The organism is Mycobacterium sp. 48b, assembly GCF_048282725.1.
Lineage (GTDB): Bacteria > Actinomycetota > Actinomycetes > Mycobacteriales > Mycobacteriaceae > Mycobacterium.
The window spans coordinates 1,593,772-1,648,008 of the sequence record NZ_JBLVUL010000001.1 but is presented as its reverse complement, the minus strand read 5'-3'; the positions used below and the strand labels follow the sequence as shown (position 1 = coordinate 1,648,008).

At 67.8% G+C, this 54,237-nt stretch carries 62 protein-coding genes, 2 pseudogenes and 1 riboswitch (1 of these 65 only partly in view); of the genes and pseudogenes, 34 read left to right on the top strand and 30 right to left on the bottom strand.

The window, feature by feature from the left end; translation table 11 throughout:
* Positions 1–54 precede the first annotated feature (54 nt).
* The 4 genes from ACNQR1_RS07740 to ACNQR1_RS07725 form a co-directional block, all read right to left on the bottom strand.
* Positions 55–663: a hypothetical protein gene (locus ACNQR1_RS07740; protein WP_418045250.1), complete on the bottom strand. Its 609-nt coding sequence runs from the start codon at positions 661–663 to the stop codon at positions 55–57.
* Positions 660–815 (bottom strand): hypothetical protein, encoded by a 156-nt coding sequence (locus ACNQR1_RS07735; RefSeq protein WP_029110268.1) that lies wholly within the window; start codon positions 813–815, stop codon positions 660–662. Before ACNQR1_RS07735 ends, ACNQR1_RS07740 begins: the two co-directional genes overlap by 4 nt.
* Before the next feature lie 11 nt (positions 816–826).
* On the bottom strand, positions 827–1,798 hold the full coding sequence (locus ACNQR1_RS07730; RefSeq protein WP_418045248.1) for an OmpA family protein: 972 nt from the start codon (positions 1,796–1,798) through the stop codon (positions 827–829).
* A gap of 193 nt (positions 1,799–1,991) precedes the next feature.
* Positions 1,992–2,354, bottom strand: a complete 363-nt coding sequence (locus tag ACNQR1_RS07725) for an FKBP-type peptidyl-prolyl cis-trans isomerase (RefSeq protein ID WP_418045247.1) — start codon at positions 2,352–2,354, stop codon at positions 1,992–1,994.
* 31 nt (positions 2,355–2,385) lie between these two features.
* Between ACNQR1_RS07725 and ACNQR1_RS07720 the strand changes: the two genes are divergently transcribed.
* Positions 2,386–2,634, top strand: a complete 249-nt coding sequence (locus ACNQR1_RS07720; RefSeq protein WP_418045245.1) for a DUF2630 family protein — start codon at positions 2,386–2,388, stop codon at positions 2,632–2,634.
* Positions 2,635–2,649: 15 nt separating this feature from the next.
* Positions 2,650–4,206 carry a phytoene desaturase family protein gene (locus ACNQR1_RS07715; protein ID WP_418045243.1) on the top strand — a complete coding sequence of 519 codons (1,557 nt, stop codon included), beginning with the start codon at positions 2,650–2,652 and terminating at the stop codon, positions 4,204–4,206.
* A 10-nt stretch (positions 4,207–4,216) separates the two neighbouring features.
* Here the strand turns inward: ACNQR1_RS07715 and ACNQR1_RS07710 are convergent, their stop codons facing one another.
* Positions 4,217–4,993: a TetR/AcrR family transcriptional regulator gene (locus ACNQR1_RS07710; protein ID WP_418045241.1), complete on the bottom strand. Its 777-nt coding sequence runs from the start codon at positions 4,991–4,993 to the stop codon at positions 4,217–4,219.
* Between the two features lie 52 nt (positions 4,994–5,045).
* On the opposite strand from ACNQR1_RS07710, the gene ACNQR1_RS07705 reads away from it, so the two are divergent.
* Positions 5,046–5,471: a nuclear transport factor 2 family protein gene (locus ACNQR1_RS07705; RefSeq protein WP_418045239.1), complete on the top strand. Its 426-nt coding sequence runs from the start codon at positions 5,046–5,048 to the stop codon at positions 5,469–5,471.
* Between the two features lie 17 nt (positions 5,472–5,488).
* On the opposite strand, the gene ACNQR1_RS07700 is transcribed toward ACNQR1_RS07705, so the two are convergent.
* The gene (locus ACNQR1_RS07700) at positions 5,489–5,917 is read right to left on the bottom strand and encodes a MarR family winged helix-turn-helix transcriptional regulator (RefSeq protein WP_418045237.1); all 429 of its coding nucleotides are present in this window, start codon (positions 5,915–5,917) and stop codon (positions 5,489–5,491) included.
* Positions 5,907–7,361, bottom strand: a complete 1,455-nt coding sequence (locus tag ACNQR1_RS07695; protein WP_418045235.1) for an MFS transporter — start codon at positions 7,359–7,361, stop codon at positions 5,907–5,909. The genes ACNQR1_RS07700 and ACNQR1_RS07695 overlap by 11 nt, the downstream gene beginning before the upstream one ends.
* 106 nt (positions 7,362–7,467) lie before the next feature.
* Here ACNQR1_RS07695 and ACNQR1_RS07690 point away from each other — a divergent pair, with 106 nt between their 5' ends.
* Entirely contained in the window at positions 7,468–7,965 is a 498-nt protein-coding gene (locus tag ACNQR1_RS07690) for a YbaK/EbsC family protein (RefSeq protein ID WP_418045233.1), read from the top strand.
* A gap of 82 nt (positions 7,966–8,047) precedes the next feature.
* The gene (locus ACNQR1_RS07685) at positions 8,048–8,863 is read left to right on the top strand and encodes an alpha/beta fold hydrolase (protein ID WP_418045231.1); all 816 of its coding nucleotides are present in this window, start codon (positions 8,048–8,050) and stop codon (positions 8,861–8,863) included.
* A gap of 75 nt (positions 8,864–8,938) precedes the next feature.
* Here the strand turns inward: ACNQR1_RS07685 and ACNQR1_RS07680 are convergent, their stop codons facing one another.
* From ACNQR1_RS07680 to pdxH, 4 genes are all read right to left on the bottom strand, one after another.
* Entirely contained in the window at positions 8,939–10,243 is a 1,305-nt protein-coding gene (locus tag ACNQR1_RS07680; RefSeq protein WP_418045229.1) for a citrate synthase, read from the bottom strand.
* Between the two features lie 91 nt (positions 10,244–10,334).
* Positions 10,335–10,940 carry a TetR family transcriptional regulator gene (locus ACNQR1_RS07675; RefSeq protein ID WP_418050312.1) on the bottom strand — a complete coding sequence of 202 codons (606 nt, stop codon included), beginning with the start codon at positions 10,938–10,940 and terminating at the stop codon, positions 10,335–10,337.
* Positions 10,941–11,087: 147 nt separating this feature from the next.
* Positions 11,088–12,389 carry an MFS transporter gene (locus ACNQR1_RS07670; RefSeq protein ID WP_418045227.1) on the bottom strand — a complete coding sequence of 434 codons (1,302 nt, stop codon included), beginning with the start codon at positions 12,387–12,389 and terminating at the stop codon, positions 11,088–11,090.
* Between the two features lie 30 nt (positions 12,390–12,419).
* Positions 12,420–13,079, bottom strand: a complete 660-nt coding sequence (gene pdxH / locus ACNQR1_RS07665) for a pyridoxamine 5'-phosphate oxidase (RefSeq protein WP_418050311.1) — start codon at positions 13,077–13,079, stop codon at positions 12,420–12,422.
* A gap of 95 nt (positions 13,080–13,174) precedes the next feature.
* Between pdxH and ACNQR1_RS07660 the strand changes: the two genes are divergently transcribed.
* From ACNQR1_RS07660 to ACNQR1_RS07625, 8 genes are all read left to right on the top strand, one after another.
* A complete protein-coding gene (locus ACNQR1_RS07660; protein ID WP_418045225.1) occupies positions 13,175–14,293 on the top strand; it encodes a citrate synthase 2 in 1,119 nt (372 codons plus the stop codon).
* The gene (locus tag ACNQR1_RS07655; RefSeq protein ID WP_418045223.1) at positions 14,290–14,904 is read left to right on the top strand and encodes a maleylpyruvate isomerase N-terminal domain-containing protein; all 615 of its coding nucleotides are present in this window, start codon (positions 14,290–14,292) and stop codon (positions 14,902–14,904) included. The genes ACNQR1_RS07660 and ACNQR1_RS07655 overlap by 4 nt, the downstream gene beginning before the upstream one ends.
* 191 nt (positions 14,905–15,095) lie before the next feature.
* Positions 15,096–15,548 carry a VOC family protein gene (locus ACNQR1_RS07650; RefSeq protein WP_418045221.1) on the top strand — a complete coding sequence of 151 codons (453 nt, stop codon included), beginning with the start codon at positions 15,096–15,098 and terminating at the stop codon, positions 15,546–15,548.
* Between the two features lie 36 nt (positions 15,549–15,584).
* Positions 15,585–16,127 (top strand): GNAT family N-acetyltransferase, encoded by a 543-nt coding sequence (locus tag ACNQR1_RS07645; protein WP_418045220.1) that lies wholly within the window; start codon positions 15,585–15,587, stop codon positions 16,125–16,127.
* Between the two features lie 82 nt (positions 16,128–16,209).
* On the top strand, positions 16,210–16,827 hold the full coding sequence (locus tag ACNQR1_RS07640; protein WP_418045219.1) for an ECF transporter S component: 618 nt from the start codon (positions 16,210–16,212) through the stop codon (positions 16,825–16,827).
* Positions 16,824–18,326 carry an ABC transporter ATP-binding protein gene (locus ACNQR1_RS07635; protein WP_418045217.1) on the top strand — a complete coding sequence of 501 codons (1,503 nt, stop codon included), beginning with the start codon at positions 16,824–16,826 and terminating at the stop codon, positions 18,324–18,326. The genes ACNQR1_RS07640 and ACNQR1_RS07635 overlap by 4 nt, the downstream gene beginning before the upstream one ends.
* Positions 18,323–19,066 (top strand): energy-coupling factor transporter transmembrane component T family protein, encoded by a 744-nt coding sequence (locus ACNQR1_RS07630; protein WP_418045215.1) that lies wholly within the window; start codon positions 18,323–18,325, stop codon positions 19,064–19,066. The genes ACNQR1_RS07635 and ACNQR1_RS07630 overlap by 4 nt, the downstream gene beginning before the upstream one ends.
* On the top strand, positions 19,053–19,616 hold the full coding sequence (locus ACNQR1_RS07625; protein ID WP_418045213.1) for a hypothetical protein: 564 nt from the start codon (positions 19,053–19,055) through the stop codon (positions 19,614–19,616). Before ACNQR1_RS07630 ends, ACNQR1_RS07625 begins: the two co-directional genes overlap by 14 nt.
* Here ACNQR1_RS07625 and ACNQR1_RS07620 read toward each other — a convergent pair.
* Together ACNQR1_RS07620 and ACNQR1_RS07615 are read right to left on the bottom strand one after the other, a co-directional pair.
* On the bottom strand, positions 19,613–21,274 hold the full coding sequence (locus ACNQR1_RS07620; RefSeq protein ID WP_418045211.1) for a 4Fe-4S binding protein: 1,662 nt from the start codon (positions 21,272–21,274) through the stop codon (positions 19,613–19,615). The two genes, ACNQR1_RS07625 and ACNQR1_RS07620, sit on opposite strands and share 4 nt — an antisense overlap.
* A gap of 38 nt (positions 21,275–21,312) precedes the next feature.
* The gene (locus ACNQR1_RS07615) at positions 21,313–22,329 is read right to left on the bottom strand and encodes an AurF N-oxygenase family protein (RefSeq protein WP_162490988.1); all 1,017 of its coding nucleotides are present in this window, start codon (positions 22,327–22,329) and stop codon (positions 21,313–21,315) included.
* 122 nt (positions 22,330–22,451) lie between these two features.
* On the opposite strand from ACNQR1_RS07615, the gene map reads away from it, so the two are divergent.
* The 3 genes from map (at position 22,452) to sepH (ending at position 25,253) form a co-directional block, all read left to right on the top strand.
* Positions 22,452–23,216 (top strand): type I methionyl aminopeptidase, encoded by a 765-nt coding sequence (gene map / locus ACNQR1_RS07610; protein ID WP_418045209.1) that lies wholly within the window; start codon positions 22,452–22,454, stop codon positions 23,214–23,216.
* Positions 23,217–23,238: 22 nt separating this feature from the next.
* A complete protein-coding gene (gene serC, locus ACNQR1_RS07605; protein WP_418045207.1) occupies positions 23,239–24,345 on the top strand; it encodes a phosphoserine transaminase in 1,107 nt (368 codons plus the stop codon).
* Positions 24,346–24,437: 92 nt separating this feature from the next.
* Positions 24,438–25,253 (top strand): septation protein SepH, encoded by an 816-nt coding sequence (gene sepH, locus ACNQR1_RS07600; RefSeq protein WP_418045205.1) that lies wholly within the window; start codon positions 24,438–24,440, stop codon positions 25,251–25,253.
* A 122-nt stretch (positions 25,254–25,375) separates the two neighbouring features.
* Here sepH and ACNQR1_RS07595 read toward each other — a convergent pair whose 3' ends face one another.
* Complete coding sequence (locus tag ACNQR1_RS07595; protein ID WP_418045203.1) at positions 25,376–26,959, bottom strand: transposase; 1,584 nt, start codon at positions 26,957–26,959, stop codon at positions 25,376–25,378.
* Positions 26,960–27,102: 143 nt separating this feature from the next.
* Positions 27,103–28,053, bottom strand: a complete 951-nt coding sequence (locus tag ACNQR1_RS07590) for a type IV toxin-antitoxin system AbiEi family antitoxin domain-containing protein (RefSeq protein WP_418045202.1) — start codon at positions 28,051–28,053, stop codon at positions 27,103–27,105.
* Positions 28,054–28,242: 189 nt separating this feature from the next.
* Between ACNQR1_RS07590 and ACNQR1_RS07585 the strand changes: the two genes are divergently transcribed.
* Positions 28,243–29,154 carry a class I SAM-dependent methyltransferase gene (locus tag ACNQR1_RS07585; protein ID WP_418045200.1) on the top strand — a complete coding sequence of 304 codons (912 nt, stop codon included), beginning with the start codon at positions 28,243–28,245 and terminating at the stop codon, positions 29,152–29,154.
* A 12-nt stretch (positions 29,155–29,166) separates the two neighbouring features.
* On the opposite strand, the gene ACNQR1_RS07580 is transcribed toward ACNQR1_RS07585, so the two are convergent.
* Genes ACNQR1_RS07580 through ACNQR1_RS07570 form a run of 3 tightly spaced genes read right to left on the bottom strand, consistent with a single transcriptional unit; the run spans position 29,167 to position 30,712 of the window.
* Positions 29,167–29,442, bottom strand: a complete 276-nt coding sequence (locus ACNQR1_RS07580) for a DUF2537 domain-containing protein (RefSeq protein ID WP_418045198.1) — start codon at positions 29,440–29,442, stop codon at positions 29,167–29,169.
* A 20-nt stretch (positions 29,443–29,462) separates the two neighbouring features.
* Positions 29,463–30,284, bottom strand: coding sequence for a TrmH family RNA methyltransferase (locus ACNQR1_RS07575; RefSeq protein WP_418045196.1), 822 nt, complete (start codon positions 30,282–30,284; stop codon positions 29,463–29,465).
* Complete coding sequence (locus tag ACNQR1_RS07570; RefSeq protein WP_418045194.1) at positions 30,281–30,712, bottom strand: MarR family winged helix-turn-helix transcriptional regulator; 432 nt, start codon at positions 30,710–30,712, stop codon at positions 30,281–30,283. Before ACNQR1_RS07570 ends, ACNQR1_RS07575 begins: the two co-directional genes overlap by 4 nt.
* Positions 30,713–30,797: 85 nt before the next feature.
* Between ACNQR1_RS07570 and ACNQR1_RS07565 the strand changes: the two genes are divergently transcribed.
* Together ACNQR1_RS07565 and ACNQR1_RS07560 are read left to right on the top strand one after the other, a co-directional pair.
* Entirely contained in the window at positions 30,798–31,061 is a 264-nt protein-coding gene (locus tag ACNQR1_RS07565) for a DUF2530 domain-containing protein (protein WP_418045192.1), read from the top strand.
* Positions 31,062–31,070: 9 nt separating this feature from the next.
* Positions 31,071–31,523 carry an SRPBCC family protein gene (locus ACNQR1_RS07560; protein WP_211155857.1) on the top strand — a complete coding sequence of 151 codons (453 nt, stop codon included), beginning with the start codon at positions 31,071–31,073 and terminating at the stop codon, positions 31,521–31,523.
* Positions 31,524–31,530: 7 nt separating this feature from the next.
* On the opposite strand, the gene ACNQR1_RS07555 is transcribed toward ACNQR1_RS07560, so the two are convergent.
* Positions 31,531–32,325 carry a DUF3027 domain-containing protein gene (locus ACNQR1_RS07555; protein WP_418045190.1) on the bottom strand — a complete coding sequence of 265 codons (795 nt, stop codon included), beginning with the start codon at positions 32,323–32,325 and terminating at the stop codon, positions 31,531–31,533.
* Positions 32,326–32,466: 141 nt separating this feature from the next.
* Between ACNQR1_RS07555 and ACNQR1_RS07550 the strand changes: the two genes are divergently transcribed.
* Both ACNQR1_RS07550 and ACNQR1_RS07545 read left to right on the top strand, forming a co-directional pair.
* The gene (locus tag ACNQR1_RS07550; RefSeq protein WP_418050310.1) at positions 32,467–34,077 is read left to right on the top strand and encodes an MFS transporter; all 1,611 of its coding nucleotides are present in this window, start codon (positions 32,467–32,469) and stop codon (positions 34,075–34,077) included.
* Positions 34,074–34,586 (top strand): DUF2771 domain-containing protein, encoded by a 513-nt coding sequence (locus tag ACNQR1_RS07545; RefSeq protein ID WP_418045189.1) that lies wholly within the window; start codon positions 34,074–34,076, stop codon positions 34,584–34,586. The genes ACNQR1_RS07550 and ACNQR1_RS07545 overlap by 4 nt, the downstream gene beginning before the upstream one ends.
* Here the strand turns inward: ACNQR1_RS07545 and ACNQR1_RS07540 are convergent.
* Positions 34,583–35,605, bottom strand: a complete 1,023-nt coding sequence (locus tag ACNQR1_RS07540; protein ID WP_418045187.1) for a glutathione S-transferase family protein — start codon at positions 35,603–35,605, stop codon at positions 34,583–34,585. The genes ACNQR1_RS07545 and ACNQR1_RS07540 overlap by 4 nt on opposite strands.
* A gap of 52 nt (positions 35,606–35,657) precedes the next feature.
* On the bottom strand, positions 35,658–36,068 hold the full coding sequence (locus ACNQR1_RS07535) for a cold-shock protein (protein ID WP_064896958.1): 411 nt from the start codon (positions 36,066–36,068) through the stop codon (positions 35,658–35,660).
* A gap of 162 nt (positions 36,069–36,230) precedes the next feature.
* On the opposite strand from ACNQR1_RS07535, the gene ACNQR1_RS07530 reads away from it, so the two are divergent.
* The 4 genes and pseudogenes from ACNQR1_RS07530 to ACNQR1_RS07515 all read left to right on the top strand — a co-directional run bounded on the left by ACNQR1_RS07530 (position 36,231) and on the right by ACNQR1_RS07515 (position 39,195).
* On the top strand, positions 36,231–36,623 hold the full coding sequence (locus ACNQR1_RS07530; RefSeq protein ID WP_418045185.1) for a YccF domain-containing protein: 393 nt from the start codon (positions 36,231–36,233) through the stop codon (positions 36,621–36,623).
* Positions 36,620–37,696 (top strand): GTP 3',8-cyclase MoaA, encoded by a 1,077-nt coding sequence (moaA, locus tag ACNQR1_RS07525; protein WP_418045183.1) that lies wholly within the window; start codon positions 36,620–36,622, stop codon positions 37,694–37,696. The genes ACNQR1_RS07530 and moaA overlap by 4 nt, the downstream gene beginning before the upstream one ends.
* Positions 37,697–37,960: a MoaD/ThiS family protein gene (locus ACNQR1_RS07520; protein WP_418045182.1), complete on the top strand. Its 264-nt coding sequence runs from the start codon at positions 37,697–37,699 to the stop codon at positions 37,958–37,960.
* A gap of 219 nt (positions 37,961–38,179) precedes the next feature.
* Positions 38,180–38,394, top strand: a riboswitch (cyclic di-AMP (ydaO/yuaA leader).
* Between the two features lie 8 nt (positions 38,395–38,402).
* Positions 38,403–39,195 (top strand): annotated as a pseudogene (locus tag ACNQR1_RS07515) (transglycosylase family protein).
* A gap of 3 nt (positions 39,196–39,198) precedes the next feature.
* On the opposite strand, the gene ACNQR1_RS07510 reads toward ACNQR1_RS07515, so the two are convergent.
* Genes ACNQR1_RS07510 through ACNQR1_RS07495 form a run of 4 tightly spaced genes read right to left on the bottom strand, consistent with a single transcriptional unit; the run spans position 39,199 to position 40,773 of the window.
* A complete protein-coding gene (locus tag ACNQR1_RS07510; protein ID WP_418045180.1) occupies positions 39,199–39,627 on the bottom strand; it encodes a molybdenum cofactor biosynthesis protein MoaE in 429 nt (142 codons plus the stop codon).
* On the bottom strand, positions 39,624–40,103 hold the full coding sequence (locus ACNQR1_RS07505; RefSeq protein ID WP_418045179.1) for a MogA/MoaB family molybdenum cofactor biosynthesis protein: 480 nt from the start codon (positions 40,101–40,103) through the stop codon (positions 39,624–39,626). Before ACNQR1_RS07505 ends, ACNQR1_RS07510 begins: the two co-directional genes overlap by 4 nt.
* Complete coding sequence (gene moaC / locus ACNQR1_RS07500; RefSeq protein WP_418045178.1) at positions 40,100–40,573, bottom strand: cyclic pyranopterin monophosphate synthase MoaC; 474 nt, start codon at positions 40,571–40,573, stop codon at positions 40,100–40,102. The genes ACNQR1_RS07505 and moaC overlap by 4 nt, the downstream gene beginning before the upstream one ends.
* Before the next feature lie 2 nt (positions 40,574–40,575).
* Entirely contained in the window at positions 40,576–40,773 is a 198-nt protein-coding gene (locus ACNQR1_RS07495) for a hypothetical protein (protein WP_036447637.1), read from the bottom strand.
* A 95-nt stretch (positions 40,774–40,868) separates the two neighbouring features.
* Here ACNQR1_RS07495 and ACNQR1_RS07490 point away from each other — a divergent pair, with 95 nt between their 5' ends.
* From ACNQR1_RS07490 to ACNQR1_RS07475, 4 genes are all read left to right on the top strand, one after another.
* Positions 40,869–43,127 (top strand): helicase-associated domain-containing protein, encoded by a 2,259-nt coding sequence (locus ACNQR1_RS07490; RefSeq protein ID WP_418045177.1) that lies wholly within the window; start codon positions 40,869–40,871, stop codon positions 43,125–43,127.
* 53 nt (positions 43,128–43,180) lie between these two features.
* A complete protein-coding gene (locus ACNQR1_RS07485) occupies positions 43,181–44,608 on the top strand; it encodes an alpha/beta hydrolase (protein ID WP_418050309.1) in 1,428 nt (475 codons plus the stop codon).
* A 92-nt stretch (positions 44,609–44,700) separates the two neighbouring features.
* Positions 44,701–46,350 (top strand): DNA repair helicase XPB, encoded by a 1,650-nt coding sequence (locus ACNQR1_RS07480; RefSeq protein ID WP_418045176.1) that lies wholly within the window; start codon positions 44,701–44,703, stop codon positions 46,348–46,350.
* Complete coding sequence (locus ACNQR1_RS07475; RefSeq protein WP_418045175.1) at positions 46,347–46,694, top strand: VOC family protein; 348 nt, start codon at positions 46,347–46,349, stop codon at positions 46,692–46,694. The genes ACNQR1_RS07480 and ACNQR1_RS07475 overlap by 4 nt, the downstream gene beginning before the upstream one ends.
* Here the strand turns inward: ACNQR1_RS07475 and ACNQR1_RS07470 are convergent.
* On the bottom strand, positions 46,669–48,201 hold the full coding sequence (locus ACNQR1_RS07470; RefSeq protein ID WP_418045174.1) for a cytochrome P450: 1,533 nt from the start codon (positions 48,199–48,201) through the stop codon (positions 46,669–46,671). The genes ACNQR1_RS07475 and ACNQR1_RS07470 overlap by 26 nt on opposite strands.
* An 89-nt stretch (positions 48,202–48,290) precedes the next feature.
* Positions 48,291–48,635, bottom strand: coding sequence for a cupin domain-containing protein (locus tag ACNQR1_RS07465; protein WP_418050308.1), 345 nt, complete (start codon positions 48,633–48,635; stop codon positions 48,291–48,293).
* 142 nt (positions 48,636–48,777) lie between these two features.
* Here ACNQR1_RS07465 and ACNQR1_RS07460 point away from each other — a divergent pair.
* Positions 48,778–49,797 (top strand): annotated as a pseudogene (locus tag ACNQR1_RS07460) (YbfB/YjiJ family MFS transporter); the annotation flags it as partial.
* Between the two features lie 42 nt (positions 49,798–49,839).
* Here the strand turns inward: ACNQR1_RS07460 and ACNQR1_RS07455 are convergent.
* The gene (locus tag ACNQR1_RS07455) at positions 49,840–50,772 is read right to left on the bottom strand and encodes a LysR family transcriptional regulator (protein WP_418045172.1); all 933 of its coding nucleotides are present in this window, start codon (positions 50,770–50,772) and stop codon (positions 49,840–49,842) included.
* A 125-nt stretch (positions 50,773–50,897) separates the two neighbouring features.
* On the opposite strand from ACNQR1_RS07455, the gene ACNQR1_RS07450 reads away from it, so the two are divergent.
* Both ACNQR1_RS07450 and ACNQR1_RS07445 read left to right on the top strand, forming a co-directional pair.
* Positions 50,898–51,611, top strand: coding sequence for an SDR family NAD(P)-dependent oxidoreductase (locus tag ACNQR1_RS07450; RefSeq protein WP_418045171.1), 714 nt, complete (start codon positions 50,898–50,900; stop codon positions 51,609–51,611).
* On the top strand, positions 51,598–51,972 hold the full coding sequence (locus ACNQR1_RS07445; RefSeq protein WP_418045169.1) for an SgcJ/EcaC family oxidoreductase: 375 nt from the start codon (positions 51,598–51,600) through the stop codon (positions 51,970–51,972). Before ACNQR1_RS07450 ends, ACNQR1_RS07445 begins: the two co-directional genes overlap by 14 nt.
* A 52-nt stretch (positions 51,973–52,024) precedes the next feature.
* Here ACNQR1_RS07445 and ACNQR1_RS07440 read toward each other — a convergent pair whose 3' ends face one another.
* Complete coding sequence (locus ACNQR1_RS07440; RefSeq protein ID WP_418045167.1) at positions 52,025–52,411, bottom strand: hypothetical protein; 387 nt, start codon at positions 52,409–52,411, stop codon at positions 52,025–52,027.
* Between the two features lie 137 nt (positions 52,412–52,548).
* On the bottom strand, positions 52,549–53,538 hold the full coding sequence (locus tag ACNQR1_RS07435) for an LLM class F420-dependent oxidoreductase (protein WP_418045165.1): 990 nt from the start codon (positions 53,536–53,538) through the stop codon (positions 52,549–52,551).
* Positions 53,539–53,594: 56 nt separating this feature from the next.
* On the opposite strand from ACNQR1_RS07435, the gene ACNQR1_RS07430 reads away from it, so the two are divergent.
* On the top strand, positions 53,595–54,020 hold the full coding sequence (locus ACNQR1_RS07430; RefSeq protein ID WP_418045163.1) for a pyridoxamine 5'-phosphate oxidase family protein: 426 nt from the start codon (positions 53,595–53,597) through the stop codon (positions 54,018–54,020).
* Between the two features lie 4 nt (positions 54,021–54,024).
* Positions 54,025–54,237 carry the 5' end (the start) of a class I SAM-dependent methyltransferase gene (locus ACNQR1_RS07425; protein ID WP_418045162.1) on the top strand. It continues 384 nt past the right edge of the window, so the window shows 213 of its 597 coding nt (coding positions 1–213); it begins with the start codon at positions 54,025–54,027; its stop codon lies beyond the right edge, outside the window.

Here is a 54,237-nt window from a genome sequence, read left to right as displayed (position 1 = left end):
CCAGACACAGATCGCCCGCCTCCGGCTGTGGAGGCGGGCGATCTGCGTTTGCTGTTACTTCTTCTCGCGCTGGGACTTGCCGCTGTCCCACCGGTTGAATCCGGCCTTCTCGGCGGATTCGACGTCGGCGAACCAGATCTCGGCGATGGTCACCGAGTATGACGGGCTCTCCGGCGAGTGATAGAGCATCGAATCCTCGTTGCCCTTGATGAGATACCCCGTCGGGGTGCCCGCACCCGACACGCGGACCGAGCCGGCACCGTACGGTGTCTCCTCGACGACCTTGACGTCGTCATCGGCAGCCTCATGGGCTCCCCCGCCGGAAGCGAACTTGGCCGCCCCCGCCGCGCCCGCGGCAGCCGCCCCCGCGGCCGCGGCCCCGGCGCTGGTGACCTTGGGCAGCTGCGTGGTGGGCTCGTCTCCCGAACCGACCCTGGGCAGCTTGGTCGTCGCGTCGTCGGCGACAGCCGTTGCGCCACCGGCGGTTCCGCCGGTCGCCGCGGCCTTGGCACCGGTGCCGCCTCCGGCAGCGGCGTCGGGACGGCGCCCGAGGGCGCCGTACACCGGCACCTCCCGCTTCACCCGGCGCAGGGTCAGTGCCAGCGTCAGTACCAGCCCGAGCACGAAGGCCAGGACCATCAACCACCAGTTCACATCGCTCATCGTCGTGCTCCAATCTCACGCGAGCCGGGCAGTTCGGCGAACGCCTCTTCCTCACTGGTGGGCTTGACGGTCACCACTGAGATCAGCCAGGCCACCAGCGACCCCACCACGAACGCGAGCAGATACCACAACCACTGGATTACGAAGTCCATGTCGAATCTCCCTAATTGACCGTGATCTCGACACGGCGGTTCTGCGCCTTGCCTTCGGGGGTGTCATTACTGGCGATTGGATTCGCCGAACCCGCGCCGGACGACGTCACGTGATCGGCCGCCAGACCCTGCGAAACCAGATAATCGGCAACAGCTTTGGCGCGGTTGCCGCTCAGCGGGATGTTGATCGCGTCATTGCCCGAGCTGTCGGTGTAGCCGGTGACGGCCACCTTCGCGCCTTCGCACGACTTGAGCTTGTCGGCCACCTGCGACAACAACTGCTGCGAGGAGGAGGCCACGACGAACCCGTCGGTGCTGAAGTTGATCGGGGTACGCAGCAGTGCACTCACATCGCCCTGCAGCGCCGCGCAGGGTCCGGGCGTGCCACCGGGAGCACCGGGCGCACCGGGCGCAGGAGGCGCAGGAGGCGCCGGCGCGGCAGCGACCTGAATGTTGTTGACGAGCTTGATGTTCGGCCACGCCGCCTTTGCGGCGGCCTCGACCGCGTCACGCACCTGCGCCGACGGCGCGGTACCGGTCAGTGTCAGCGTGTCACCCTCGACGCTGAAGTTGAAATCCGGAATACCCTCGGCCGCTGCGTCGAACACCTTGCCCAGGGCCGACACATCGGGAGTGCTCACTCCCGGACGCAGATTCAGGTTGTCGATCAGATTGACGTCCGCACCGAATTTTCCGCGCAGCCAATCCAACAGCGAAGTCTTGGCGGCCGCGTCGGGCAGATCACCGGTGAGGGTGAAGTCGTTGCCGTTCCGGGCGATGGACAACGGCGCGAACGAGAGATTCGGCAAATTGACGTTGGGCGCGTTCACATTGGGGGCATTCACGTCCGGAGCGGTCAATGTGGCCGTGGGATTCACGTCGGGAAGGGTGACGTCAGCGTTCTTGTTCGAGCGGTCGAGTCCGCCCCATCCGATCAGCCCCAGCAACAATGGAACTGCCGCCAGCGCCAACAACCAACCCATACCTGGTGGTCGTCGATATAACTTGGAGGCTGTTTGCCAGCCTGTGATTGTCCGAGATTCGTCCGAACCCGACATTTTGGGCACTCCCTGAAGTCGACGAACAGTTATCTACAGCAGCGAAACAGGTTGACGGTAGCAGCAAATGGAAATTGACGGTTAGGTTCGGCCAATACTTTCCGAACTCATGGAAACGTCAACGGGTGGCGAGCAGATCGATCACGAAGATCAGCGTCTTGCCCGAAAGCCGATGCCCCGAACCCGCCGGACCATAAGCCTGAGCGGGCGGAATGACCAGCTGACGCCGACCGCCGACCCGCATCCCGGGAATTCCGTCCTGCCAGCCCTGAATTAGGCCCCGCAATGGAAATTCAATGGATTCTCCGCGATTCCACGAGCTGTCGAACTCCTCACCGGAGTCGTATTCGACGCCCACGTAGTGCACCTCGACGGTGGCACCGGGCACTGCTTCGGGGCCGTCGCCGACCACCAGGTCGGTGATGACCAATTCAGAAGGGGCAGGTCCGTCCGGAAACTCGATGTCAGGTTTTGTACTCACCGGATCAACGGTAGTCCGGCAGACTGGTCGTGTGGCCAAAGATCAGGACATCCTCGCCGAAGTTCACCGGCTCGTTGCCGAAGAGCAGGAGCTCCGGACCAAACTGCAGCGACGGGAAATCGACGAATCCGAAGAGCAAAAACGACTGAGATCACTGGAAGTCGCCCTCGACCAGTGTTGGGACCTGTTGCGGCAGCGTCGTGCGCTGCGTGACACGGGACAGGATCCAGGCCTGGCCCAGAAACGCGGGGCCGACGAGGTCGAAGGCTATCGAGGCTGACCGACAGGACGTGACGTGACAGAAGAGGCGTTGGACGCCGTCATCATCGGCGGCGGGCACAACGGCTTGGTGGCCGCTGCCTACCTGGCCCGGGCGGGCCGCCGGGTTCAGGTGCTCGAACGCCTCGACCACGTAGGCGGCGCAGCGGTTTCGGCACACGCCTTCGACGGTGTGGATGCCCGCCTGTCGCGGTACTCCTACCTGGTAAGCCTGCTGCCCCAACGCATCATCGACGACCTGGGAGCCCGAATCCGGCTGTCGCGGCGCCGAATCTCGTCCTACACGCCGGATCCGGCCACCGGCGGCGCGACCGGGCTGCTCGTCGGCCCGCAGCCGACATTCGATGCGATCGGCGCAGGCACCGACGCGGCCGGGTTCGGAGACTTCTACCGCCGCTGCGGTCTGATCACTTCCCGGATCTGGCCGACGCTGCTGCAACCGCTGCGCAGCCGGGCCGAGATGCGCCGCGACGTCCTCGGCGGACAGGGCACCGAAGCCGCCGCGGCCTGGGAGGCAATGATCGAACGGCCGATCGGCGAGGCGATCACCACCGCGGTGTCGCACGATCTGGTGCGCGGCGTGATGGCCACCGACGCCCTGATCGGCACGTTCGCTGCCGTCGACGATCCGTCGCTGATCCAGAACGTCTGCTTTCTCTACCATCTCATCGGCGGCGGCACCGGCGACTGGGACGTGCCGGTCGGTGGGATGGGTGCGGTGAGCGGCGCCCTGGCCGCCGCCGCAGCCGGATTCGGTGCCGAAATCATCACCGGTGCCGACGTTTACGCGGTCGATCCCGATGGGGAGGTGCGCTATCGGAAGGGCGGATCCGCGCGGCGGGTAGCCGCCGAGCGGGTGCTGGCCAATGTCACCCCGGCAGTGCTCGCCGGCCTGCTCGGCGAACCGGCCCCCGAGACCGCTCCCGGCTCGCAGGTGAAGGTCAACCTGATGTTGCGCCGACTGCCCCGGCTTCGCGACGAACATGTCACGCCGGAGCAGGCATTCGGCGGCACGTTCCACATCAACGAGACCTTCAGCCAGCTGGCCGGCGCCTACGACACCGCAGCCGCCGGGCGTGTCCCCGATCCGCTCCCCTGCGAAATCTATTGTCACTCCTTGACCGATCCCAGCATTCTCTCCGAGGACCTGCGCGCCTCGGGGGCACAGACGCTGACCGTCTTCGGTCTGCACACCCCGCACTCACTGGCCGCGGGCGATCCGGACCGGACGCGCGACCGGCTCACGTCGGCGGTACTGAACTCGCTCAATTCGGTTCTGGCCGAACCTATTCAGGATGTGCTCATGGAGGACGACGCCGGCCGGCTGTGTATCGAGTCCAAGACCACCGCCGATCTGGAACAGGCCCTCGGCATGACCGCGGGCAACATCTTCCACGGCGCGCTGCGGTGGCCGTTCGCCGAGGACGACACCGCACTGGAGACACCGGCCCAGCGTTGGGGTGTGGCCACCGCGCATGACCGGATCCTGTTGTGCGGCTCGGGTTCGGTGCGCGGCGGTGCCGTCTCCGGCATCGGTGGGCACAACGCCGCGATGGCGGTGCTCGAGACCTGAGGCGACGATCTCAGTCCGTGTCGATGAGGCCGGCCAGCCCGTCCAGCACCCGAGCCAGCCCGAACTCATAGGCGTGCGCGGCGCTGTAGGCGGCGTCGTACGCCTGACCGGCCGTCGTCCCCACCCGCGAGGCCAACGGATACCTGTCGCCGTCCATGACACGTTCCAGCAGTGGGCCGACGCGTTCCCACCACTGCCCGTCACTCTGGCCGCTGTCTGCTGCGGCCCGCCGTGAATCGATGGCGATCCGGGCGACGGAGTTCACGAATCCCAGTACGTACGTCAGCGCCGAATCCATGTCGAGGTCACTCAGCCCGAGTGAATCGAACGCGCTGAGCTCGTGTTCATACTTGGCCATCATGCCCGGGCCCAGCGGCGGTCGGGTCGTGGGCAGGTAGGTGACCCAAGGGTGTCTCTCGAACATCGCGAGGTTGTCCTCAGCGATGATGGAAACCTTTTCCCGCCAAGGCTTTCCGGCAAGGTCGCGGCGCGGCATCCGGCGATAGACGGTGTCGACCATCAAGTCCAGCAGTTCAGCCTTGCCCGGCACGTAGGTGTAGGTGGCCATCGGCGTGACGCCCAGTCGCACGGCGACCGCCCGCATCGTGAGCGCGTCGAGGCCGTCCGCATCGGCGATCTGGATGGCGGCGTCGATCACCGCGTCCACCGTCGTGCGTTGTTTCGGGCCACGGGCGCGGGCACCCTGGCCGGGCTCACGCCAGAACAGTTCGAGCGTGCGTACCGGATCGCCGGCACTGCTGCGGTCCCCACCTGCACGTTCTCGCACGTCGGCATCCTCTCTGTACTATGTACAGTGTACTACGTACAGAATAATGCCGATGCCAAGGAGCACGATGGTGACCATGCCGCAGGCCTGCGAATTCACCCCCACCGCCGCTGACGTCGAGTCGGTGCTGGCCTGGTTCGCCCACTACGACGCACTGGCGGTGAACAAGGACGTCGAGGGCATGGCGGATCAGGCGATGTTTCCGCTCAACGAGGTGACCGACGGGAGCGCCGAGTCCGTCGAGCGGGCCGGTTTCGTCGCGCAGATGGCCGAACAGTTGGGCCAAAGCACCGATTTCACCATGGAGTCGACACGCACGCCGCATTTCATCAACGAGAACCTGGTGTTCGTCATCACCGACGCGACGTTCACCGCCGACGGGTTCAGCCAGCAGGTCCGCTACGGCGACCTGCTGGTCAAGTGCGACGGCGACTGGAGGTTCCAGACCATGGTCCAGGGCGGGTGGGGCGAGGGCTGATCCCCCGGTCGGCGCAGCTAGGGCGCGGTGATCTTGCCCAGGATCGCCCGCAAGGTTTCGAGGTCCCCGGCGTCGAGCGCTGCGAGCGCTTCCGGCGCCGGGTCCTCGACCTGTTCGATAAGCGCCAGCAGTGCCCGCCCGGCGTCGGTGAGCGATACCAGCTTGCTACGACGGTTGGCCGGGTCGATCGCACGCACCACCAACCCCCGCTCCTCAAGATCGTTGACCGCGACCGTGGCGGCCGGGGCATCGACCGTGGCCGCATAGGCCAGTTGCTTGACCGTCAGCGGTTCGCGCGCCAGCCGTTTCAGGATGCGGATACGGCTGAACGGCAGACCCGTCCGGTCGATCACCGCGCGCCGCCAGCCGTCGCGGTGATCGAACACCAAGGCGGTCAGGGCACGCCACACCTCGTCTGCCAACGCGGACTGCCGATCACCGGACATGGGTCACCTCCGGTACGTGGTGCTGACCGATCAGCGGGACCAGCTTCTGCGCGGAGCGCAGAGCCCACGGCGTGGTCGAGATCACGCCGAGGGCGAAGATCACCAAACCCAGTGCGGCACAGACGAACCACAGTGGACGAGCGGCGGCGGCGAAATCCACACCGGTCCCGGCCAGCGCCGCACCTGCGACCGAACCGCACAGGGCGACGCCCACACTCACGCCGACCTGGCGACTGGTGGAGGCCACCGCAGAAGCCGCACCGGCCCGATCCAGCGGCATCCCGCTGACCGCCGTGGTGGTGATCGGTGCGTTGACCATCGAGAAGCCGATGCCGAACACCGCGAACATGACCAGCAGCTGCCACACCGGGGTGTCGCCCGTCAGCCGGGTCAGCAGAACGGTGGCGACGGTGATCGTCGCACCCGACACCAGCAGCGAGGGCCGGCTGCCGTACCGGCCGACCAGCCGGCCCGACAGCGGCGAGAAGACCAGCGCACCCACCGCGACCGGCAGGTAGATCAAGCCGGTGTGCATCGCGGAGTAACCACGTTCGGTCTGCAGGTAGAGCGACATCATGAACAGGAACGCGCCGTACGCGGCGAACGCACAGACCGCGATCAGGGTGGCCGAGGCGAACGGCACGCTGCGGAAGAAGCGCAGATCGATGAAAGGGTCCCTGCGGCGCGATTCGTAGCGCAGGAACGCCACCAGGGCCATGAGAGCGATGGCTGCAACGGCGAGGGTGCGCGGATCGGTCCAGCCGAATCCCGGACCCTCGATGAGCACGAAGACGACGCCGAACAGGAATGCCACGCCCAGCGCCTGGCCGACAGGATCGAGATCCCGCATGGTCGCCGACCTGGACTCGGGCACGAAGATCGCGGTGAGCACCACGGCAAGCGCGCAGATCGGCAGGTTGATCCAGAACACCGCACGCCAGTCCACGTACTGGATCAGCGCCCCGCCCACGATCGGGCCCAGCGCCATCGAGATGCCGACCACCCCGCCCCAGACACCGATCGCGCGGGCCCGCTCCACCCGACCGGTGAACACCTGGGTGATGATCGACATGGCCACCGGGTTGAGCATGGAACCGCCGATGGCCTGCAGGAAGCGGGCCGCGATGAGGGTTTCGATGTTGGGTGCCAGGCTGCACAGCAGCGAGGCCACCGCGAAGATCGTCAGCCCCAACTGGAATGTCCGCCTGCGACCGAACCGGTCACCGGTGGCGCCGGCCAGCAACAGCAGCGAGGCCAGCACCAGCGTGTAGACGTCGACGATCCACTGCAACTGCGACGGTGACGCGCCCAGATCGTCGCGGATGCTGGGGATCGCGACGTTGACGATGGTGGCGTCCATCGACACGATCAGCAGGCTCAGGCAGCACGAGACGAGGATGATCGCCTTGCGCCGTGCGCTGAGCGAGCCGATAGTTGTATTCACACAACTATTGTGAAACTACAACTATGGTTCTGGCAAGTCCGGCTGGGCAGGGACCTCCCCGCGATCGCGCCCTGACGGTGATGAACGGCGTTGTCCGCCACGAGAAATGGTGCTGGACATCAAGGAGACAATCGACCCTGTGAACGAACGGAACTCCCTCGTGGCCGCCGCAGTGGCCGCCGCGGGTATCGAGCCGGCCATCAAAATCCTCGACGCCGACGCCAAGACGGCCGCCGCAGCAGCCGAACAACTGGGCTGCGAGGTCGGGGCGATCGCCAACAGCCTGGTGTTCGAATGCGACGGCGAGCCGCTGCTGGTGATGGCCAGCGGTGCGGCCCGGGTCGACACCGGCGTCGTCGCCGACCATCTCGGGGCCTCCGTCATCCGCAAGGCCGATCCCGGGCTCGTGCGCAGCGCGACCGGACAGGTCATCGGCGGGGTTGCGCCCACCGGCCATCCGGCACCGCTGCGCACCGTCGTCGACCGGACACTGGCGACCTACCCGGTGATCTGGACGGCCGCGGGCACCGCGGACTCGGTCATGCCGCTGACCTACGCGCAGCTACTGGCACTCACCGGTGGTGTCCCGTTGGCGGTGCGCTGATTCCGGGCTGTCGACAGCTCGAATGTCTCGTTCCATCATGGGGTCTCGGACGGACACGGACACAGACAGGTCAGGAATTCGAATGACGTGGACATTGAGCAGATCGGCAGAGCTGAACGACGGAACCGTGCGGTGGGAAACCTTCGGTGGCGGAAAGCCGATCGTCCTCGTCCACGGCACGCCCTATTCGTCATACCTGTGGCGCGACGTCGCAATGGCGCTGGCCCGCCACGGCCGACAGGTCTTCGTCTTCGACCATCTCGGCTATGGCCAGTCAGACAAACACGACGGCCAAGACCTCACCCTCGCGGCGCAGGGGCGCAACTTCGCCGAGCTGCTACGTCAGTGGAACCTGCAGCGCCCCAGCGTGGTTGCATGTGACATCGGCGGCGCGATCGTGCTCCGGGCACTGCTGCTCGAACACGCCGCATTCTCGGATCTGACCCTGTTCGACGCCGTCACAGGGGGGACCTGGGAGCACGGCCTGTTCGCGCTGATCCGCGAACACCACAACGTCTTCGAGCAGCTTCCGCCGTATGCGCATGAAGCGCTGGTGACCGCACACCTACGCAACGGCACCCACCAGGGCTACCGCCCGGGCGTACTCGAAACGTATCTGGCACCATGGCTCGGACCCGACGGGCAGGCCGCGTTCTACCGGCAATACCGACAGCTCAGCCAAGACGACACCGCCGAATACGAGCATCTGCTCGGCACGATCGACATCCCCGTGACGCTGCTGTGGGGCCGTGACGATCAGATCATGCCCGCACCGCACGGGACGTGGATCGAGCAACGAGTCGCCAACTCGGGACTCACCTGGATCGACGACGCGGGTCACCTGCTGCCGGAGGACGCACCGGCGCAACTGATCGAGCGATTGACCCGGCCTCACTAGCGCAGGGCCGGCCGATACGAAAGCCCGGGAGCACAGGCCCCCGGGCTTTCGTATCGGCGTCAGCGCTTGTCGATGTCAGCGCTTGTTGATGTCCAGGTAATTGCGCTCGGTGTAGCCGGTGTAGATCTGGCGCGGGCGGCCGATCTTGTTGGGCTCCGAGTGCATCTCCCGCCAGTGCGCGATCCAGCCGGGCAGCCGGCCCAGCGCGAACAGCACGGTGAACATGCGGGTCGGGAAGCCCATCGCCCGGTAGATCACGCCGGTGTAGTAGTCGACGTTCGGGTAGAGCTTGCGCTCGACGAAGAAGTCGTCCGTCAACGCGATCTCTTCGAGCTGCTTGGCGATGTCGAGCAACTCGTCGTCGCCGCCCAGCTTGCCCAGGATCTTGTCGGCCTGCTCCTTGACGATGCGGGCGCGCGGATCGTAGTTCTTGTAGACCCGGTGACCGAAGCCCATCAGCTTCACGCCGTCTTCGCGGTTCTTGACCTTCTTGACGAAGGTCTGCACATCGTCGTCGCCGGTGCGGATCTTCTCCAGCATCTCCAGCACGGCCTGGTTGGCACCGCCGTGCAGCGGGCCCCACAGCGCGTTGATGCCGCCCGAGATCGAGGTGAACAGGTTGGCCTGCGACGAGCCCACCAACCGCACCGTCGAGGTCGAACAGTTCTGCTCGTGATCGGCATGCAGGATCAACAGCATGTCCAGCGCGCGGACGATCTCGGGATCCACCTCGTACGGCTCGGCCGGGAAGCCGAACGTCATCCGCAGGAAGTTCTCCACCAGCGTCAACGAGTTGTCCGGATACAGGAACGGCTGCCCCTCGGACTTCTTGTAGGCGTACGCCGCGATCGTCGGCAGCTTGGCCAGCAACCGGATGGTCGACAGCTCGACCTGCTTGTTGTCCAGCGGATCCAGCGAATCCTGGTAGTAGGCGCTCAGCGCGTTGACCGCACTCGACAGCACCGGCATCGGATGCGCGTTGCGCGGGAAGCCGTCGAAGAAGCGCTTGAGATCCTCGTGCAGCAGCGTGTGCCGCTGGATCTGGGTGGTGAACGCCTCCAACTGCTCGGCCGTCGGCAGCTCACCGTAAATCAGCAGGTAGCTGACCTCGATGAACGTCGAATTCTCGGCCAGCTGCTCGATCGGGATACCCCGGTAACGCAGGATCCCGGCATCACCGTCGATGTAGGTGATGGCGGACTTGGTGGAAGCGGTGTTGACGAACCCACCATCAAATGTGGTGTAGCCGGTCTTGGCCAGCAACGGACCAAGCGCGATGCCGTCACTGCCCTCGGTGGCATGGACGATATCGAGATCAATCTCGCCACCGGGGTACTTGAGAGTGGCAAGCTCCTGCCCACTCGACGGGTTTTCGGCCACGGGAATCCCTTCATCGTCCTGGGAACCGACAACTGCTCTACAAAAGGTAGTCGCAATCGATCAGCGCTGCCCGCGGGGGGTTACCAACGGGTCACTGCGAAGGGCTGAGCGCTTGGTCAGGGACCTGCTGAACGCCCGCTACAACAGCCAGGAAATCGGCGTACGTCGCCTTGATCTTGTCGACGATGTCATCGACGGTCACGCTGTCCCAATTTGCGCGAGATCCCAGCTCAGCGATGCCGGTCATGATGATCGAACCCCAGACGACGGCCGTCAGCTTGAGCCGGCGATCGTCGCCGGGCACCCCCATCCGCTTGGCCAGCACCACGTTGACCGCGTCCGCCCGGAACTCCGAGGCCGACTGCATGAGCGCCGGTGACGAGGTGATGATGCGCGCCGAAGCCAACAGCCGCTCAGAGGTCAGCTGGGTCGGCGACGCCGTCTTCGTGTTGAGGAACGCCTGCACGTGCGCCCGGTACAGCGCCTCGATATCCCCGATTCCGGCCGGTTGCGCGGCGAGCTCGAGCGCGACCATCGCGATCACCTCGTCGACGAACGCCAGGACGACGGCGTCCTTGGTCGCGAAGTAGCGGCTGAACGTGCGCGGGGACACATCGGCGACCGCGGCGATCTGCTCGACCGTGGTCTGCTCGAATCCCTGCCGGTCGCACAGATCGATGGCAGCCTCGATCAACATCGCGCGGGTCCGTTGTTTTTTACGCTCACGCAAACCCGTCTCGGCCTGCCGCACAACATCACCCACGAGTTCGGATGCTATCGCCCAAAGGACTGCTTTCCGGTCCTTTTCGGCAACTAAGTGGCGGAGAGTGCCATTCGCCGGTGGTCATACTTTGTCCGGCTCGGACTGTTCCTGCGGCGCGCTCGTGCTCACCCGATAGCGCACGAACGCCGGCACTGCGAGCGCCGCGATCACCACGCCGACGACCACCAATGCACCGCCACCGGCAGCGGCGACCGTCGTGCCCACCGCCGCCGCCGCCGCGCCGTGCAACGTGTCGGCCAGCCGCGGTCCGCCCGCCACCACGACCGTGAACACGCCCTGCAGGCGGCCGCGCAGCTCATCTGAGGCCGCCTGTTGCAGGATGGTCGACCGGAACGCGGCCGACACCATATCGGCGGCACCACCAATCGCCAAGAACGCCAAGGCAATCCACAACGCCAAACCAGCGGAACCGCCCGCCGACCCACCTGCGATACCGAACCCGACCATCGCCACGCCCCACACCACGATCGCGAGCACCACGGCCAGGCCCTGTCTGCGGATCCTCGGCAGCCAGCCCGAGAACACGCCACCGGCCACCGCACCCGCCGACATCGCCGCCGCCAGCAGCGCCATCGCCGTGCCACCCGACACCGGGCCGCCGAAACTCTCGTGCGCCATCTGGGGGAACAACGCGCGCGGCATCCCGAAGATCATCGCCACCAGGTCGACGACGAACGACATCAGCACCACGCGGTTGCCGGCCAGGTAGCGGAAGCCGTCGAGCACGGCCGTCAGGCCCCACCGCGACGCGCCTTCCTCTGTGCTCGCCGGCGGCATCGGCGCCAGCCGGAAGGTTGCCCAGATCGGAGCCAGACACGTCACGGCATCGATCAGATAGAGCGTGGACAGGTCCACCCAGTTGAGCAGGAATCCGGCCATCAGCGGGCCGACGATCGCCCCGAACTGCATGATCGTCATGTTCAGCGAGTTCGCCGCAGGTAACTGCTCCCCCGGCAGCATCCGCGGAATGGCCGCCGAACGCGTGGGGCTGTTGATCGCATAGAACGCCTGCTGCACACCCAGCAGACACAGCACCACCCACACGTTGTTCAGGGCCAGCGCGGCCTGCAGCCACAGCAGCACCGAGGCGCCGGCCAGACCGATAGACGCGATGATCAGCAGCAGCCTGCGGTCCATCGCGTCGGCCCAGGCACCGCCCCACAGCCCGAAGACCACCAGCGGTACGAGCGCGAACAGGCCGGACAAACCCACGTACGCCGAGTTCTCGGTGAGCACGTAAAGCTGCACCGGCACCGCGAAAATGGTGAGGTTCGCACCGATGACGGTCGGGATCCCGGCCAGCCACAGCCGCCGGAAATCCGGTGTGCGCAGCGGTGTGGTGTCGGCGAAGAACCTACGCACGACGGCGGGCGAACGAAGCGACGGGGGATGTCACGGCTGTAGGCGTTCGGCTTGCGCATCCCCTGATGCCGGCCCGCCGGCGAAGATCACGCGAATTCGGTTGTGTACCCGGTTCTCCCGGCCCTGCCAGAACTCCACGCTCTGCGGGGCGATCAGGTAGCCACCCCAGTTCGGCGGCACCGGAACGTCTTCGAGGTCCGCGAACCGCTCGGTCACCTCGGCGAGCTGGGCCATCAGTGCCTGACGCGACGCGATCGGGCCGGACTGCTGCGATGCCCAGGCTCCGAGCTGTGATCCTCGGGGGCGCTTGGACCAGTACTCCTCGGTGTCCTCACGGCTCACCTTGGTCACCGGACCGCGCACGTGTACCTGGCGTCCCAACTGATACCAGGGGAACGTCGCCGACGCGTAGGGATTCGTGGCCAGCTGTGTGCCCTTGGCCGAGTCATAGTTGGTGAAGAACGTGATGCCCGTCTCGTCCATGCTCTTGCACAACACCGTTCGGGTGACGGGTCTTCCCTCGTCGTCGGTGGTGCCCACCACCATGGCGTTGGGCTCGGCCACCCCGGCGCGGTAGGCGTCGGCCAGCCAGGTCCGCAGCAGCGTCAACCAGCCGATCGCCGGGTCCTCGCCGAGCCAGTCGACGTCAAGGTCGCCGCAGCCGTCCTTCTCGACGTAGTCCACGCGCATGGCAGCCAGGTCGTGGTCTTCGCGTTCGGGGGTCTGTCCGGAGGATCTTGCCACCGCGGTAACGCTACGCCTGAGCTTGGTGCAAGAATCTGGCCATGCCAGCTGTACCGGAGGACTTCGTTGCCGGCCTCGAAGGCGTCGTCGCCTTCACCACCGAGATCGCCGAGCCGGACAAGGACGGCGGCGCACTGCGCTACCGCGGCGTGGACATCGAAGAACTGGTGAGCCGCAGGGTCACCTTCGGAGATGTCTGGGGCCTGCTGGTCGACGGCAGCTTCGGCACGGGCCTGCCGCCGGCCGAGCCGTTCCCGCTGCCCATCCACAGCGGCGACGTGCGGGTGGACGTCCAGGCCGGCCTGGCCATGCTGGCACCGATCTGGGGCTATGCCCCGCTGCTGGACATCGACGACGCCACCGCCCGGGACCAGTTGGCCCGGGCCTCGGTGATGGCGCTCTCCTATGTCGCCCAGTCCGCCCGCGGCATCTACCAGCCCGCGGTGCCTCAGCGCACGATCGACGAATGCGACACGGTCACAGCGCGTTTCATGACGCGCTGGCAGGGCGATCCGGACCCGAGGCACGTCGAGGCGATTGACGCCTACTGGGTCACCGCCGCCGAGCACGGGATGAACGCGTCGACGTTCACCGCCCGGGTGATCGCCTCCACCGGCGCGGACGTCGCAGCGTCGCTGTCTGGTGCGGTGGGCGCGATGAGCGGACCGCTGCACGGCGGGGCCCCGGCCCGGGTGCTCCCGATGATCGAAGAAGTCGAGAAGACCGGTGACGCACGCGCGGTGGTCAAGGCCATCCTGGATCGCGGCGACAAGCTGATGGGCTTCGGACACCGCGTGTACCGCGCGGAAGATCCTCGGGCGCGGGTACTGCGGGCCACCGCCAAACGCCTTGAGGCGCCCCGCTACGAGGTGGCCGCCGCACTGGAGCAGGCCGCACTGGCCGAGCTTCGTGAGCGCCGCCCGGACCGGGCCATCGAGACCAACGTGGAGTTCTGGGCCGCGGTGATCCTGGACTTCGCCCAGGTGCCCGCCTCGATGATGCCCGCGATGTTCACCTGCGGGCGGACCGCCGGATGGTGTGCGCACATCCTCGAACAGAAACGGCTCGGTAAGCTCGTGCGCCCGGCCGCCATCTATGTCGGCCCCGAACCGCGCAGCGTGGAGTCGGTCGCCGGATGGGACAAGATCGCCAACGCATGACCGCCGGCCGCGACGTATTCGCCTCTGCAGCACACGCTTTCGCCCGACTGGTGCAGGTGCTGCCGGCGGACTCGTTCGACGGGCCCGGCCTGGGCGAGTGGGATCTACGCGCCCTGGTGGGCCACACCTCGCGCTCGCTGATCACCGTCAGCACGTATCTGCAGGCCCCTGCATCGACGGCCGATCTGACCGGTCCGGTGGAGTACTACGCGGCCATGCGGGGGTTCATGTCCGACGCCGGCGCCGAGGCGATCATCGAGCGCGGCAGACAGGCCGGGCGCGATCTGGGCTCCGATCCGGCCGCCGCGGTGGACGCGCTGGCGAGCCGGGCTCTGGACGACATCGACGATGCGGGCGATCCGCTGATCACCGTCATCGGGGGGTTCGGCATCCGGTTGAGCCACTACCTGCCCACCCGCGTCTTCGAGCTCGCCGTCCACAGCCTCGATATCGCCAGGGCCACAGGCCTTTCGGCAGACCTGCCGGCTGAAGTACTCGAGGCGGCCGGGGTGCTCGCGACGCAGATCGCGGTGGAGCTGGGCGAGGGCGAGGCCGTGTTGATGGCGCTGACCGGACGGGCCGAGCTGCCGCGGACGTTCTCCGTCACCTGACTTCGTGCGCTTGGGCCACCGGCCGCCGAAACTACGGCTTCTGACGAGTTCAGGGCCATTTTCGTCACAAAGCGTACTTTCGCGGTTCGTGCGCCTGTCAGACCCCGGTGGTTGCATGGGACGTGTCCGGCGATGAGATCCGCCCGCCGCGTGGGTCTGCATTGAGTCCGCTCACTGATCAGGAGAAGAACATGGCGATCGAAGTTACCCCCGCAGTCATCCCCCATCTGGTTGTCGACGACGCCGCCGCGGCAATCGATTTCTACGTCAAGGCATTCGGCGCCACCGAATTGGGCCGGGTGCCGGGGCCGGACGGCAAGCTGATTCATGCCGCGCTCACCATCAACGGCTCCACGGTGATGCTCAACGACGACTTCCCCGACTACAACGACGGCAAGTCGTCGACGCCCAAGGCGCTGGGCGGCACCCCGGTGACCATCCACCTCACGGTGACCGATGTCGAGGAGAAATTCGCCCGCGCGGTCAAGGCGGGTGCCGAGGTGGTTGCCGAGCTGGCGGACCAGTTCTGGGGTGACCGGTACGGCGTCGTGCGCGACCCGTTCGGGCACCAGTGGTCACTCGGGCAGCCCGTCCGCGAGGTCAGCATGGACGAGATCGAGCAGGCGATGAAGTCAGGGCAGTAATCCGGAGCCCCAGCACGCAGGTGGCATCCTGAGCAGGTGATCGAGGTCCGGATCGCCGAGCCCGCCGAGCTGAGCCGTGACGTCCTGAGCTCGGCGGAACTGCTGGTCCGCGCGGCCTTCGGTGACGGGTTCCGCGAGTACGACTGGCTGCACGGTGTCGACGGCGTGCACGTGTTGGTCAGCGAGGATCACGAATTGCTGGCCCACGCGGCGGTGGTGACCCGCACCCTGCGCCACGGGGACGACACCTTCGACACGGGCTACGTCGAAGGTGTCGCCGTGCGCGGCGACCAGCAGGGCCGCGGCCTGGGCCGCCTGGTGATGGACCACACCGAAGCCCTCATCCGGACGCGGCACGGCATCGGTGCGCTCAACGCCGTGCAGAGCGCCGCCGCGTTCTACGCCGGCCGGGGCTGGCAACTCTGGGAGGGACCGACCCGGGCCGATACCCCCGACGGGATCGTCGACACCTACGACCCCGACGACCGGATCTTCCTGCTGTCGACCGACCCCGCGGCTCGCGATCTCGCGACGTCGGTGCCCCTGATCTGCGACTGGCGCGCCGGCGACCTCTGGTAGCCGGCATCCGAGCGGATCGGCACGGTTCATACTGAGTGCCGCACATGCCCCGCGATATGCCATGCAGGAGCAAAGGAGATCGATGAGCACCCAGCCCGCCGACACCACGCCGGCTGCCCGCGCGCTGAGCTGGCGGGTCGTGGACATCGTCGTCGCCAGCGTCCTCGCGACGGCCGCGGGGCTGGTGTTCGTCGTGTGGAATATCGCGTCCAACCCGATCGGCGCACCGCTGACGGCGCTGCTCCCCGGGCTGCAGGCCCTGCTCGCCGGGGGCTGGTTGTTCGCAGGCGTGCTCACCGCCCTGGTGATCCGCAAGCCGGGCGCCGCCCTGTACGGCGAGCTCGTCGCCGCCACGGTGTCGGCACTGGTCGGCAACCAGTGGGGTGTGCTCACCCTCGAGTCGGGTCTGGTGCAGGGCCTCGGCGCTGAACTGGTCTTCGCGGTGTTCCTGTACCGCCGTTGGGGACTGCCGGTCGCCCTGATCGCAGGTGCGGTCGCGGGGTTGGCCCTGGCCGTCAACGATCTCATCCTGTGGTACCCCGGTTCGGCGAATACCTTCGCCGTGATCTACACCGTCTCGGCCATCACCTCCGGTGCCCTCGTCGCCGGTCTGCTGTCCTGGTTCGCGGTCAGGGGTCTGGCCAAGACGGGCGCGCTGAGCCGGTTCGCATCGGGCCGGGTCGGCCCCGACGCTCGATGAGCTCACCGCACGGCACCGGGGCCACCGTCACGGCGCACAACTGGGGTTGGTGCCATGCCGGACGCGCCACCTGGGCCGTGCGCGACCTCGATCTGCGGATCGAAGCCGGCGAGCGGGTACTGCTGCTCGGTCCCTCCGGCGCCGGGAAATCGACTCTGCTGCACGGCATCGCCGGTCTGCTCGGCGGCGCGGAAGAAGGCAGGCAGACCGGGAACCTCCTGGTCGACGGCGGCACACCAGCCGATCAGCGGCACCGGATCGGGATGGTGCTGCAGGACCCCGACTCCCAGGTGATCCTGTCCCGCGTCGGCGACGACGTCGCCTTCGGTATGGAGAACTTCGGTGTCGAGCGCGACCAGATCTGGCCCCGCGTCCGCGTCGCGCTGGCCGCTGTCGGACTGAATCTCGGCTTGTCCCAATCCACTTCGGAGCTGTCCGGCGGACAGAAACAACGCCTCGCGCTGGCCGGGGTGATCGCCATGAACCCTGGGCTGATCCTGCTAGACGAACCCACGGCCAACCTCGATCCCGCGGGCGTCATCGAGGTACGGGACGCCGTTGCCGAGTCGGCCGCACGGACCGGTGCGACGCTGATCGTCATCGAGCACCGCACAGAGATATGGCTGCCGGTCATCGACCGGGTCATCGTGCTGGGCGCAGACGGTGCGGTGATCGCCGACGGAACGCCGGACCAGACCATCCGGCGCAACCACGACTACCTGGTCCGATCGGGTGTCTGGGTACCCGACACCCCGCTGCCCGAGATCGTCCGCGACCGGTCACGCTCGTCCGAATCCTTGCTGTACGCAGCAGATCTGGCCCTGGCACACCCGGGCGATCCGCCCATGCACATCGGTTTGAACTTCGAGATCGACGCCGGCTCGACAACTGTGATCACCGGCCCCAACGGAGCGGGCAAGTCGACACTGGCGCTCACCATCGGCGGCCTGTTGCCCGCGCCCGCAGGCCGCCTCGAGGCACACGCCGACTTCTCGCCCTCGCCGTCGCGCCGGCAACCCGTCAAGTGGCGGTCGAAAGAACTGCTCACCCGGATCGGCAGCGTGTTCCAGGATCCCGAGCACCAGTTCCTGGCCGGCACGGTACGCGACGAACTCGCGCTGGGACCCAAGGCGATCAAGCTCGGCGCCGCCGAGATCACGGCACGCACCGACCAACTCATGGAACGCCTGCACCTGACCCACCTCGCCGCGGTGAACCCCTACACGCTGTCCGGCGGCGAGAAGCGCCGACTGTCGGTCGCCACCATGCTGGCCACCGCACCCAGGGTGATCATCCTCGACGAGCCCACCTTCGGGCAGGACCGCCGCACCTGGGAGGAACTGACCCGCCTGCTGGCCGAGATCGCCGATGCCGGAACGGCCGTCGTCGCAGCCACCCACGATCTCGACTTCGCCGCCGTGCTCGCCGACGCCCGGATCGAGCTGCCGGACTGGGAGCCCACCACAGGGACCGAGCCCACCCCGGGAACGACGGCATGATCAATCCGGTCGCGCGACTGCTCACCGCCCTGATCATCGCGGGCGCCCTGGTGCTCTCGGTGGACTGGGTATCGGCGCTGACGGCGCTGATCGGTGAGATCGTGCTGTTCGCTCTTGTCGGTGTGAAGCTGCGCGCGGCGCTGATCCGCGGTGCCGTGGTCCTCGTCGCTGCCGCACTCACCGCAGTCACCATCCTGCTCTACGGGCAGACCAGCGGAACCGTGTACTGGCACTTCTTCCTCGTCACGGTCAGCGACGGGTCGATCGCGCTGGCGCTTGCCACTTTTCTTCGCGTGCTGGCCATCGCGCTGCCCTCGGTCATCCTGTTCATCGACGTCGAATCGACCGAGTTGGCAGACGGTTTGGGCCAGGTGCTGCGGCTGCCGGCCCGGTTCGTCATCGGGGCACTGGCGGGCCTGCGGATGGTCGGGCTGCTCGGGCAGGACTGGCAGTACCTGGGCTACGCCCGGCGAGCCCGCGGCGTGGCCGATCACGCCAGGGTGCGGCGGATCGCGGGGCAGGCGTTCGCCCTGCTGGTGTTCGCCGTACGGCGCGGATCGAAGCTTGCCACCGCGATGGAAGCGCGCGGGTTCGGCGCCTATCCGCAGCGCACCTGGGCCCGTCCATCCCCCTTTGGTGCACGCGAATTCGCCCTGATCGCCGCGGGATTCGTCATCGCGGCAACCGCCATCACGGTGTCGGTGGCATGCGGGACATGGAACTTCATTGGCACTAGATGACATCCTGCGCCGCCTCGGAGCGGGCGCGACGACGGTCCTGATCGACGGGCGCTCCGGATCAGGCAAGTCGACGCTGGCGATCGAGCTGCACAACGACTGGACCGGCAGCATCGTCGTCCGGCTCGACGACATCTACCCGGGCTGGGACGGACTGCACTGGGCCGCAGATCATCTGCAGCGATCGCTGCTCGAGCCGCGGGCCGCGGGCCGCACCGGGCGCTGGCGCCAGTGGGATTGGGCGACGGACGCGCCCAGCGACTGGCACGCGATAGAACCGGGACGACGCCTCATCGTCGAGGGCATCGGCGCGCTCACCCCGGCCACCCGGGCGCTGGCAGACCTGGGCATCTGGGTCGACGCCGACGACGCCGAGCGCAAGCGCCGGGCGCTGGAGCGCGACGGCGACACCTACCGACCGCACTGGGACCGGTGGGCCGCCCAGGAGGACGAGTTCATCAACCGGTACCAGCCGAGGGCGTGCGCCGATCTGATCGCGCTACCCACCGCACGCGGATTCGAGTTCGCTGTGCCCGGTCCGAGCGCCGGTTAGCCGAGCAAGCCGGCCAGAACCCGCTGCCGCACTGTCGGTTTCGGCGCAGTGGCGGCGACGGCGATCATCTCGTCGACCGAGGTGAACTTGTCGCGCGGCCGGTCCTCGCCGCCGCGGGCGATTTCGGCGGCGTCGATGGCCTGCCATCCGGCGGCATCCACCATGGCGGGCTGGCGCGTGTGCACCAGCTTCTCCAAGGCGGCCGGCTTGTGCACCGGACCGGTGAGCACGCCGGCGTTGTAATCGTCGACCAACTGTTGCACGGTCTGCGCCGCACACGACTTGTTGGTGCCGATGAAGCCCGTGGGCCCGCGCTTGATCCAGCCGGCCACATACGCGCCGGCCGTGCCGCGCACCCGCCCGCCGTCGTTCGGCACGACAGCAGCGTCGTCGTCGAACGGAAGATCGGCAATTGCCTTGCCGCGGTATCCGATCGAGGTCAGCACAAGCCCGGCGTCGAGCGTGCGTACCTCATCCGTCCCGGTCAGGCCGAACTCGATACCGCTCACCTTGTCCTCGCCGAGGACGCGCTGCGGCGTGAGCCGGTAGGCGAGCCGGATCCGCGGCCGGGTCAGCGGGGCGGAGGCATTACCCAGCTTGGTCAGGATCTCCAGCTTGTTGCGGGTCAGCGGATCTGTCTCGCGGGCCAGATCCGCTACCACCAGCTGATGGTCAGCCTCATCGAGCACGACATCGCAGGTGGCGGTCAGACCGATCAGCTCGGGCAAGGTGAAGGCCGACTCCGCGGGCCCGCGGCGGGCCGCGATCACCACTTCGGAGACCTTCGACGTGCGCAGGGCCGCCAGCGCATGATCGGAGATATCGGTGCGGGCCAATACGTCCGGATCGGTGGTGAGCACCCGGGCCACGTCGAATGCGACGTTGCCGTTGCCGACGATGACGACCCGCTCATGGCTGAGGTCCACCGGCAGATCGGTGAACTCGGGGTGCCCGTTGATCCAGGCCACCATCTCGGTCGCCGTCCCTGTGCCGGCCAGCCCCATGCCCTCGATGTCGAGCCGACGGTCGTTGGGCGCACCCACCGCGTACAGCACGGCGTGGTGATGCTCCAGCAGGTCGGCATGCGACAGGTGCTTGCCTACCTCGACGTTGAGGAAGAATCTAAAACCGGGCAGCCCGGCGATCGTGTCGAACAGCTGGGTGACCTGCTTGGTGCTCTGATGGTCCGGTGCGACACCGGCCCGCACCAGCCCGTAGGGCGTCGGCAGCTTCTCGAAGACATTGACCCGCACGCCGCGCTGGGTCAGCAGCTCATCGGCCGCGTACATGGCGGCCGGGCCGGAGCCCACGATCGCCACCGTCAACGGCCCGCCGGAATGCGCGGTCACCTTCGGTGCCGCGATCACCGGCGCCAGCTTGGACGTCGGTGGCAGCTTGCCTTCCCGCTTCGGGTAGAAGGCGGCGTTGAGCTCGATGAACGGCAGCTGCTTGTCGGTCAGCTTGGTGTCGGCTGCGATCGCACCGACCGGGCATGCGCTCACGCACGCACCGCAGTCCACACACGCTTCGGGATCGATGTAGAGCATCTCGGCTGTCGCGAAACCCGGCTCATCCGGTGACGGATGGATGCAGTTCACCGGGCACGCGTAGACACAGGACCCGTCGCTACAACACGACTGGGTGATCACGTGGGGCATTTGGAACCTCTACAGACCTTGCGCTTTCCGGGCGAGCTTCAGGCGACCGAGACCAGGTGCTCGCGCTGTGGCTCGCTACGGTAGCGGCTCGGCTGGCCGTCGATCTTGCAGATCCGCCACATCAGCTTGGCGATCGGGTTCATCAGGCCGGTGTCGTGGCACAGCATGCGGACATCGCCGAACATGTCCCGCAGCATCTTGCGCGACTCCGGAGAACGGAAGAACAACTCCTTGCGCACCGAGCGCGGGATGTCGAATTCCTTCCAGAACGCGCGCGGCGGCACGATGATCGCCGAGCACAGGATGCGCATGGTCAGCGGCACGAACAGCGACAGGATCCAGCGCTGGCGGCGACGCAGGTTCGGCACCCGCTTGTGCAGGTACTGGTGCGCGAACGAGATGTGGCGGGCCTCCTCGGCGACGTGAATCGCCATGACCCGTTCCATGATCGGGTGCAGGGCCTTGCCCTCGCGCAGCACGTTCTTCTGCGTGTGGTCGATGGGCTCCTCGCCGGCGAGGACGCCGAAGAAGAACGGGATCGGCAGCGGGCCGGCAGCCAGCGGGATCAGCGGCTGCAGCCACTTGAGCAGTCGCGGCATGCCCGGCACGTCCATGCCGATGCGGTTCACCATCTCCTGGAACATCAGGGTGTGGTTGCACTCCTCGACGGATTCGTGCAGGCAGTACCGGTACTCCGGCGAACCGTTGGGCACCCAGAACGAGTACTCCATCAGGCCGCGGATCAGGATGTTCTCGAAGTGCAGGCCGACCTTGGCGACGTTGGCCTGGCGCCACATGCCGATCTCGATCTGCCGCTCGACCGGCTGCGCCTGGTACCACGCGTGCCCACCCATCGGGTCGGTCGCCGGCAGGATCCAGCGCGGATCGTTCGGGATCACCGCGAACTCAGGCGAGTCCCACTCGATGTCCTTGTACGGGTTGAAGTTGCGTCGCACCGATCCCTCGGACAGCGTCGCGAGCATGTCGGTGTACTGAATGTCGTCGCTGACGTCCATGTTCTTGCGCCAGCGCCTGACCATCTTGGTCCGAGCCATGTTGCAGACCTCTCTATACTTGTCTGAGGTTTACATCTACCCACTTGTTGTACAAACGGTACCGCAGGTATCGAGTAAAAGTCCATGCCTGATTCGAAAAGTTTGCCGACAGGTAGCCGCCCGTGGTCAATCTAAAGACCGAAGCCCAGGTGGAAGCCATGGCCGCAGCCGGAGCTGTGGTGGCCGACACACTGCGCACGCTTGCTACTCGGGGCACCGCAGGCCACACCACAGCCGATTTGGACCGGATCGCCGCCGAAATCCTGGCCTCGCATGGTGCCTCCTCGCCGTTCCTGAACTACCACCCGCGCTGGGCTCCCAAACCCTTCCCCGCAGTGCTGTGCGTGAGCGTCAACGACGCGGTGGTGCACGGCATCCCCGACGACACCGTCCTCGCCGAGGGCGACCTGGTCTCGGTCGATTTCGGGGCAATCCTGGACGGCTGGTGCGGCGACGCCGCCCGCAGCTTCGTCATCGGCACACCGACCGCGGCCGACGCCGCATTGATCGAGGCGACCGATGCGGCCCTGGCCGCCGGGATCGCCGCGGCGCGACCCGGCAACACATTGGGTGACATCGGTCACGCGATCGCGTCTGTGGCCCGCGAGGCCGGATACGGCCTGCTCGCCAATCACGGCGGGCACGGCATCGGCCGCACCATGCACGAGGCGCCCCACGTCCCCAACTCCGGACGGCCCGGGGAGGGCATGACACTGCAGCCCGGGCTGGTGATCGCGATCGAACCGATGCTCATCGCCGACGGCACCACGGGCTACGTCCACGACCGCGACGGGTGGACGCTGCGAAGTGCCACCGGAGCCCGCGCCGCGCACAGCGAACACACTGTGGCCGTCACCACCGACGGCGCCCGAATTTTGACGCGGTAGCGGCCGACTTTAGGCTGGTCCCATGGCTGAACTGATCATCCCTGCCGACTTGAAGCCCCGCGACGGCCGTTTCGGATGTGGCCCCTCCAAGGTCCGCCCCGAGCAACTGACCGCGCTGGCCGCTGCCGGGGATCTGTTCGGCACGTCCCATCGGCAGGCCCCGATCAAGAACCTGGTGGGCCGCGTCCGTGACGGGCTGCGCGAACTGTTCTCGGTTCCCGACGGCTACGAGGTGATCCTGGGCAACGGCGGCTCGACCGCATTCTGGGACGCCGCGGCCTTCGGCCTGATCGACAAGAAGTCCCTGCACCTGACCTACGGCGAGTTCAGCGCCAAGTTCGCCTCGTGCGTGGCAAAGAACCCGTTCATCGGCGACCCGATCATCGTCAAGACCGACCCGGGCACCGCGCCGCAGCCCCAGTCCGACCCGTCGGTCGACGCCGTCGCCTGGGCCCACAACGAGACCTCCACCGGCGTCTCGGTGCCGGTGCAGCGTCCCGCCGGCGATGCGCTGGTGCTGATCGACGCCACCTCGGCCGCAGGCGGCCTGCCCGTCGACATCGCCGACACCGACGCGTACTACTTTGCGCCGCAGAAGAACTTCGCCGGCGACGGCGGCCTGTGGCTGGCCATCGTCAGCCCCGCGGCGCTGGCCCGCATCGAGGCGATCGGCACATCGGACCGCTGGGTGCCCGACTTCCTGTCGCTGCCCATCGCGGTGGAGAACAGCCTCAAGAACCAGACCTACAACACCCCCGCCATCGCCACGCTGATCCTGCTCGCCGAGCAGCTCGACTGGCTCAACGGCAACGGCGGGCTGGACTGGGCGGTCAAGCGCACCGCGGACTCCTCGCAAAGGCTGTACTCGTGGGCCGAGAGCACGACGTTCGCCACCCCGTTCGTCACCGACCCGGCGCTTCGCTCGCAGGTCGTCGGCACCATCGACTTCAGCGATTCGGTGGACGCCGCCGCGGTCGCCAAGGTGCTGCGCGCCAACGGGATTGTCGACACCGAGCCCTACCGGAAGCTGGGCCGCAACCAGTTGCGGATCGGCATGTTCCCGGCCGTCGAGCCCGACGACGTGAGCGCCCTGACCGGCTGCGTCGACTGGGTCGTCGAAAATCTCTGAGCGAACCTGCATCTCCGGGCGGTTCCCGTCAGCGTGTCAGCCCGGTAACGGGCCCATAACGCAGTAGGGTTCGCGCAGGAGGTTTGGTCGGTATGCGAGAACTCAGAGTCGTTGGATTGAACGTAGACGGCAGACGCATCATCTGTGAATCCGACGACTCCGCCAAGGACATGTTCAGCTTGCGTGTCGATGACCGGCTGCGCGCTGCGATGCGCGGCGACAAGGTCGCCTCGAATCAGACCGACATCGATGTAGAGGTGCAGAACGTGCTGCGACCCAAGGAGATTCAGGCAAGGATTCGTGCCGGGGCGTCGGTCGAGCAGTTGGCCACCGCAGCCGGTGTGCCTGTCGAGCGGGTCGAGCGGTTCGCTCATCCGGTGCTGCTGGAGCGTGCCAGGGCGGCCGAGCTGGCCACCGCGGCGCATCCGGTGCTCGCCGACGGTCCCTCGGTGCTGACACTGCTCGAAACCGTCACGCAGGCGATCGTGGCTCGCGGCCTGGATCCCGAATCCATCGCCTGGGACGCCTGGCGCAACGAGGACAGTCGCTGGACCGTGCAGCTGGCCTGGAAGGCCGGCCGGTCGGACAACGTCGCGCACTTCCGGTACACGCCCGGAGCCCACGGCGGCACCGTCTCCGCGTCGGACGATGGGGCCCGGCAGCTGATCAACCCCGATTTCGGCCGGCCGCTGCGCCCCGTCGCCGCCGTGCCGCACCTTTTCGACAATCACGAAGCCCACGAGGTCGCGGAGACGCCGGCCGCGGCGCCCGAGCAGTTCAGCCGGCCGGCCGAGCCCACGCCCGCGCCTGCTCCCCCGGCCGCCAAGCGCAGCCGCAAGGCCCGTCCCGCTGTTCCGGCCTGGGAGGACGTGCTGCTGGGGGTGCGCTCGTCGGGCACCCAGCCCTGATCGCTTTCTAACAGCCTGTGCTGAAGATTGCGGCCATCAGGTGGCTGTTGCATTTTCTGGGCGGCTGACGAATGGCCTGGCCTGTCATTGGATGTGGCAGGGCTTTCGGTTTCCCATGGTCTCTAGGTGGCCGGTTGTGCGTTGTGCAGGCGCAGGAGGTTGATGACGGTGGCGGCGAGGTTGAGTTCAGCGGTGACTGCCGGTAGTCCTCGGCGGGAGAATCGGCGCAGTTTGATCTGGTCTTTGAGGTGTGCGAAGACGGGTTCAACGGTGGCGCCGCGGCGTTTGTAGGCCTCAGCGTTGGCGGGGTCGCGTAGCCGGTAACGCATGGCGTCTTTGGGTGCCAGCTCTGGCGGTGGTGGCTCGTCGGTGGGATCTTCGCGGGCTTCGGTGTGCAGGTCGCGGTTCTTTCCGGGAGCGATGAGCCGTTCAGGACCTGCGGCGGTGAGGTTTTCGTCGGTGAAGTAGCCCGAGTCCATCAGGACCAGGCCAATCTGTTTTCCCAATGCGTCAGCCTGGGTGGTGGCTTCGGCGATGGCCGGCAGGTAGCAGTGGGTGTCGTTGGCGTCTTGACTGGTGTGCACGCCCAGGACGTAGTGGTCATCGGTAACGATGAACTGGGCGTTGTAGGCCTGCACCGATCCGCCGCTGTTGCCTTCGAGCATCAACCGGGAATCGGGGTCGGTGGTGTTGACCGGGTCTGCCGAGGCGCCGCGGGCCTGCGCTCGCCTGGCGCGACGATCACGTGCCTGGGCGGCTTTGCCGCGCAGGACAGGCTGGTGGCCGGCCGCGATGTCTGCCTGGACCTTGCCCAAGGCCTTTTGGGCGGCCTTGAGCTTGCCTCGGGCATCACGGCGGATCCTGGAGGCGGCGGCCCCTCCGACGCCATCGACTGCATCAATGCGGTTCTGGGCGTGTTGAATTCGTGCTTGGTGGTAGCGCACCGGATCCACGTTTTCTGGTGGCCGCCCGACCGGCCCGCCGGCCTGGACCCTAACCAGATACTGCTCGGCATCCTGGCGATCGGCGGCGTCGGCGTGCGCGTCGGCGTCGCGGCGGCGGTGCAGTTCTGCGACGGCTTTGGCGATGTTGGCTGCCCGGCCACTGCGACGGGCGAACTGCTCGGGCAGACCATCGCCGCCGCCACCTGGCCGATCGTGTTCGGCGTCTTCTGCGGCATCGACGGCCACCGCTTCGGACACGACGGTCTGCGCGATCTCGCGGCTGATCCGCTCAACCTCGCGCCCCACCGACTCCGGTGACCGGTTCGCGCCCCGCGACGCGTTCGCGGCGATCTTGCTGCCATCGATGGACACCAGCCCGACCTTGACCATCCCCGCAGCCGAACACAATGCCAGGACCTGGGCGAACAGCCCGGTGAACGCGTCGTGATGGGCGGCGCGGAACCGGGCGATCGAGGTGTGATCAGGAGCGTCCTGAGCACACAACACCCGAAACGCCACGTGATCGCTGCAGAGTCGTTCGATGCGGCGCGAGGAGCGTTCCCCGCTGGCGTAGGCATAGATCAGTAACGCCAGCAGCATGTCCGGGTCATAGGCCCGCCGGCCTGCCCGACCCAGCTTGCGATTGGCATGAAACGCCGCGGTATCCAGCTGCTCGACAACCTCGATCACAAACCAGACCAGATGATCTTCGGGCAACCAGTCGACCATGTTGGGCGGCAACAGGAACTGCTGATCACGCACCACCGGACGATACCCACGAGCCACACCCCAGTGTCTCGAGAACAGCGCCTCCAGTCACGCACCCGGCAAGGCGATTCCCCAGACACGCGATTCTGCAACAGCCACCAGGTGGCCGCAATCTTCAGCGTTTGCAGCTGTCCGCGTCAGGCCGCCAGCTCGACGCGGGTGAACTCGCAGTCCGGACCGCAGGCGTGGCCATTCACTGTGATCCCGTGTCGCTGCATTACCTGGGCGATCTTCGCGGCGGTCCGACACGGTCGGTCGAAAACCTGACGGTAGGACAGTCGGACGGTCGAACGGCCGTCGACCGCGGCGTCGAGATCACGCTCGACATCCTTGTTTCGTGCCGATGCCGTGTTGTGGAACAGCAGGCCATCGAGTTCGACCACGAGCCGTCGACCGTACTCGGCATCGCGGTAGCTCACTCCCACCGATGAGGTCGAAAGCTGCTGACGGGCGGCCCGGGGCAACCCGTGCGCCCGTTCCACGCGGTTGAGGTACCCGTGCTCCAGGACCGAGCAGCTGCCCTCGGCGATGTCGACGATCACCGCCCGCAACCAGCGTCTTCTGCGAACCCGCCGACGAGCGTCGAGGGCCAGCAGTAGACGTCGCGCGGTAGTGCGCCGCGATTGGCAAGCGTCGGCCAGCACCGCAATCGCATCGAACTCCGATATGGCCTGACATGCGACGTCAAGGGCGGCTTCTTCGAAACGCAGTCGTGGCGGGCCGACGTGCCAGAGCACCCGCTCCTGCAGATGGGTCAGGTGGTGGATGCGCACTCCGTGTGGTTCGGCCAGCACGCCCCGGCCGCGGGAGACTGCGACATGGATCACCGGACCCTGGTCGGTCAACGCCGATTCCAGGCATAACGCCGCCGGAGCCGCGTAAAGCACTGCGGCCCAGGCTCGTTGCAGCCAGGCCAGCGGTCCCGTGTGATCGACGTATACGCCGTCGTGGACCCGCGCCCACTCATTGCGCCGGAGCAACCGTCGGATGTCGTGCTGCTGCAGCCCCGCGTCCAGGGCTTGACGACGCGAAATGACCCCGGACTGCTGCCGAAGCACGTCCTCGATGTCCACACCGTCGATGCTCACCCACCGGTGTCTCCACGACCAGACCCGTTCCGCGCACCTGTGGATAACTACCTGCGCTGAAGATCTCGGCCACCCGGTGACCGCAATCTTCAGCGCTGACGTCCCGATGTGGCGCACGCGACTCTGCCGCATGCTCCAAAGTTAGTTATAGTGTCTAATAACTAGCTTTGCTATACATCTGGAGGGCTCATGCCACGCACCGAGAACGACACCTGGGATCTGGCCACCGGCGTCGGCGCCACCGCCACCGGCGTGGCCGCCTCCCGCGCCCTGGCCTCCAGTGCTGCCGACCCGCTGATCTCCGACCCGTACGCACGACCCCTGGTCGACGCCGTCGGGGTGGACTACTACATGCGCCTGGCCCAGGGTGACCTGGTCGCCGAGGGCGCCGCCGAGCCGCTCGATCCGCACGTGATCGCCGACGGCATGGCGATCCGAACCCGCTACTTCGACGACTTCTTCCTGGCCGCCGTCGAGGCGGGCATCCGTCAGGCCGTCATCCTGGCCTCGGGACTGGACGCCCGCGCCTACCGGATGCCCTGGCCGGCCGGGATGACGGTGTTCGAACTGGATCAGCCGGCGGTCATCGAGTTCAAGGGCCGAACGCTTGCCGATCTGGGCGCCGCACCGACCGCGGAACTGCACGCCATCGGCATCGACCTGCGCCAGGACTGGCCCGCCGCCCTGCGCGCCCGCGGCTTCGACCCGCAGGCGCCGACCGCATGGATCGCCGAAGGACTGCTCGGGTATCTGCCTCCCGAGGCCCAGGACCGGCTGTTCGACAACATCACCACCCTGAGCGCACCGGGCAGCCGCATCGCCACCGACTGGATGAGCGAGCACTCCGACCTCGCCGAGAGCCGGATACGGACACTGACCGACCACCAGCGCGAGCAGGGCCTGGAACTGGACGACCTGTCTGACCTGATCTTCTCGGGCGACCGCAACGCCGTCGCGGACTACCTGACCGAAACCGGCTGGCAACCCGAAACCACCACGGCCGAAAGGATGTTCGCGGTCCACGGCAGGCCGTTCCGCCGCGACGAGGCGGTCGCCGGACTGCTCGACGCCAACTACACGGCGGCAGAACTGGTGGCCTGAGCGGTAATTGGGTCAGCCCTGCGTGAGGCCGATCGCCAGCAGAGCCAGCCAGCCGCACGCCACGCCGACGCCCGACCCCAGGACGAACCAGCGCCACACCGGCCGGTGCCGCCAGCCCCACACGGTGGGGGCCAGTCCACCGACTGCCACCATGTTCAGCCCGATCGCCAGCAGCGGGTGGACACGCAGCAGCCCCACCCCGAGCACCACGATCGCCGCCCCCAGCACCACCGCCACGAAGGCCGCCACGGTCAGGCCGGTCCCCCACGGCGTGGAATCGTCGGTCACGGAGTCAATCTAACGCGATCTCAGCTCCCGAGCCGGGCACGTTCATAGAACGCCAGCGCCGCCGCCGTGGCGACGTTGAGCGAATCGGTACCGCGTGACATCGGGATGCGCACCCGCACGTCGCTGGCCCGCATGGTGTGTTCGGTCAGGCCCGGCCCCTCCGCGCCGACCAGCACCGCGACCCGGTCGCCGTCGAGCTGCGACATCGCTTCGGACAGCGTCGCCGCAGCCGGATCAGGCGTCATGGCCAGGAGCCGAAAACCGTTTTCCCGCAACAGCTCCAGATCACCGGGCCACGAGCCCGCCCGCGCGAACGGAACCAGCAGGGCATGCCCCATCGACACCCGCACCGCCCGCCGGTACAGCGGATCGGCACATCCCGCGCCGAACACCACGGCATCGACCGCGAGCCCCGCGGCGTTGCGGAAGATCGACCCGAGATTCTCGTGGTCGTTGACGCCTTCGAGCACCGCCACGGTGCGGGCCCCGGAAATCACCTGTGCCACCGACAACTCAGGTGCCCGCGAAGCCGACGCCAGCACGCCACGGTTGAGGTGGAACCCGACCACGGCGGCCATCACCTCCGCGCTGGTCCGGTAGTACGGCACGTCCACGCCCTCGAGGTCGGCAGCCAGTTCCGCCAGGCGCCGGTCGGTGCCGAGAAGTGCGCGCGGGACGAACCGGGACGCCAGTAGGCGCTGCGCCACCAGCACGCCTTCGGCGATCACCAGACCCTTGCCACTGGGTAGATCGGGCCTGCGGTCCACGCTGTTGAGATCGCGGAAGTCGTCCAATCGGGGGTCGGCCGGATCCGCTATGTCGATGACGTGCAGCAGACTCACGCGCCTTCGAGAACCATGGCCGACATCAGATCCGTCGCGGTGAGCAGGGTCTGGCGTTCATCAGGATCCAGCCGCTGGAGCTGCACCTTGAGCCACTCCTGGCTCGCCCGGCGCTCGGCCTCGACGAGGGTCATCCCGGCCGGCGAGGCGGACACGACGATCTGACGTCCGTCCACCGGATGGGCAGAGCGGGCCACCAGACCCTGCTCGGCCAGCGAGGCGATCACGCGGGTCATCGACGGAGGGCGCACCCGCTCCCGCACAGCCAGGGCGCCCGGAGTCATCGCGCCCTCCTTGGCCAAGGTGGCCAGCGCTGAGAACTGGGTCAGCGAAACCGGGGATTGCGCACGCCGCGTACGTAATTGACGAGCGAGACGGACAACCGCCAGAGCCAGATCGTTCGCGAGCCGCGCCTCCGGATCCTTCACATCGGAAATAATACTGAGGCTGCGACGGTAAAGGGCTAAAACCAAGACCAATGAATCCGCACCGTATCGGATACGTTGGTCACCGATGACCGAGGACACCAACGACACGTCGGCGCCGCAGCCGCCTGCCCTGCCCGCCGCGTTGCTGGAGCCGTGGCCCGTGATCGTCGTGATCGCCACGGGCTGGCTCATCGCCACCATCGTGGCCTTCACTGTCAGCGGTCTGCAACACTGGCGGCCGTTCACGCTCGCCGGGCTGGCGATCGGCGTACTGGGGACGACTATCTTTCTGATCCAGCGCCGTGCTGTGCGCCGTGGATCCCGCGGTGCGCAAAGCGGATTGACCTGAGGAGACACCATGGCCGCACCACTTCTGCAAGCCACCATCGACATCGACGCACCGGTCGACAAGGTGTGGGGGCTGATCTCGGACCTGAGCCGGATGCCGCAGTGGAGCCCACAGTGCCGATTCATGAAGACCCTCGGCCCGCTGCGTCCCGGTACCCGCACGTTCAATCTCAACCGGCGCAAATTCGTGTTCTGGCCCACCACGTCACGCATCACCGAGGTCGTCGACAACAAGAGGCTCGCGTTCCTGGTCGAAGGCAACAACACCGTGTGGAGCTACGAACTGGAACCGACCGCCACCGGCACCCGGGTGACCGAATCCCGGCACGCCGAGAACGGCACGACTGCGGTGTCCAACGCTCTGGTCGGCGCATTGTTCGGCGGAGTCCCGAGCTTCGAAGACGAACTCGTCGACGGGATGAACGCCTCGCTGGCGCGGATCAAGGCCGCCGCCGAGAACTGAGCCCGCCTCAGTCGGCGGTATCGAGCACACCGTCGTCGTACGGCTCGAACATCGGCGACCCGGTTCCCGGCGGTTGCGGGGTGTCCGAATGGGCCCCGCAGCCGTACTCGGCCTCGACGACGTGCCCGTCGGCAGACAGATCGTTGGCGCACACACCGAACATCAAGCCCAGCGCGCCGCCCAGCGGCAGGTAGAACCCACAGTCGCGGCAGACCCGGCGCGTCGAGCGGGCCATCGCCGAACCCGGCCCGTAATCGCCGTCGTGCCAACGCTGCGCCGCCTGCCCCCGGCCCCACTCACTGAGCACCTGGCGCCGGCCGAGGCCGAGCTCCAGGGGCGCGTCGTCGATCAGCGGATCGCCGGTGGCCACGTAACCCGGAACCAGACGAGGGTCGTTCGGCGCCGGGGCCAGCAGGTCGCCGGGCCCCAGATCGCCGGGACGGATCCGCTCGTGCCACGGCACCCACTGCGGCGCCAGCAGCGCCGTCGGCCCCGGAATCAGGACCAACTCGCTGATCGTCGCGTGATCGGCGCCCGGGTAGGCCGCCACGACGACGGCCCACTGCCAGCCTCGGTAACCAGGCAGATCGGCCAGGAACCGGTGCGTGGCGGAGGCGGCATCCTCGACGCTCACGCCGAGGTATTCGCCCACGGTGCCCTCACCGCTGAACTCGATCAACGCCGCACGGGCCTGCTCGGCGGCACCCAGCAGCAACGCCTCCTGCTCCGGCGACGTCGGCTCGGGGGCGGCTGTCGAGCCGGTGTCGGGAGTCTGCTCAGCAGATTCGGTCACGCTTTCCATCGCCTCCATAGTGCCTGATCGGGGCGACCTCGGGCCACACCGGTCGGCGGTCGGCCGCCTGCGCGCCCGATAAGAGAGAATCAGGGGGTGACCTACTACCCGCCGCGGCCGCCGGCCGATCACGGCGCGGAACATCCCGGAATGGCCAATTACCCCAGCGACGAGACGCCGCGCCGGCCACCCAGGCAATCGGTGCCCAGCTCAAACCGCTGGCTGCCGCCGCTCGATGAGCAACACACCGCCGCGTACTCGGCGCCCGACGACCCGCCGCCGTCCCGCGGGGTCGGGTCGGCAGCCGGCGAGAAGGTCACCGTCACCCGCGCTGCCGCGGCGCGCAGCCGCGAAATGGGCTCGCGGATGTACGGTTTCGTGCACCGTGCCGCCACCGCCGACGGCGCCGACAAGTCCGGGCTGACCGCACTGACCTGGCCGGTGGTGGCCAACTTCGCCGTCGACGCGGCGATGGCCGTCGCGCTGGCCAACACGTTGTTCTTCGCCGCGGCCAGCGGCGAGTCCAAGGGCAAGGTCGCGCTTTACCTGCTGATCACCATCGCTCCGTTCGCGGTGATCGCCCCGCTGATCGGGCCGGCGCTGGACCGCCTGCAGCACGGCCGCCGGATGGCGCTGGCCGCCTCGTTCGCGTTGCGCACGGTGCTGATCGTGGTGCTGATCGCCAATTACGACGGCGCCACCGGAAGCTATCCGTCCTGGGTGCTCTACCCGTGCGCGCTCGGCATGATGGTGCTGTCCAAATCCTTCTCGGTGCTCCGCAGCGCGGTCACCCCGCGCGTGCTGCCGCCGTCGATCGACCTGGTCCGGGTGAACTCCCGGTTGACCACCTTCGGCCTGCTCGGCGGCACCGTCGTCGGCGGCGGTATCGCCGCAGGCGCCGAATATCTGTTCAACGTGGCGCAGCTGCCCGGCGCGCTGTACGTGGTCGTCGCGGTCAGCGTCGCCGGTGCGGTGCTGTCGATGCGCATCCCCAAGTGGGTCGAGGTCACCGAGGGCGAGGTGCCCACCACCCTGAGCTACCACGGCCAATCGGGCGGCCCGGGCGAGCTGCGCCGGCACCCCGGAAAGCCCAAGGCCGAACGTCAGCCGTTGGGCCGCAACACCATCACCGCCCTGTGGGGCAACTGCACCATCAAGGTGATGGTCGGATTCCTGTTCCTCTACCCCGCGTTCGTCGCCAAGTCCCACGATGCCAGCGGCTGGGAACAGCTGCTGATCCTCGGACTCATCGGGGCCGCGGCCGGGATCGGCAACTTCGGCGGCAACATCGCCGCGGCCCGGCTCAAACTCGGCCACCCCGCGCAGCTGGTCGTGCGGGCCGCCGCCGCCGTCACCGCCGTCGCGCTGGCCACCGCCTTGACCGGCAACCTGCTGGTGGCTGCCGGGGCGACACTGGTCACCTCCGGCGCCAGCGCCATCGCGAAGGCCTCACTGGACGCATCCCTTCAAGACGACCTGCCCGAGGCCTCGCGGGCCTCGGCGTTCGGCCGCTCGGAATCGGTGCTGCAGCTGGCCTGGGTGGCCGGCGGCGCCACCGGGGTGCTGATCTATACAGACCTCACAGTCGGGTTCACTACGATCACGGCCGTGCTGATACTGGGCCTGGCGCAGACCATCGTGAGCTATCGCGGCGAATCGCTGATTCCCGGACTGGGCGGTAACCGCCCGGTCCACGCCGCACGAGAAGGCGGCAGCTGTCCCTCGACAGCACCGACGACAGCACAGTGGGAGTCCCGATGAAACGCGCCCTGGCGGCCCTGGCGGCCGTGGTCGTGCTGGCGATCGCCGGCACCACGGTCGGAGTCTGGCGGTTGCACAGTTCGCACGGCGACCAGCTGCCGGAGATCAGCGCGTACTCGCACGGGCATTCGGTGCGGGTCGGGCCGTTCCAGTATTGCGAAGTGCTCAACCTCGACGACTGCAAGGAACCGCGCGATGCGGGCGAACTGCGGGTCACAAAGGAAAGTCCGGTCCAGCTCTCGGTGCCGAGTTCGGTCGCCCGGGCACCGTGGCGGCTGCTGCGGGTGTACGAGAACCCGATCGACACGACGGTGACGTACTACGCACCCAAGACGACGCTGGCCGTCACCATCCCCACGGTCGACCCCAACCGGGGCCGGCTCACCGGGCTGGCGGTCCAGATGCTGACCCTGGTACAGGACCAGGACGGCCAAGAGTTCGCGCTACCCCACGCCGAGTGGTCCGTCAGCACGGTCTGGCCGGACCGCACCGGGGCGGACGCGCGCTAACCCGCCGAGTGCCCGGCAGGCACCCGCTCACCCTCGGGCGTCGGCCCGGGCGGAGTTCCGTCGCCGAAAGGCCTGCCGCCCAAGGATTCCCGACCGTGGGGCGTCAGCCAGTTGGCCAGGTCCGGCCCCTTGGGCACGATCTGCGTCGGATTGATGTCCGAATGCACGATGTAGTAGTGCTGCTTGATCTGGACGAAGTCGATGGTGTCACCGAAGCCGGGCGTCTGGAACAGATCCCGCGCGTACGCCCACAACACGTCCATCTCGGCGAGCTTGGCCCGGTTGCACTTGAAATGGCCGTGATAGACCGGGTCGAACCGGGCGAGCGTGGTGAACAGCCGGACGTCGGCCTCGGTGATGGTGTCGCCCACCAGATAACGCTGGGAGCTCAGCCGGTCGGTCAGCCAGTCCAGCGCGGTGAACAGCCGGTCGTAGGCGGCGTCGTAAGCCTGTTGTGAGCCCGCGAATCCGCAGCGGTACACCCCGTTGTTGACCTCGGTGTAGATCCGCTTGGCCACCTCGTCGATCTCCGCGCGCAGCGGCTCGGGATACAGCTGCGGGGCCCCCTCGCGCTGATACGCGGTCCACTCGGTGGAGAAGTCCAGCGTCATCTGGGCGAAGTCGTTGGTCACCACCGCACCCGTGGCCACCTCGACGATGACGGGCACGGTGATGCCCTTCGGGTAGTCGGGGTCACGCTTGAAATACGCGTCCTGCAACCGCGGGATCTTGAGCACCGGGTCGAGCCCGCCGGGGTCGAGGTCGAACGTCCAGCTGCGCGCATCGTGCGTCGGGCCGCAAAAACCAATCGACAGAACGCTTTCCAGGCCCAGCAGGCGTCGCACGATGATCGTGCGGTTGGCCCACGGGCAGGCACGCGCGACGATCAGCCGGTACCGGCCTGCCTCGACGGGATAGCCGTCACGTCCATCTGCCGTGATGCGGGTGGTGATGTAGTTCGTGTCGCGGTTGAACTCACCGGAGGTGGACTTGTCGGCGACGTAGGTGCCCTGAGCCATACCTACATACTGGCCCCACGGTGCGCCGAGCAACACCCGGCGAACCAGAAGATCAGGCGTCGAGCTCCTGCGCGACGGCCTTGACCACCTCGGACACCCGGCGCGCGACCTTACGGTCGGGGTAGCGCCCCTTGCGCAGCTCGGGCTGCACGATGTCTTCGAGCAGCGTGATCATGTCCGAAACCATGCCGTGCAGCTCATCGGGAGTGTGCTTGTGCTCGGGACGCTCGGCCTCGCGCCGGGAGCGGCTCAGGCTCGGCGGCGGGTCGATCAGCTTGAGGCTCAACGCCTGCGGGCCACGACGACCGGCAGCCACGCCGAACTCGACACGTTGACCGGCCTTGAGGCCTTCGACACCCGCGGGCAACGCCGAGGACCGCACATAGACGTCCTCACCGTCCTCCTGGGACACAAAGCCGAAGCCCTTTTCGGCGTCGTACCACTTCACCTTGCCGGTCGGCACTGCACTCACCCGCTCGTCTTGTCAGAACTACCTACACACATAAAGCTCGCGTCCCGTCAGCGCCGGGACGCGATGGAGCGATCTTACTCGGCCCTGCCCGGGTGCTTCACCCCTATTACTCGGTAGGCTGGGAACCACCTCTGGAAGAGAGATGCGCCGGTAATGCGAGTGGTACTGAACATCATCTGGTTGATCTTCGGCGGCCTGTGGCTGGCGCTGGGTTACCTGCTGGCCGCACTGATCTGTTTCGTGCTGATCATCACCATCCCGTTCGGGTTCGCCTCGCTGCGCATCGCGTCCTACGCGCTGTGGCCGTTCGGCCGGACCATCGTGGACAAGCCGGGTACCCGGCCCGGCGCCCTGGTCGGCAACATCATCTGGATCATCCTGTTCGGCTGGTGGCTGGCGCTCGGGCATCTGATCAGCGCGGTGGCCATGGCCGTCACCATCGTCGGAATCCCGCTGGCGCTGGCCGATCTCAAGATGATCCCGGTCTCGCTGGTCCCGCTGGGCAAGGACATCGTCCCGGTCGACTCACTGAAGGCCCCGGTATGACGCTGACCCCGCTCGGGTTGCCCGCGGTACATCGATCCGGTGCCCCGTCTCTGGATCCGGCCCCGGCGACCGGTCCACTCGTCGACACCTACGGCCGCGTCGCCACCGACCTGCGGGTGTCACTCACCGACAAGTGCAATCTGCGGTGTACCTACTGCATGCCTGCCGAGGGTCTGGACTGGCTGCCCGGGGATGCGCTGCTCAGCACCGCCGAACTGAGCCGGTTGTTGCGCATCGCCGTCACCCGGCTCGGGATCACCAGTGTGCGGTTCACCGGTGGCGAGCCCTTGGTCACGCGCCACCTCGAGGATGTGGTCGCCGCAGCCGCAGCACTGCGCCCGCGGCCGGAGATCACCCTGACCACCAACGGCATCGGGCTGGACCGACGTGCCGCGGGCCTCAAGCAGGCGGGCCTGGACCGGATCAACGTGTCGCTGGACAGCGTCGACGCAGCCCACTTCGCCCGGATCACGCGCCGGGACCGGCTTGCCGACGTGCTCGACGGCCTGGCGGCCGCCAAGGCGGCCGGACTGGAGCCGGTAAAGGTCAACGCGGTACTCGACCCGGTTTCAGGTCTCGACGACGTGGTGGACCTGCTGGGCTACTGCCTGGATCACGGCTACCAGCTGCGGATCATCGAGCAGATGCCGCTGGACGCCGGACACACCTGGCAGCGGGGCAGGGTGATCGACTCCGAGGCCATCCTGGGCACGCTGGGCCGCCACTTCGACCTGCATCCCGACCCGAAGCCGCGCGGCTCGGCGCCGGCCGAGCTCTGGCAGGTCGCCGCGAGCACGGATCACCCCGCGGGCACCGTCGGAGTGATCGCCTCGGTGTCACATGCGTTCTGTTCGGACTGTGACCGCACCAGGCTGACGGCCGACGGTCAGGTCCGCAGCTGCCTGTTCTCCACCGAGGAGAGCGATCTGCGCGCGCTGCTGCGTGGCGGCGCCGACGATGCCGCCATCGAAACTGCATGGCGAACTGCAATGTGGGCAAAGCCCGCGGGGCACGGGATCAACGACCCGGATTTCGTGCAGCCCGTCCGGCCGATGAGCGCGATCGGCGGCTAGATGACAGGGCGCACCGTGGCCGTGACGGTCCGCTATTTCGCCGCTGCGGCGGCTGCGGCCGGAGTTGATACGGAAACGTTAGATTTGGCCGAGGATTCGACGATCGCGACGCTCGTCGAGCATCTCAGCGGTCGCGACGCGGAGCTCGCGCGCGTGCTTAAGCGCTGCTCATACCTGTCGGACGGGATGGCCGTGCGCGATATGAACAAGGCGATTTCAACGTCACAAACCATTGATGTGTTACCGCCATTCGCCGGCGGCTAACGTGATTTGCATCACATAACGAAATGGTCACGAGCTGGCTACAGCAGGGTGGAGCGCCGCGTCCACCTGCGACAACGCAGAAATAACCTGCACCTTTAAACAACTTTTAGAGTTTGCTCAGAGCCAAAACGCCCGAGGCCGCTAAAGGTGACGGGATTGCGGGGAGCCGTTAACGTTCATTCCCAAGTCAACCGACCCTAATCAGTTGACCCACCTCCTACCGGTAGCGCCGAGCTCCATCCATCGGGCAGAGGTTCACAACGAACAAACAAGGATGGAGGCGGGGGACCCAACCGGTCCACCGATTTACTTCAGGACCAGGAGCCGCTTGCGGCCCCTTGGGGTGAAGCCGTCGCCGTTTCGACGACGCCGGCCGGGTGACCTCTCCCACCCGAACCCGACAGCTGACCTCGTGGGCGCCTACGAGAGGACCTTCACGCTTATGAGTGGACGGCATCGCAAGCCCGCTTCCTCGTCTTCAGCAAAGAATGTCGCCAAGATCGCCTTCACCGGAGCTGTGCTCGGTGGTAGCGGCCTCGCACTGGCCGGTCAGGCCATGGCCGCCACCGATGGCGAGTGGGACCAGGTAGCCCGCTGCGAGTCCGGTGGCAACTGGGCAATCAACACCGGCAACGGCTACCACGGCGGCCTGCAGTTCTCCCCCAGCACGTGGTCCTCCCACGGCGGCGGCGAGTACGCACCCAGCGCCTTCCTGGCCACCAAGGAACAACAGATCGCCGTCGCCGAGCGCGTTCTCGCCGGCCAGGGCAAGGGCGCTTGGCCCGTCTGCGGCCGCGGCCTCTTCGAGCGCCACCCCGCGCAACGTGGTCAACGAGCCCGCTCCGGCCGCCCCGCTGGATGCGCCCGCGGTCAACGGTGAACTGCCGCCCGCCCCCGATGCTCCGGCTCCTGACGCGCCGCCCGCCGATGCGATGGCCGCACCGCTCCCCGACGCCGCCCCGCCGGCTCCCGAAGCGCTGCCGCCGGCCCCCGAGGCGCCCGCCCCGGCCCCCGAGGCCGCCCCGATGGACGCCGCGCTGGCCCCGGCCCCCGAGTCCGCCCCGATCACCGACGCTGCACTGCAGGTGCCCGCTCCCGAGGCTCCCGCGCCCGCCCCTGAGGCCCCGGCTCCTGACGCGGCTCCCGCCCCTGCGCAGCCGGTCAGCTACGTCGCTCAGATCCAGCAGGCCATCGAGAATCAGGGCCTCGACGGCAACATCGTCATCAACGGCTGAGTTTCAGGCCGAACCGACCCACTCGTCGGTGCCGTCGGAGAAGTACTGGTGCTTCCACACCGGTAGCCGCTCTTTGACGGTGTCGACGAGGCGGGCACAGGTTTCGAACGCCGCCCCGCGGTGGTCCGCTGCCACAGCGGCCACCAGGGCGGCGTCTCCTATTTGTAGGGTGCCGATGCGGTGGCTGACCGCGATCGCACGTACCCCGGAGGCCTGCGCGGCCACCTCGGCGGCCACCTCTTGCAAGGTCTGAAGGGCATCGGGATGCGCGGAGTAGTCGAGCCGGGTGACCGAGCGGCCGCCGTCGTGATCGCGCACCACCCCGGAGAACCCGACCACCGCTCCGGCTGCCTCGTGTGCCACCAGGGCCTCGTATTCGGTCAGCGAGATCGGTGTCTCGGTCAATTCGACCCGTACGACGGATGCGCTCACCGGGAGTGGTCCTTTCCGCTCAGCTGGTCCAACGCGTGCTCCAGCACGCCGGCCAGCACACCCAGCCCGTCCTTGACCCCGCCCGGTGATCCGGGGAGGTTGACGATCAGGGTGCGCCCGGCGACGCCGCAGACGCCGCGGGACAGCACCGCGGTGGGCACCTTGTGCGCGCCGGCTCGCCGGATGGCATCGGACAGCCCGGGAATCTGATAGTCGAGTACCGACATGGTGGATTCCGGCGTCGCATCGGTGGGTGAGATGCCGGTGCCGCCGGAGGTGATGATCAGGTCGACCCGCTCGGCCAGGGCGGCGCGCAGTGCGTCACCGACCGCGTGCCCGTCGGCGACCACCATCTGCTCGGTGACGTCGTATCCGCGATCGGAGAGCCAGCCGACGATGAGGGGGCCGGTCCGGTCGTCGTACACCCCTGCCGCGGCACGGGTGGAGGCGATGATGACCCGCGCCGAACGTGTCACTGCGTAGTTCTTTCCCACAATCCCGTTTTACCGCCTTCTTTGCGCACCACCTTGATGTCGTCGATGCGCGCGGCTGGGTCGACGGCCTTGATCATGTCGTACAAGGTCAGCGCGGCGACGCTCACCGCGGTCAGGGCCTCCATCTCGACCCCGGTGCGGTCGGTGCTGCGCACGGTGGCGGTGATGGCCACCGCGGCCTCGCGGGCGTCGAAATCCACGTCGACGCCGGTCAGCGCCAATTGATGGCACAGCGGGATGAGATCGGGGGTCCGCTTGGCGGCCATGATTCCGGCCACCCGCGCGGTGGCCAGGGCGTCACCCTTGGGCAGGCCGCCCGAAGCGATGAGGGCCACCACGTCCGGCCGCGTGTGCAGGACACCCACGGCCAGCGCGGTGCGCAAGGTGGCGTCCTTGGCCGAGACGTCGACCATGTGTGCCGCGCCGGACTCGTCGAGGTGCGACAGTCCCACTGTTACCTGTTGACGACGGTGGCCGACTGGATGAAGGGCAGCTCTTCGGCCGGCAATGGAAAGGTCACATCGCCGAACGGCGACAGTGCGCCGGTGCGGTCGGTGGCGAGCTCACTCACGGCGTGATCATCGCCGTCGGAGAGCACGGGCCAGCCGTTGTCGACGTAATGGTTCTTCTTGTTGTCAGCCACGCTCCACATTGTGGCAGGCGCCCGCGCCGGAGGCGAGACCGGCGGGGCAGGAGCGCAGCGACCGGGGGGAGGTCCAGCGCGGGCTGCTTTACGCTGGTCAGGATATGACCGCCGCACAGACTCCCGGATTCCCGCTGGGTGCCTGGCTGTCCGACCTCGACGACAAGGGCCTCATCCGCCTGCTGGAACTGCGGCCCGACCTGAGCCAGCCGCCACCGGGAACGATCGCCGCGCTCGCCGCGCGCGCGACCTCACGTCAGTCGGTCAAGGCTGCCACCGATTCGCTGGACTTCCTGCGGCTGGCCGTCCTGGATGCGCTGCTGGTCCTGCACGCCGACACCCACCCGGTCCCGGTGTCGCAGGTGAACGAACTGTTGGGTGAGCGCGTCGGATCCGGCGACGTGACCGCGGCGCTGGAAGATCTGCGCGAGCGCGCCCTGGTGTGGGGCGAGGCCGCCGTCCGGGTGGCGCCCGAAGTGGCGTCGGGCCTGCCCTGGTTCGTCGGTCAGGCCGCCGTGGAGACCTCCGACCGCAGCGCCGACGAGATCGCCGACCTGCTCGCGGGGCTCGACGAGGCCCAGAGCGATCTGCTGGCCCGGCTGCTGGAGGGCTCCCCCATGGGCCGCACCCGCGACGCTGCGCCCGACACCCCGCCCGACCGGCCGGTGCCCCGACTGGTCGAGGCCGGGCTGCTGCGCCGGATCGATGCCGAGACGGTGATCCTGCCCCGAGTGGTCGGCCAGGTGATGCGCGGCGAGGCACCCGGCCCGGTGGAGCTGACCGCACCGGTACTGCAGACGACGTCGACGACTCCTGCCGATGCGGACGCGGTGGCCGCCGGTGCGGCCATCGACCTGCTACGTGAGATCGATCTGATCATCGAAACCCTGGGCAGCGCACCGGTTCCCGAGTTGCGCAACGGCGGGCTCGGGGTGCGCGACGTCAAGCGGTTGGCCAAGACCACCGGCATCGACGAACCGCGGCTGGGCCTTCTTCTGGAACTGGCCGCGGGTGCGGGGCTGATCGCAGCGGGCATGCCCGAACCGGACCCAGGTGACGGGACCGGCCCCTACTGGGCGCCGACGGTGGCCGCCGACAGGTTCATCGAATCCCCCACCGCCGTGCGCTGGCACCTGCTGGCCGCGACCTGGCTGGACCTGCCGGCCCGGCCGGCCCTGATCGGGAGCCGCGGCCCGGACAACAAACCCTTTGCCGCACTGTCGGATTCGCTGTACTCGACGGCCGCTCCGCTGGACCGCCGGCTGATGCTGAGCGTGCTGGCCGAACTGGCTCCGGGGACCGGAGCCGACGGCGCCGAAGCGTCCCGGGCGATGGTCTGGCGAAGGCCGCGCTGGGCGGTGCGCCTGCAGCCTGCCACCGTCAGCGGGCTGCTCGCCGAGGCACACTCGCTGGGCATGGTGGGCCGCGGCGCGATCAGCACCCCGGCCCGCGGCTTGCTCGCCGGCGACCCCGACGAGGACGTGCTGGCCGCGATGGCCAAGGCGCTGCCCAAACCACTCGACCACTTCCTGCTGCAGGCCGACCTCACGGTGATCGTGCCCGGCCCGCTGGAACGGGACCTGGCCGAGCATCTGGCCGAGGTGGCCACCGTCGAATCGGCGGGCGCGGCGATGGTCTACCGGATCAGCGAGGCATCCATCCGGCGCGCGCTCGACGCGGGCCGGACCGCCAGCGAGCTACACACCCTGTTCGAGAAGCATTCCAAAACCCCGGTGCCGCAAGGATTGACGTATCTCATCGACGACGTCGCGCGCCGCCACGGCCAGCTGCGCGTCGGCATGGCCACGTCGTTCCTGAGGTGTGAGGATCCCGCACTGCTGGCCCAGGCCCTCGCCTCGCCGGGCGCCGACCGCCTCGAGCTGCGTTTGCTGGCCCCGACCGTGGCGGTGTCCCAGGCGCCGATCGCCGACGTGCTCACGGTGCTTCGCGAAGCCGGGTTCGCACCGGCCGCCGAGGACTCCACGGGCACCGTCGTCGACATCAGGGCCCGTGGCGCCCGCGTCATCGCACCGACCCGCCGCCGCGTCTACCGTCCGCCCACCCCACCGACAGCCCAGACCCTGGGCGCGATCGTCGCGGTACTGCGCAAGGTGGCGTCGGGACCGTTCGCCAGCGTGCGTCTGGACCCGGCCATGGCCATCACCCAACTGCAGGACGCCGCGATCAACCAGACCTCCGTGGTGATCGGCTACGTCGACCCCGCGGGCGTGGCCACCCAACGGGTGGTCTCCCCCATCAACGTGCGCGGCGGTCAACTGACGGCGTTCGATCCGGCTGCCGGACGGGTGCGCGAGTTCGCCATCCATCGCGTCACCTCGGTGGTGTCGGCCGACAGCGACTGACCGCGACACAGCCTGCTCACAGAGCGGTTCACCAATATGGCGATGTGACAACGATGTTGATGGCGGCGGATCAGGTGCCTCCGGCCTACCGAGGCGTGTCCCTGCTGCACGGTTGGTTGCCCCCCACGTTGCAGGCGGTGGCGGCCGTGGCCTTGATCGCGGCCATCGGATGGCGCACCCGGCGCTGGCGGCTGATCTGGCTGCCTTGCGCGATCGCGGTCGGACTGGGCCTGGCCGCTTGGGCCCGATGGTTCGTCCATTCGCAGGGCCTCGCGGGCGATCCGGCACCGGCCGAGTTGTGGATCTGGATCGGGCTGACCGGACTGGCGGCGGCCGTGCTGGCGCTGGGGTGGCGCGGCAGTCACTGGCGACGGCGGACCGCCTCGGTGGCCGCCGTCCCCTTGTGCCTGCTGAGCGTCGGCGTGGCGGTCAATCTCTGGGTCGGGTACTTCCCCACGGTCACGGCACTGTGGAACGAGGTGACCGCCGGGCCGCTGCCGGGCGAGACCGACCTGGCCACCGCGCTCGACCAACGCAAACGCGGTGACATCCCGTCCCACGGCGAGCTGGTGTCCGTGACGATTCCCGCGGACCGATCCGGCTTCAAACACCGCGACGAACTGGTGTACCTGCCGCCGGCCTGGTTCTCCGCATCGGCCCCGGAACTTCCCGTGGTGATGATGATCGCCGGGGAATTCAACACCCCGGCCGATTGGGCGCGCAGCGGCAACGCGATCGCCACCATCGACGATTTCGCCGCCGGTCACGGCGGCAGCACCCCGGTGTTCGTCTTCGTCGACGTCGGCGGCTCCTTCAACAACGACACCGAATGCGTCAACGGGCCGCGCGGCAACGTCGCCGACCACCTCACCGAAGACGTGCCACCCTTCCTGACCCGTACTTTCGGGGTGCGTGACACCGGCTGGGGTGTCGTCGGCTGGTCGATGGGCGGAACCTGCGCCGTGGACCTGACGGTGATGCACCCCGAGTTGTTCAGCGCCTTCGTCGACATCGCCGGAGACACCGGGCCCAACGCAGGCACCAAGGATCAGACCATCGCCCGGCTCTACGGCGGCGATGCCGCGGCCTGGTCCACCTTCGATCCCGCCACCGTGATCGACGAGCACGACAGGTACCGGGGAGTTTCCGGCTGGTTCGTGATCTCCTCGGACGCCCCGGTCAAACGCGGGGCGCACCCGGTCAATCCGGACGCGGTGGGCCTCGGCGGGCAGGACGCCGGGGGCAATCCGGGCGACCAGACCGAAGCTGCGCACACCCTGTGCGACCTGGGCCGCAGCCGTGGGATCTCCTGTGCCATCACTGCCCTGCCGGGCAAGCACGACTGGCCCTTCGCCGAGGAAGTGCTGACCAAGACCCTGCCCTGGCTGGCCGGCGCGGTCGGAACTCCCGGGGTGCCGCAGGTACCGCTGCCGTCCGGCGGGGCGGCCCCACCCGCGCCCCCGGCAGCTGCGCCGCGCTGACCCCGACGCACGGCGCCGAGTGCGCATGTCGGCGCATTCGGAATAATGGACGGGATGAGTTTTCCCGCCGTGAGCGAATGGATCCCCTGCGCATGACTGACGGCCCCCTGATCGTCCAGTCCGACAAGACAGTGCTGCTCGAGGTCGACCACGAGCAGGCCGGGGCGGCCCGCGCCGCCATCGCGCCGTTCGCCGAGCTCGAACGTGCCCCCGAACACGTGCACACCTACCGCATCACCCCGTTGGCGCTGTGGAACGCCCGCGCCGCCGGGCACGACGCCGAGCAGGTGGTCGATGCGCTGGTCAGCTTCTCGCGCTACCCGGTACCGCAGCCCCTGCTGGTCGACATCGTCGACACCATGGGCCGCTACGGGCGGCTGCAGTTGGTGAAGAGTCCCGTGCACGGCCTGGTCCTGGTGAGCCTGGATCGCGCCGTGCTCACGGAGGTGCTGCGACACAAGAAGATCGCCCCGATGCTGGGCGCGCGCATCGACGACGACACCGTGATCGTGCACAACAGCGACCGTGGCCACATCAAGCAGATGCTGCTCAAGATCGGCTGGCCGGCGGAGGACCTCGCGGGCTACGTCGACGGCGAGGCGCATCCGATCGAGCTGGCCCAGGACGGCTGGGAGCTGCGCGACTACCAGGAGATGGCCACCGACTCGTTCTGGGCAGGCGGCTCCGGTGTCGTGGTGCTGCCCTGCGGCGCCGGTAAGACCCTGGTCGGGGCGGCTGCGATGGCCAAGGCCGGCGCGACGACGCTGATCCTGGTCACCAACACCGTGGCCGGGCGGCAGTGGAAACGTGAACTGGTGGCCCGCACCTCGCTGACCGAGGACGAGATCGGCGAGTACTCGGGCGAGAAGAAGGAGATCCGGCCGGTCACCATCGCGACGTACCAGGTGATCACCCGCCGGACCAAGGGCGAGTACAAGCATCTGGAGCTGTTCGACAGCCGCGACTGGGGACTGATCATCTACGACGAGGTCCACCTGCTGCCGGCGCCGGTGTTCCGGATGACCGCCGATCTGCAGTCCCGGCGGCGGCTGGGCCTGACGGCGACGCTGATCCGTGAGGACGGCCGCGAGGGTGACGTGTTCTCGCTGATCGGTCCGAAGCGCTACGACGCGCCGTGGAAGGACATCGAGGCCCAGGGCTGGATCGCCCCCGCCGAATGCATCGAGGTGCGGGTGACGATGACCGACAACGAGCGGATGCTCTACGCCACTGCCGAACCCGAGGAACGCTACAAGCTGTGCTCGACGGTGCACACCAAGATCGCCGTCGTGCGCTCGATCCTGGCGCGCCACCCAGGCGAGCCGACCCTGGTGATCGGCGCCTACCTGGACCAGCTGGAGGAGCTGGGTCAGGAATTGGACGCCCCGGTGATCCAGGGGTCGACCAAGAACGCCGAGCGCGAGGCCCTGTTCGACGCGTTCCGGCGCGGCGAGATCTCCACGCTGGTGGTCAGCAAGGTCGCCAACTTCTCCATCGATCTACCGGAAGCCTCTGTCGCCGTCCAGGTTTCGGGTACTTTCGGCTCCCGCCAGGAAGAGGCGCAGCGTCTGGGCCGGCTGTTGCGTCCCAAGGCCGGCGGCGGCGGTGCGGTGTTCTACTCGGTGGTCTCGCGCGATTCGTTGGACGCCGAGTATGCGGCCCACCGGCAGCGCTTCCTGGCCGAGCAGGGCTACGGGTATGTGATCAAGGACGCCGACGACCTGTTGGGGCCGGCGATATGACAGTGCGGCGGGTGATGCCGGTGCTCACGGTGTCCGACTTGTCTGTCGCCGAGGCATACACCCAGACCCTCGGGTTGGCCGAGGTGATGAACCACGGCTGGATCGTCACCCTGGCCGATGCCGAGCACCGCCATCAGGTGAGCCTGATGACGAAAGACGCCACCGCACCGGTGAATCCGTCGGTTTCGATCGAAGTCGACGACGTCGATGCCGCGTATACGTCCGCGGTCGAGGCGGGGTTGGAGATCGTGCATCCACTGACCGACGAGGAATGGGGTGTCCGGCGGTTCTTCTTCGCCGACGCGGCGGGCAACGTGGTCAATGTGCTGAGCCACCGCCGTTAGTCCGCCTGCGCACCGCCATCAGCAATTCGCCGTCCGGGCCGCCGGTGAAGGTGAGCTCGCGGCGTAGCCGTTGCCCCGGTATCAGGTCGAGCTCGAAACGCTGTGCGAGAGTGGCGATCACCAGCGTGGCTTCGAAGCTGGCGAAACCGGACGCGATGCACATCCGCCGGCCCGCACCGAACGGCATCTGGGCACGACGCTGCGGTCCGTCGAGGTTCTCCTTCAGGAACCTCTCCGGATCGTATGTGCCTGCGTTCTCCCATACCCGATCGTTGTGGTGCACGCTGTGCGTGAGAATGGCGACGCTGGTACCGGCCTTGATCGGGTAATCACCCAGCACGTCATCGGATTTCGCCACCCGAGCCACACCCATGATGGGCGGGTAGACGCGCATCGCCTCAGCCACCACGGCCTGCGTCCACGGCAGGTTCTCGACATCGTCGGCGGTGGGTTCCCGACCGCCGAGCACCTCGTCGAGTTCACGGCCGAGCCGATCGCGTGCATCGGGGTTCTGTGACAGCAGGTACCAGGTCCACGCCAGCGCCGCCGCAGTGGTTTCGAAGCCCGCGCCGAGGAACGTCATGACCTCATCGCGGATCTCCAGATCGCTGTAGCGGTAGCCGGTTTCGGGATCCTCGGCCGCGATCAGAAGGGCCAGCAGATTGTCGGTGCGCTCGATCTTGCCGCTGCGGTGGTCGGCGATCAGCCGATCGATGAACCGTTCGATGCGCCGCAATCCGCGCCGAGCCCGGGGTGCTACCAGCCATGCGCCCCGACGCAAGGCATTGATCGAGAACCGCGGCGACGAGAATCCCTCGGCGATCCGGCGCAGTGGCCGCGCCGCCCCGAGAAGGAACCCATAGCCGAAAAGCGTGAGCAGACGGGCGAAATCGGTGCGCATCTGCTCGGCGAGCCGACCGTTGAGCTCGATGCCGAACATCGTGCGGGCGATGATGTCCAAAGTCACGTAGTTCATCTCGGCGGCGATGTCCACCGGTCGACCGGCGGCCAGGTCGGCCTCCCAGCGCCGGGCGGCGGCCACACTGGCCTCGGTCATCTGCGGCGCGAAGGCATCTACCTGCCGCTTGGCGAAGATCGGCTGGACCAATCGCCGGTTACGTTGCCACAGTTCATCATTGAGGTCAGTGACCAGACCTCGCCCGAACGCCACCGCCAGCAGGTCGTACTCCGCATTCTTGGCGTAGTTGTCCTGATTGGAAACCAGCACGTGACGGGCGATGTCGGGATTGCGCACCACCACGAACTTGGCCAGCGGCGTACGGGCGACGACGATGTCGTCCTGGCCCGGCAGATCGGTGGCGTACTCGTAGATGGTGTGTCGATAGCCGGCCCGGATCGCCTTGAGTGCCAACCACCACGATTTGAGGTACCCGACCTCGGTGTGCTGCCAGCGCACCGGCGTCGGCGCCCAGCGCGGCGGGTGCAGCGCCCCGGTCCCACGGACCGGGCACGTGCTGATCTCGGTTTTCGCGCTGGGCACAGTCATCCGGCCGCCTCCCCGGTGAGCGCCGGGCAACTGACCCGGACTCGGGGTATACAGTACCGGCGGTATCGGGTTAAGGCCAGGGTCAATCTCTAGGTGTGCGGCCCCATCGCCTTGACGACGGTCAGCAGCACCACCGAATCCTCAATTGCGTGCAGGCTGTGCCGGGTCCGCGGGATCACGATGTGATCGCCGGGCGAACCCTCCCAGCTGGCTTCGGAGTTGGCCAGTTTCACCCGGCCCTCGATCACCTGCAGCGTCGCTTCACCCGGGCTCTCATGCTCGTCGAGCCCGTTTCCCTCGGTCAGCGCGATCAGGGTCTGGCGCAACTGATGCTCATGGCCGCCGTAGACCGTGTGGGCACTGCGCCCGCTGCTGGCCGCGCGGGCTGTGGCCAACTGCTGACGGGCAATCGCGGTGAGCGAGATCTTCTCCATACCCACAGATCGTGCCACCTCTCGTCGGCGAACCGTAAGTGTTGGGACAGAACGCTGCGGCGCTCCGGTGAGAGACACCGCCTTCCAGCTGTGAGCCTTTCGGTCGTGGCGTTGTCGGATCCGCGCACCACACCATGGGCCGATGCGCACACACGGACACGTCGCCCGAACCGCGGCGGCACTGGCCTCGGCGATGGGTATCGGCCGCTTCGTCTACACGCCGATCCTGCCGCTGATGTCGGCGCAGGCCGGCCTGGGCGCCCACGATGCCGCCGTCCTCGCCACGGCGAACTACGTCGGTTATCTGGCCGGTGCGCTGGCCGGTTCGATCTGGCCGAGGCTGGCCCGATCGATCACCGTGTGCCGCGTGTGCCTGCCCGTGATGGCCGTCAGCCTGGCCGCGATGCCGTTGTCCACGAACACATTCGAATGGGCCGTGCTGCGCGGCGTGGCCGGCTTCACCAGTGCGCTGGTGTTCGTGATCGCCGTCAACACCATGCTGGAACATCTGCACGGACATCCCGCGCACCTGGCCGGCTGGGGATTCGGCGGCGTGGGTGTCGGCATCGCGCTGTCGGCGCTGCTCGTGCTGGCCACCGGAGACTGGAAGGCGGCCTGGTGGGCCGCGGCCGCAGTAGCCGCCGTGCTGGGCTTCGGCGCCTGGTCGATGCCCGCCGTGCCGCACAGCACCGCAACCGCACCGGCCGCCGACACCCGGCCGCCTCACGGCCCGTTCACATTGCTGCTGACCAGCTACACCCTGGAAGGGGTCGGCTACATCATCGCCGGCACCTTCCTCGTGGCAGCGGTCGCCCAGGGTGCACCGGCGTGGCTGGGCGGGAGCACGTGGCTGGTGGTCGGGCTCGCCACCGTGCCCTCGGCAGCACTGTGGGCGGCACTGAGCAGCCGGTGGTCGCATCCGGCGCTGCTGGTGGCGGCGCTGGCGCTGCAGGCCGTCGGGATCGCGGTGGCCGGCATGGTCGGCGGAGTCACCGCCGCTCTGGTGGGCGCGGTGCTGTTCGGCGGAACGTTCATCGGTGTCAGCACGCTGGCGCTGGCGGCCGGGCGGCTGCTGCGCTACCCGCGCGCTGTTGCCCTGCTCACCACCGGATATTCGGTGGGTCAGATCCTCGGGCCGCTCGTGGTTGCGCCGCTGCTGCACCGCGGTTTCGCGCCCGCGCTGATCGTGGGCGCGCTCGTGGTGTCAGCCGCCGCGCTGGTGTCCGGGGTGATGCGGATCGTCGTCCGGCACCCAGACATCGGGGGCGTCCAGTCCGAGATCACCAATGCCGCGGGTGAACTCGTCGACCACGGCGAGAACGGCCGGACTGGCCTCGTCACGACGCCACACCAACGACCACGTCCATAACGGCGTCGGCGTCACCACCGGGCGACGCACCAGGCCCGCGGGCAGCGACGCGCCCTGTCCCTTGGGGTTGTTGAGGACGGGCCGGCGCAGCCGCCGGACGTGCTCGAAAAAGGTGGGACCGGTGACGCCGCCGTCGTCTGTGCGCATCACCGGCGCCCCGACGGCTGCGGCGAACAGCTCGCCGTAGCGGTTCCACGACGACCAACTCGCCGCGTCCGTGTCGACCAGCACCGTGGTGTCGCGTGCGCTGACCGGGGATTCGTCCGTGCCGGCGCACAAAGCGTACAACCGGTCCACCCCAATCAGCCTGGCCTGCAACGACAGCGCCTCCAGGTCGGCGTTGCGAACCCAGCAGATCGCCAGATCGAGACTGCCCTCGGCGACCCGGGCCGCCTGCGTGTGTGAGGGCATCACCCAGGTGTCCACCCGTACCTGGGCCACGCCCGAGGCCCGCTCCGCCCAATCAGTCGGGCACCAGTTCACATATCCGATCCGGACCGGCTCCGACATCGCCAGACCTTGTGCACGCCTGCGCAATTCATCGGCCTGCTGAACCAGCGCCCGAGCCTCGGGCAGCAATGCGGTACCCGCCTGGGTCAGCGCCACCGAACGCCGGTCGCGGTCGAACAGGGTGACCTTGAGGTCACGCTCCAACGCCTTTATCTGCTGGGACAGCGACGGCCCGGCGATACGCAGGCGCTCTGCCGCCCGGCCGAAGTTCAGCTCCTCGGCGACGGTGACGAAGTAGCGCAGCTGACGTAGCTCCACCGTTGCAGCGTAGTAGGCGCAGCCTCTCAGCAGAGAGCCAACAGGTCCCGCGGGGCGGACATGACATCGCCCGCGACCACGTTGAGCAGTGCATCGGACCACATGCTTCAGACAAGGAGTTCCCCATGAGCACCACACCACACGTCGCAGTCATCACCGGCGCCTCCCAGGGCATCGGCGAGGCCCTGGTCGCGGGTTACCGCAAGCTCGGCTACGCCGTCGTCGCCAACTCCCGAAACATCGGTGAGAGCGACGATCCGATGGTGCTGGCCGTTGCCGGCGACATCGGGCAGCCCGGCGTGGGCAAGCAGCTGATCGACGCCGCCGTCGAGCGATTCGGCCGTGTCGACACCATCGTGAACAACGCAGGCATCTTCGTCGCCAAGCCCTTCACCGAGTACACCGACGCGGACTACGACGCCGTCACCGGAGTCAACCAGCGCGGCTTCTTCGAACTGACCCGGGCCGGGATCGCCGCGATCGAATCGCACGGCGAAGGCGGCCACGTGGTCACCATCTCCACGAGCCTCGTCGACCACGCCAACTCGCAGGTGCCCTCGGTGCTGGCGTCGCTGACCAAGGGCGGGCTGAACGCCGCGACCAAGGCTCTGGCCATCGAGTACGCGTCGCGGGGCATCCGAGCCAACGCGGTCGCGCTGGGCACCATCCGCACCCCGATGCACTCACCCGAGACCCACGAGTTCCTCTCGGCGCTGCATCCCGTCGGGCACATGGGCGACATCGACGACGTGGTGGGCGCGGTGCTGTACTTGGAGCAGGCCGGATTCGTGACCGGCGAGATCCTGCATGTGGACGGAGGCCAGAGTGCCGGGCATTGACGGGAACACGGCGGAGATCCTGCGCGCGGTGCTCGACGAGTGGCAGGCCGGCATCGCCGCCCACGATCCGCAGCGGGTCGCCGCGGTGTTCACCGAGGACGCGATCTTCCAGGGGCTGCGTCCCTACAGCGTCGGCCGGCAGGGAGTGGTCGACTACTACGCTTCGCAGCCCGCCGGTCTGACCGTCGACTACCGGATCCAGGAGACCCGCCGGCCCGCCGACAACATCGTGTTCGGCTACCTGCGTGCCGATTTCACGCGTCCGGACGGCACGGGCATCCCACTGAACCTCAGCGTCCTGGTCACCCGCGACGACGACTGGCGCATCGCCCACTACCAGGTCTCCGCCCTACCGGGCTGACAGAGACGACGGTCCCGCTCGGGCATCACCACGATGCCCGAGCGGTCCGAGATTAAATCACCCGGAGTGAATCTCCGTCGTAGCCGAATCGGGACCGCAGCTGCACCAGCAGACGCTCGGCCTCGGCGATCCTGTCGTGCAGCCGGACGAGCGCATCCGGCATGGGCGCGTCGGCCACCCGGCTGCGTTCCCGGACGCGCCGCCACCGCAGCTCGGTGGCCGCGAGAAGATTCCGCAGCTCGGCGATTTCGCCGACCAGAATGTCCTCGAACAGCCGCGATTGGGCGATGTCAGCGCTGTGCACGGGCCTGGAACAGTCGATCGCGGCAGCCGCGCGAGAAACCATGCGCGGCAGGGGGTTGAGCACCGCGGCCACATCGGCCCCGACCGTCGGGGCGGAGACGTTTCCACTCCCGAATTCCCGTGATATCAGCGTCACGTGGGGATCATGGAGCACGCACCCGATTCCCAGCGACAACACAGACGTAACCGGAGATGCCACCCCTGGTCATCTACCGGTCATCGGATGTACGTTTGACGGCCTTTGCGCGCGGCCAGCGTCCGCGCTCGGCCCGCCTAGCTCAGCGCGGGGATGACCTTCTGCTCGAACAGTTCGATACCGGACCGGTCGTAGGCGGCCTCCGGGAAGTACAGGATCGCGTACTCGCACCCGAGGTCGCGCATCCGCTGCAGTTTCTCGATGACCTGTTCGGGTGTACCGCTTGCCGATTCGGGCGCGGTGGCGTTGGCGAGCATGGCATCGACGGCAGCCTCGCCGGCCACCGGCGCCTGCCGGGCCCGCAACCGCGCGACGCGATCGGCGACGTCGGCCTCGGAGTCGCCGATGACGGCGTTGAAGTTGGCAGAGCGCACGATCGCGTCGTAGTCGGTTCCGACATCGCGACAATGCTCTGCCAGCACCTGCGACTTGTGCGCGAATCCGTCGGGCTCGGAGGTGAAGTTGGTGTACTGCGCGTACTTGGCCGCGATGCGCAGGGTCACCTTCTCACCGCCGCCTGCGATCCACATCGGGATACCACTGTCCTGCAACGGCTTCGGGGCGACGATCGCACCGTCGACCTGGTAGTGCCTGCCTTCGAAACTGACCCGCCCGTCGCGCCAGGCATCACGCATGATCTGGACACCCTCGTCGAGCCTGCCCAGCCGCACCCCGGCCGAGGGGAAGCCGTAGCCGTAGGCCCGCCATTCATGCTCGTACCAGCCGCCACCGATGCCCATCTGCACACGGCCACCCGAGATGATGTCGGTGGTGGCGGCGACCTTGGCCAGGTACACCGGGTTGCGGTAGCTCATCGCGGTGCACATCTGGCCGAGCTTGATCCGCGATGTCGTCGCGGCATAGGCCGACATCAACGACCAGGCCTCATGGGTGGCCTCGTCGGTGGGCACCGGAACGGTGTGGAAGTGGTCGTAGACCCACAGCGAGTCCCAGGTGCCTGCGTCGGCGTAGGCAGCCAGATCATGCATCACCGACCAGTGGTTTTCGGTGGGGATGTCGACAAGGTCAAGGCGCCAGCCCTGCGGGATGAAGAGTCCGAAGCGCATGGACCCCGACTCTACGACGACAACGCCTGTCGTGGCACCGGGCTAGCCTGAGATTTATGGCCCTTTCCAAGGAAGAACGCGAACAGTTTCTGGCCGAGCCGCACATCGCCGCCCTCTCGGTGTATGCAGGCGACAAGCGCGGTCCACTGACCGTCCCCATCTGGTACCAGTACACCCCCGGCGGCGAGCCGTGGGTGTTGACCGGGGTGGGCTCACGCAAGCACCGGCTGATCGAGGCCGCCGGGCACGTGACCCTGATGGTCGAGCGGCTCGAGCCGACGGTGCGCTACGTGGCGGTCGATGGTGCGGTCACCCGCATCGAGCCCGGCACCGACGAGCAGCTCGTCGAGATGACCAAGCGCTACCTGGCCCCCGAGAAGGTGGAGCCGTATCTGGAGTTCGCCCGCCGTGAGCACGGTGAGAGTGTCGCGGTGTTCTTCAAGCCCGAGCACTGGCTGTCCTCTGACCTGGGGTCGCTGTGAGGCCATGAGCTCGCGCCAACGGCTGTTCCGGTGGCTCTACCGGCTCGGGTTCACGCCCTGGGACGGCCACCCGTTGGCGCACAGCCTCACCAAGCTCGTCGAAGGCTCCGCCCACCCGTTGTCGCCTCCCGGCACCGCGCTCGATCTGGGCTGCGGTACCGGGGACAACGCGGTGTACCTGGCCCGCCATGGTTGGCACGTCACCGGCGTGGACTAT

Bases quoted from the DNA above. Each gene is read 5' to 3' on its own strand.
- ACNQR1_RS07520 (WP_418045182.1), top strand. From the start codon at position 37,697: ATGACAGGGCGCACCGTGGCCGTGACGGTCCGCTATTTCGCCGCTGCG.
- ACNQR1_RS07650 (WP_418045221.1), top strand. From the start codon at position 15,096: ATGGCGATCGAAGTTACCCCCGCAGTCATCCCCCATCTGGTTGTCGAC.
- ACNQR1_RS07555 (WP_418045190.1), bottom strand. From the start codon at position 32,325: ATGGAAAGCGTGACCGAATCTGCTGAGCAGACTCCCGACACCGGCTCG.
- serC (WP_418045207.1), top strand. From the start codon at position 23,239: ATGGCTGAACTGATCATCCCTGCCGACTTGAAGCCCCGCGACGGCCGT.
- ACNQR1_RS07475 (WP_418045175.1), top strand. From the start codon at position 46,347: ATGACAGTGCGGCGGGTGATGCCGGTGCTCACGGTGTCCGACTTGTCT.
- ACNQR1_RS07630 (WP_418045215.1), top strand. From the start codon at position 18,323: ATGATCAATCCGGTCGCGCGACTGCTCACCGCCCTGATCATCGCGGGC.
- ACNQR1_RS07485 (WP_418050309.1), top strand. From the start codon at position 43,181: ATGTTGATGGCGGCGGATCAGGTGCCTCCGGCCTACCGAGGCGTGTCC.
- ACNQR1_RS07735 (WP_029110268.1), bottom strand. From the start codon at position 815: ATGGACTTCGTAATCCAGTGGTTGTGGTATCTGCTCGCGTTCGTGGTG.
- pdxH (WP_418050311.1), bottom strand. From the start codon at position 13,079: ATGCGCGTGGACTACGTCGAGAAGGACGGCTGCGGCGACCTTGACGTC.
- ACNQR1_RS07585 (WP_418045200.1), top strand. From the start codon at position 28,243: ATGCCACGCACCGAGAACGACACCTGGGATCTGGCCACCGGCGTCGGC.
- ACNQR1_RS07560 (WP_211155857.1), top strand. From the start codon at position 31,071: ATGGCCGCACCACTTCTGCAAGCCACCATCGACATCGACGCACCGGTC.
- ACNQR1_RS07550 (WP_418050310.1), top strand. From the start codon at position 32,467: ATGGCCAATTACCCCAGCGACGAGACGCCGCGCCGGCCACCCAGGCAA.
- ACNQR1_RS07430 (WP_418045163.1), top strand. From the start codon at position 53,595: ATGGCCCTTTCCAAGGAAGAACGCGAACAGTTTCTGGCCGAGCCGCAC.
- ACNQR1_RS07615 (WP_162490988.1), bottom strand. From the start codon at position 22,329: ATGGCTCGGACCAAGATGGTCAGGCGCTGGCGCAAGAACATGGACGTC.
- ACNQR1_RS07740 (WP_418045250.1), bottom strand. From the start codon at position 663: ATGAGCGATGTGAACTGGTGGTTGATGGTCCTGGCCTTCGTGCTCGGG.
- ACNQR1_RS07705 (WP_418045239.1), top strand. From the start codon at position 5,046: ATGCCAAGGAGCACGATGGTGACCATGCCGCAGGCCTGCGAATTCACC.
- ACNQR1_RS07450 (WP_418045171.1), top strand. From the start codon at position 50,898: ATGAGCACCACACCACACGTCGCAGTCATCACCGGCGCCTCCCAGGGC.
- ACNQR1_RS07470 (WP_418045174.1), bottom strand. From the start codon at position 48,201: ATGACTGTGCCCAGCGCGAAAACCGAGATCAGCACGTGCCCGGTCCGT.
- ACNQR1_RS07730 (WP_418045248.1), bottom strand. From the start codon at position 1,798: ATGGGTTGGTTGTTGGCGCTGGCGGCAGTTCCATTGTTGCTGGGGCTG.
- ACNQR1_RS07495 (WP_036447637.1), bottom strand. From the start codon at position 40,773: ATGTGGAGCGTGGCTGACAACAAGAAGAACCATTACGTCGACAACGGC.
- ACNQR1_RS07620 (WP_418045211.1), bottom strand. From the start codon at position 21,274: ATGCCCCACGTGATCACCCAGTCGTGTTGTAGCGACGGGTCCTGTGTC.
- ACNQR1_RS07675 (WP_418050312.1), bottom strand. From the start codon at position 10,940: ATGTTGATCGAGGCTGCCATCGATCTGTGCGACCGGCAGGGATTCGAG.
- ACNQR1_RS07435 (WP_418045165.1), bottom strand. From the start codon at position 53,538: ATGCGCTTCGGACTCTTCATCCCGCAGGGCTGGCGCCTTGACCTTGTC.
- ACNQR1_RS07640 (WP_418045219.1), top strand. From the start codon at position 16,210: ATGAGCACCCAGCCCGCCGACACCACGCCGGCTGCCCGCGCGCTGAGC.
- ACNQR1_RS07540 (WP_418045187.1), bottom strand. From the start codon at position 35,605: ATGGCTCAGGGCACCTACGTCGCCGACAAGTCCACCTCCGGTGAGTTC.
- ACNQR1_RS07685 (WP_418045231.1), top strand. From the start codon at position 8,048: ATGACGTGGACATTGAGCAGATCGGCAGAGCTGAACGACGGAACCGTG.
- moaA (WP_418045183.1), top strand. From the start codon at position 36,620: ATGACGCTGACCCCGCTCGGGTTGCCCGCGGTACATCGATCCGGTGCC.
- ACNQR1_RS07480 (WP_418045176.1), top strand. From the start codon at position 44,701: ATGACTGACGGCCCCCTGATCGTCCAGTCCGACAAGACAGTGCTGCTC.
- sepH (WP_418045205.1), top strand. From the start codon at position 24,438: ATGCGAGAACTCAGAGTCGTTGGATTGAACGTAGACGGCAGACGCATC.
- ACNQR1_RS07565 (WP_418045192.1), top strand. From the start codon at position 30,798: ATGACCGAGGACACCAACGACACGTCGGCGCCGCAGCCGCCTGCCCTG.
- ACNQR1_RS07530 (WP_418045185.1), top strand. From the start codon at position 36,231: ATGCGAGTGGTACTGAACATCATCTGGTTGATCTTCGGCGGCCTGTGG.
- ACNQR1_RS07465 (WP_418050308.1), bottom strand. From the start codon at position 48,635: ATGGAGAAGATCTCGCTCACCGCGATTGCCCGTCAGCAGTTGGCCACA.
- ACNQR1_RS07655 (WP_418045223.1), top strand. From the start codon at position 14,290: ATGACCGCCGGCCGCGACGTATTCGCCTCTGCAGCACACGCTTTCGCC.
- ACNQR1_RS07660 (WP_418045225.1), top strand. From the start codon at position 13,175: ATGCCAGCTGTACCGGAGGACTTCGTTGCCGGCCTCGAAGGCGTCGTC.
- ACNQR1_RS07690 (WP_418045233.1), top strand. From the start codon at position 7,468: ATGGTGCTGGACATCAAGGAGACAATCGACCCTGTGAACGAACGGAAC.
- ACNQR1_RS07700 (WP_418045237.1), bottom strand. From the start codon at position 5,917: ATGTCCGGTGATCGGCAGTCCGCGTTGGCAGACGAGGTGTGGCGTGCC.
- ACNQR1_RS07545 (WP_418045189.1), top strand. From the start codon at position 34,074: ATGAAACGCGCCCTGGCGGCCCTGGCGGCCGTGGTCGTGCTGGCGATC.
- ACNQR1_RS07635 (WP_418045217.1), top strand. From the start codon at position 16,824: ATGAGCTCACCGCACGGCACCGGGGCCACCGTCACGGCGCACAACTGG.
- ACNQR1_RS07490 (WP_418045177.1), top strand. From the start codon at position 40,869: ATGACCGCCGCACAGACTCCCGGATTCCCGCTGGGTGCCTGGCTGTCC.